45 protein-coding genes and 8 pseudogenes are annotated in these 48,747 nt (G+C 67.1%); 15 read left to right on the top strand and 38 right to left on the bottom strand.

Features of this window, described 5'->3' with window-relative positions; all coding sequences use genetic code 11:
* Window positions 1–42: 42 nt before the first annotated feature.
* The 3 genes from ACWD3O_RS32750 to ACWD3O_RS32760 form a co-directional block, all read right to left on the bottom strand.
* Entirely contained in the window at window positions 43–342 is a 300-nt protein-coding gene (locus tag ACWD3O_RS32750; protein WP_451418384.1) for a hypothetical protein, read from the bottom strand.
* The gene (locus ACWD3O_RS32755; RefSeq protein ID WP_451418385.1) at window positions 342–575 is read right to left on the bottom strand and encodes a hypothetical protein; all 234 of its coding nucleotides are present in this window, start codon (window positions 573–575) and stop codon (window positions 342–344) included. The genes ACWD3O_RS32750 and ACWD3O_RS32755 overlap by 1 nt, the downstream gene beginning before the upstream one ends.
* An 89-nt stretch (window positions 576–664) precedes the next feature.
* Window positions 665–934, bottom strand: a complete 270-nt coding sequence (locus ACWD3O_RS32760) for a hypothetical protein (RefSeq protein ID WP_451418386.1) — start codon at window positions 932–934, stop codon at window positions 665–667.
* A gap of 261 nt (window positions 935–1,195) precedes the next feature.
* Here ACWD3O_RS32760 and ACWD3O_RS32765 point away from each other — a divergent pair, with 261 nt between their 5' ends.
* On the top strand, window positions 1,196–1,594 hold the full coding sequence (locus ACWD3O_RS32765) for a hypothetical protein (RefSeq protein WP_451418387.1): 399 nt from the start codon (window positions 1,196–1,198) through the stop codon (window positions 1,592–1,594).
* Between the two features lie 335 nt (window positions 1,595–1,929).
* On the opposite strand, the gene ACWD3O_RS32770 is transcribed toward ACWD3O_RS32765, so the two are convergent.
* From ACWD3O_RS32770 to tap, 6 genes and pseudogenes are all read right to left on the bottom strand, one after another.
* Entirely contained in the window at window positions 1,930–2,709 is a 780-nt protein-coding gene (locus ACWD3O_RS32770; RefSeq protein WP_451418388.1) for a hypothetical protein, read from the bottom strand.
* 105 nt (window positions 2,710–2,814) lie between these two features.
* Entirely contained in the window at window positions 2,815–3,246 is a 432-nt protein-coding gene (gene tpg, locus ACWD3O_RS32775; protein ID WP_451418426.1) for a telomere-protecting terminal protein Tpg, read from the bottom strand.
* A gap of 9 nt (window positions 3,247–3,255) precedes the next feature.
* The gene (locus tag ACWD3O_RS32780; protein WP_451418389.1) at window positions 3,256–3,408 is read right to left on the bottom strand and encodes a hypothetical protein; all 153 of its coding nucleotides are present in this window, start codon (window positions 3,406–3,408) and stop codon (window positions 3,256–3,258) included.
* Window positions 3,409–3,821: 413 nt separating this feature from the next.
* Window positions 3,822–4,550, bottom strand: a complete 729-nt coding sequence (locus tag ACWD3O_RS32785; protein ID WP_451418390.1) for a hypothetical protein — start codon at window positions 4,548–4,550, stop codon at window positions 3,822–3,824.
* 286 nt (window positions 4,551–4,836) lie between these two features.
* A pseudogene (tpg, locus tag ACWD3O_RS32790) lies at window positions 4,837–5,388 on the bottom strand (telomere-protecting terminal protein Tpg).
* A gap of 78 nt (window positions 5,389–5,466) precedes the next feature.
* A complete protein-coding gene (tap, locus tag ACWD3O_RS32795) occupies window positions 5,467–7,638 on the bottom strand; it encodes a telomere-associated protein Tap (RefSeq protein WP_451418391.1) in 2,172 nt (723 codons plus the stop codon).
* Between the two features lie 243 nt (window positions 7,639–7,881).
* Between tap and ACWD3O_RS32800 the strand changes: the two genes are divergently transcribed.
* The gene (locus ACWD3O_RS32800; RefSeq protein WP_451418392.1) at window positions 7,882–8,823 is read left to right on the top strand and encodes a hypothetical protein; all 942 of its coding nucleotides are present in this window, start codon (window positions 7,882–7,884) and stop codon (window positions 8,821–8,823) included.
* A gap of 553 nt (window positions 8,824–9,376) precedes the next feature.
* Here the strand turns inward: ACWD3O_RS32800 and ACWD3O_RS32805 are convergent.
* Window positions 9,377–9,880, bottom strand: a complete 504-nt coding sequence (locus tag ACWD3O_RS32805) for a hypothetical protein (RefSeq protein ID WP_451418393.1) — start codon at window positions 9,878–9,880, stop codon at window positions 9,377–9,379.
* A 226-nt stretch (window positions 9,881–10,106) separates the two neighbouring features.
* Window positions 10,107–10,708, bottom strand: a pseudogene (locus ACWD3O_RS32810) (telomere-associated protein Tap); the annotation flags it as partial.
* Here ACWD3O_RS32810 and ACWD3O_RS32815 point away from each other — a divergent pair.
* Together ACWD3O_RS32815 and ACWD3O_RS32820 are read left to right on the top strand one after the other, a co-directional pair.
* The gene (locus tag ACWD3O_RS32815) at window positions 10,691–10,924 is read left to right on the top strand and encodes a hypothetical protein (RefSeq protein WP_451418427.1); all 234 of its coding nucleotides are present in this window, start codon (window positions 10,691–10,693) and stop codon (window positions 10,922–10,924) included. The pseudogene ACWD3O_RS32810 and the gene ACWD3O_RS32815 sit on opposite strands and share 18 nt — an antisense overlap.
* 179 nt (window positions 10,925–11,103) lie before the next feature.
* On the top strand, window positions 11,104–11,616 hold the full coding sequence (locus ACWD3O_RS32820; protein ID WP_451418394.1) for a hypothetical protein: 513 nt from the start codon (window positions 11,104–11,106) through the stop codon (window positions 11,614–11,616).
* A 214-nt stretch (window positions 11,617–11,830) separates the two neighbouring features.
* Here ACWD3O_RS32820 and ACWD3O_RS32825 read toward each other — a convergent pair whose 3' ends face one another.
* Complete coding sequence (locus ACWD3O_RS32825; protein ID WP_451418395.1) at window positions 11,831–12,220, bottom strand: hypothetical protein; 390 nt, start codon at window positions 12,218–12,220, stop codon at window positions 11,831–11,833.
* A gap of 14 nt (window positions 12,221–12,234) precedes the next feature.
* A complete protein-coding gene (locus ACWD3O_RS32830) occupies window positions 12,235–12,972 on the bottom strand; it encodes a helix-turn-helix domain-containing protein (protein ID WP_451418396.1) in 738 nt (245 codons plus the stop codon).
* Window positions 12,973–13,527: 555 nt separating this feature from the next.
* On the opposite strand from ACWD3O_RS32830, the gene ACWD3O_RS32835 reads away from it, so the two are divergent.
* Window positions 13,528–13,782: a hypothetical protein gene (locus ACWD3O_RS32835; RefSeq protein WP_451418397.1), complete on the top strand. Its 255-nt coding sequence runs from the start codon at window positions 13,528–13,530 to the stop codon at window positions 13,780–13,782.
* Between the two features lie 83 nt (window positions 13,783–13,865).
* On the opposite strand, the gene ACWD3O_RS32840 is transcribed toward ACWD3O_RS32835, so the two are convergent.
* Both ACWD3O_RS32840 and ACWD3O_RS32845 read right to left on the bottom strand, forming a co-directional pair.
* Window positions 13,866–14,060, bottom strand: coding sequence for a hypothetical protein (locus tag ACWD3O_RS32840; protein ID WP_451418398.1), 195 nt, complete (start codon window positions 14,058–14,060; stop codon window positions 13,866–13,868).
* 208 nt (window positions 14,061–14,268) lie between these two features.
* Window positions 14,269–15,486, bottom strand: coding sequence for a hypothetical protein (locus tag ACWD3O_RS32845; protein WP_451418399.1), 1,218 nt, complete (start codon window positions 15,484–15,486; stop codon window positions 14,269–14,271).
* Window positions 15,487–16,210: 724 nt separating this feature from the next.
* Between ACWD3O_RS32845 and ACWD3O_RS32850 the strand changes: the two genes are divergently transcribed.
* Complete coding sequence (locus ACWD3O_RS32850; protein ID WP_451418400.1) at window positions 16,211–16,927, top strand: hypothetical protein; 717 nt, start codon at window positions 16,211–16,213, stop codon at window positions 16,925–16,927.
* 743 nt (window positions 16,928–17,670) lie between these two features.
* Here ACWD3O_RS32850 and ACWD3O_RS32855 read toward each other — a convergent pair.
* Both ACWD3O_RS32855 and ACWD3O_RS32860 read right to left on the bottom strand, forming a co-directional pair.
* Entirely contained in the window at window positions 17,671–17,868 is a 198-nt protein-coding gene (locus ACWD3O_RS32855; protein ID WP_010639982.1) for a hypothetical protein, read from the bottom strand.
* Window positions 17,865–19,265: a hypothetical protein gene (locus ACWD3O_RS32860; protein ID WP_451418401.1), complete on the bottom strand. Its 1,401-nt coding sequence runs from the start codon at window positions 19,263–19,265 to the stop codon at window positions 17,865–17,867. Before ACWD3O_RS32860 ends, ACWD3O_RS32855 begins: the two co-directional genes overlap by 4 nt.
* Before the next feature lie 371 nt (window positions 19,266–19,636).
* On the opposite strand from ACWD3O_RS32860, the gene ACWD3O_RS32865 reads away from it, so the two are divergent.
* The 4 genes and pseudogenes from ACWD3O_RS32865 to ACWD3O_RS32880 all read left to right on the top strand — a co-directional run bounded on the left by ACWD3O_RS32865 (window position 19,637) and on the right by ACWD3O_RS32880 (window position 22,231).
* A complete protein-coding gene (locus tag ACWD3O_RS32865) occupies window positions 19,637–19,963 on the top strand; it encodes a hypothetical protein (protein WP_451418402.1) in 327 nt (108 codons plus the stop codon).
* A complete protein-coding gene (locus ACWD3O_RS32870; protein ID WP_451418403.1) occupies window positions 19,927–20,526 on the top strand; it encodes an SMI1/KNR4 family protein in 600 nt (199 codons plus the stop codon). Before ACWD3O_RS32865 ends, ACWD3O_RS32870 begins: the two co-directional genes overlap by 37 nt.
* Window positions 20,527–20,582: 56 nt before the next feature.
* Window positions 20,583–21,433, top strand: a pseudogene (locus ACWD3O_RS32875) (IS5 family transposase).
* A gap of 393 nt (window positions 21,434–21,826) precedes the next feature.
* A complete protein-coding gene (locus tag ACWD3O_RS32880; RefSeq protein WP_451418404.1) occupies window positions 21,827–22,231 on the top strand; it encodes a hypothetical protein in 405 nt (134 codons plus the stop codon).
* Here ACWD3O_RS32880 and ACWD3O_RS32885 read toward each other — a convergent pair.
* A pseudogene (locus ACWD3O_RS32885) lies at window positions 22,228–22,578 on the bottom strand (integrase core domain-containing protein); the annotation flags it as partial. The gene ACWD3O_RS32880 and the pseudogene ACWD3O_RS32885 overlap by 4 nt on opposite strands.
* Window positions 22,579–22,589: 11 nt before the next feature.
* On the opposite strand from ACWD3O_RS32885, the pseudogene ACWD3O_RS32890 reads away from it, so the two are divergent.
* A pseudogene (locus ACWD3O_RS32890) lies at window positions 22,590–23,164 on the top strand (IS5 family transposase); the annotation flags it as partial.
* Window positions 23,165–23,174: 10 nt separating this feature from the next.
* Here the strand turns inward: ACWD3O_RS32890 and ACWD3O_RS32895 are convergent.
* From ACWD3O_RS32895 to lxmK, 7 genes are all read right to left on the bottom strand, one after another.
* Window positions 23,175–25,340, bottom strand: a complete 2,166-nt coding sequence (locus tag ACWD3O_RS32895; protein WP_451418405.1) for a prolyl oligopeptidase family serine peptidase — start codon at window positions 25,338–25,340, stop codon at window positions 23,175–23,177.
* Window positions 25,337–25,756: a hypothetical protein gene (locus tag ACWD3O_RS32900; protein WP_451418406.1), complete on the bottom strand. Its 420-nt coding sequence runs from the start codon at window positions 25,754–25,756 to the stop codon at window positions 25,337–25,339. Before ACWD3O_RS32900 ends, ACWD3O_RS32895 begins: the two co-directional genes overlap by 4 nt.
* A 548-nt stretch (window positions 25,757–26,304) precedes the next feature.
* A complete protein-coding gene (locus ACWD3O_RS32905; protein ID WP_451418407.1) occupies window positions 26,305–26,925 on the bottom strand; it encodes a flavoprotein in 621 nt (206 codons plus the stop codon).
* A complete protein-coding gene (locus ACWD3O_RS32910) occupies window positions 26,922–27,860 on the bottom strand; it encodes an LLM class flavin-dependent oxidoreductase (RefSeq protein ID WP_451418408.1) in 939 nt (312 codons plus the stop codon). Before ACWD3O_RS32910 ends, ACWD3O_RS32905 begins: the two co-directional genes overlap by 4 nt.
* 128 nt (window positions 27,861–27,988) lie before the next feature.
* Window positions 27,989–28,132: a hypothetical protein gene (locus ACWD3O_RS32915; RefSeq protein WP_451418409.1), complete on the bottom strand. Its 144-nt coding sequence runs from the start codon at window positions 28,130–28,132 to the stop codon at window positions 27,989–27,991.
* 165 nt (window positions 28,133–28,297) lie between these two features.
* The gene (locus ACWD3O_RS32920) at window positions 28,298–29,341 is read right to left on the bottom strand and encodes a T3SS effector HopA1 family protein (protein WP_451418410.1); all 1,044 of its coding nucleotides are present in this window, start codon (window positions 29,339–29,341) and stop codon (window positions 28,298–28,300) included.
* Window positions 29,338–30,414: a class V lanthionine synthetase subunit LxmK gene (gene lxmK / locus ACWD3O_RS32925; protein ID WP_451418411.1), complete on the bottom strand. Its 1,077-nt coding sequence runs from the start codon at window positions 30,412–30,414 to the stop codon at window positions 29,338–29,340. The genes ACWD3O_RS32920 and lxmK overlap by 4 nt, the downstream gene beginning before the upstream one ends.
* A 417-nt stretch (window positions 30,415–30,831) precedes the next feature.
* Between lxmK and ACWD3O_RS32930 the strand changes: the two genes are divergently transcribed.
* Window positions 30,832–31,254, top strand: a complete 423-nt coding sequence (locus tag ACWD3O_RS32930) for a hypothetical protein (protein WP_451418412.1) — start codon at window positions 30,832–30,834, stop codon at window positions 31,252–31,254.
* 437 nt (window positions 31,255–31,691) lie between these two features.
* Here the strand turns inward: ACWD3O_RS32930 and ACWD3O_RS32935 are convergent.
* From ACWD3O_RS32935 to ACWD3O_RS32955, 5 genes and pseudogenes are all read right to left on the bottom strand, one after another.
* Window positions 31,692–32,313: pseudogene (locus tag ACWD3O_RS32935) on the bottom strand (response regulator).
* Window positions 32,314–32,977: 664 nt separating this feature from the next.
* On the bottom strand, window positions 32,978–34,120 hold the full coding sequence (locus ACWD3O_RS32940; RefSeq protein WP_451418413.1) for a DUF6545 domain-containing protein: 1,143 nt from the start codon (window positions 34,118–34,120) through the stop codon (window positions 32,978–32,980).
* A 58-nt stretch (window positions 34,121–34,178) separates the two neighbouring features.
* Window positions 34,179–35,369, bottom strand: coding sequence for an MAB_1171c family putative transporter (locus ACWD3O_RS32945; protein WP_451418414.1), 1,191 nt, complete (start codon window positions 35,367–35,369; stop codon window positions 34,179–34,181).
* 2 nt (window positions 35,370–35,371) lie between these two features.
* A complete protein-coding gene (locus ACWD3O_RS32950) occupies window positions 35,372–36,025 on the bottom strand; it encodes a toxin-antitoxin system, toxin component (RefSeq protein ID WP_451418415.1) in 654 nt (217 codons plus the stop codon).
* Window positions 36,022–36,612: an XRE family transcriptional regulator gene (locus ACWD3O_RS32955; RefSeq protein WP_451418416.1), complete on the bottom strand. Its 591-nt coding sequence runs from the start codon at window positions 36,610–36,612 to the stop codon at window positions 36,022–36,024. The genes ACWD3O_RS32950 and ACWD3O_RS32955 overlap by 4 nt, the downstream gene beginning before the upstream one ends.
* Before the next feature lie 1,100 nt (window positions 36,613–37,712).
* On the opposite strand from ACWD3O_RS32955, the gene ACWD3O_RS32960 reads away from it, so the two are divergent.
* Window positions 37,713–38,972 (top strand): helix-turn-helix domain-containing protein, encoded by a 1,260-nt coding sequence (locus tag ACWD3O_RS32960; RefSeq protein ID WP_451418417.1) that lies wholly within the window; start codon window positions 37,713–37,715, stop codon window positions 38,970–38,972.
* Window positions 38,973–39,449: 477 nt separating this feature from the next.
* Window positions 39,450–40,541: an IS630 family transposase gene (locus tag ACWD3O_RS32965; protein WP_451418418.1), complete on the top strand. Its 1,092-nt coding sequence runs from the start codon at window positions 39,450–39,452 to the stop codon at window positions 40,539–40,541.
* Here the strand turns inward: ACWD3O_RS32965 and ACWD3O_RS32970 are convergent.
* Window positions 40,530–41,401 (bottom strand): annotated as a pseudogene (locus ACWD3O_RS32970) (IS5 family transposase). The gene ACWD3O_RS32965 and the pseudogene ACWD3O_RS32970 sit on opposite strands and share 12 nt — an antisense overlap.
* A gap of 456 nt (window positions 41,402–41,857) precedes the next feature.
* Between ACWD3O_RS32970 and ACWD3O_RS32975 the strand changes: the two are divergent.
* Window positions 41,858–42,391 (top strand): annotated as a pseudogene (locus ACWD3O_RS32975) (IS5 family transposase); the annotation flags it as partial.
* 85 nt (window positions 42,392–42,476) lie between these two features.
* Here the strand turns inward: ACWD3O_RS32975 and ACWD3O_RS32980 are convergent.
* From ACWD3O_RS32980 to ACWD3O_RS33010, 7 genes are all read right to left on the bottom strand, one after another.
* On the bottom strand, window positions 42,477–42,797 hold the full coding sequence (locus tag ACWD3O_RS32980) for a hypothetical protein (protein WP_451418419.1): 321 nt from the start codon (window positions 42,795–42,797) through the stop codon (window positions 42,477–42,479).
* Between the two features lie 117 nt (window positions 42,798–42,914).
* A complete protein-coding gene (locus tag ACWD3O_RS32985; protein WP_451418420.1) occupies window positions 42,915–44,069 on the bottom strand; it encodes a hypothetical protein in 1,155 nt (384 codons plus the stop codon).
* A 299-nt stretch (window positions 44,070–44,368) separates the two neighbouring features.
* Window positions 44,369–44,752 (bottom strand): hypothetical protein, encoded by a 384-nt coding sequence (locus tag ACWD3O_RS32990; RefSeq protein ID WP_451418421.1) that lies wholly within the window; start codon window positions 44,750–44,752, stop codon window positions 44,369–44,371.
* A gap of 154 nt (window positions 44,753–44,906) precedes the next feature.
* Window positions 44,907–45,665, bottom strand: coding sequence for a DnaB-like helicase C-terminal domain-containing protein (locus ACWD3O_RS32995; RefSeq protein ID WP_451418422.1), 759 nt, complete (start codon window positions 45,663–45,665; stop codon window positions 44,907–44,909).
* Between the two features lie 311 nt (window positions 45,666–45,976).
* Complete coding sequence (locus ACWD3O_RS33000; protein ID WP_451418423.1) at window positions 45,977–46,912, bottom strand: replicative DNA helicase; 936 nt, start codon at window positions 46,910–46,912, stop codon at window positions 45,977–45,979.
* 104 nt (window positions 46,913–47,016) lie between these two features.
* A complete protein-coding gene (locus ACWD3O_RS33005) occupies window positions 47,017–47,634 on the bottom strand; it encodes a GIY-YIG nuclease family protein (protein WP_451418424.1) in 618 nt (205 codons plus the stop codon).
* A gap of 74 nt (window positions 47,635–47,708) precedes the next feature.
* Window positions 47,709–47,990, bottom strand: a complete 282-nt coding sequence (locus tag ACWD3O_RS33010) for a hypothetical protein (protein ID WP_451418425.1) — start codon at window positions 47,988–47,990, stop codon at window positions 47,709–47,711.
* Between the last annotated feature and the right edge of the window lie 757 nt (window positions 47,991–48,747).

Consider the following 48,747-nt stretch of genomic DNA (forward strand, 5'->3'; position numbering starts at 1 on the left):
ACTCCGTCACCCTATTTGAAGCGGGACCGTGGCTAACGTCCCTCACACAGCAGCGACGCCCTGAGCTGCAACGACGCCAAACAAACCCGAGATAATCCCGGTGCGCAGCGCCGTGACCCAGTACAGGAGGCGTACGCGCTCGATGTCGTCGGTGTACTGGCGCAGCTGTGGGCCGGTGGAGTCGCCGGGCAGCGGGTCGCCGATGTCGGGGTCGACGGAGACGACGACCAGGGCGCGGTCCAGGGCGTGGATCTCCGCCTCGCTGGTGATGTTCTCCAGCTGCTTGGCGGCCGCGTCGGAGAAGGCGATCCGGGCGCGGCGTCGGCCGTGTGGGGCGGGCATCAGGCGACGGCCGGGCGCTGGCGTGCGAGCCGGGCGAGGTGAGTCTCGCGCAGTTCTTCCCACGGGGTGCAGTCCTCTACCGAGGGGAGGCCGTTGGTGGCGATGTCCTCAAGGACGGCGGCGAGCTGGTCGGCGCTCTCACGGGTCTTGGCCGCGTACGCGCGGACCGCGTCGGCGGCCGCAGGTTCCAGTTGCTGCCGGGCGGGGGCGGCGGGGGCCGGCTGTTCGCTCATCAAGGGCTCCAGGGCGCAATAACTGGCGGGACTCACCACGGTATCGCTGGGTCGGGCCGCTGGACCCCGATACGGGCTGTCCTGTGCCGTTAGCGCCCGTGTTCCCCGTTGCCCGTGCCCAGCTCGGGGTCGTCGGCCATGGCACGCAGCATCGCGGCGGTCTGGGCATCGGTGGGCACGGCACCGGCGGCTCGGCGGCGCGCGTCATCGGCAAGACCGAGCTCGGCTTCGAGCGCGAGCATCGCAGCTGGCAGGTCGGTGGAGGGCGTGCCGTCGGGGTTGTGGCCGAGGCAGAGGAGCGGCTCCGGCAGGACACCGCAGCGGGAACAGCGCAGATCGTCGGGAACGGGCTCGGACAACGCGCCTCCATGACCTGCAGAAATCGACCTCGCTGACACTAACTCGCGGGCTTCGGACTCCGGGGACAAACGGTCAAGTCCCCACGTGGTCTGCGGGGCAGGGAAGCCGGCCCCGGATTGGACCTTCCCATGTCCTGTGTCATCGATCCTTGACCGATTGCCACTGAAGTTGGACCACTGCACGGTTCGTGCCATCGAACCTTGACCGCCCTGGTCAGGGCCTCACGAGGCGGTGTCAGCCTCCTGTTGGATGATCCGATCATGCTGATTGCGACCAACGAGCGCGGCCACGTGGTGAAGCGCGCCACCAAGCCCGCCATCGGAACGATGCTGGCCAACCTGCGGCAGGGCAACGCCCACATGGTCGTAGAGCGGGTGGACGCGGAACGGCCTGGCAGCTGGTACATCCAGGTCTTGCTGCGCGAGAACAACACCTACCAGCTCGAATACCGGGACGGCGTGGCCGAGCAGCACTTCCAGACCATGACCGTTTCCCAGGAGAAGGTCCTCGCGGCGCTGCTCGGCTGGGCTGCCGCGAAGCCGGGCTGGCAGGAAAGCCTCATGTGGAACAACATCGGCGAGCAGTTCAGCTCCAGCGGCCATGCAGCGCCGGAGCCGTCCGACGGTACGAAGCAGCCGGCCGACCCCGGAGCAGTTTGACCAGGGCGGTCAGGGTCCGATGGCACGAACCGTGCAGTGGTCCAACTTCAGTGGCAATCGGTCAAGGATCGATGACACAGGACAGCCCGGATGGGAGCGGAGAGTGATCGCCGGGGAAGGGTGCCGGGCGGGGTGTCACGTTGTCACGTTGTCACGCCAATCGGCCCGCGGACGAGGGCTCAGAGCACTTCCGACAGCCGAAACGCTCCCAATCCGGACATTCGGCGGGTGCTGTCGCGTGCTGATCCGGCGGGCGTGACAGTGGACGTGACACCAAGCGTGACACCCCGGTAGTTACGTGCGGTGAGCGTGACAGGTGGCGAAGCCCAGGTGCCTCACTCGCCCGCTTCCGCCAGGCGGGCGGGCGCGAGGCTGCGCTCCAGCCAGGCGGCGAGCGCGCCGGTGGCCTCCGGGTCGGCCTGGGCGAGACGCCCGGCGAACTCCAAGTCTCCGTCGACGGCCGGGGCGCCGGTGCGGGCGAGCACGGTGAGCAGGGCCGCGTGGGCCCGCACTGTCTCGGGCAGCGAGCCGGCGGCGGCCGTGCGCGCTGCCGGGTCGGCGTAGTGGCCGCAGCGGTCGGCGAAGGCCTGCGCCAGCCAGCCGTCGACCACCGGGTGGTAGTCGCCCCGGTGGACCAGGACGTCGCGGACGGCCTCGTCTCCCGGCCTCGTCTCTACGGTCCGGTCGAGTCGGCCGGCTCGCACGTGCGCGGCGAGTTCGTCGGCGCGGGCGGCGAGCTGCTGCTGCTCCTGGAGGCGTTGCTGCTCGGCTTCCGCTGCTTGCTGGTCGGCGGCGAGCTCGTCCTGGACGACCGTGTCGGCGTGCGGGTCGTAGACGCCGCCGGCGGCGGCGAGCAGCTGCGTGATGCGCTGCCACTCGGCGACTTCGGCTGGGCCGCGTTCGTCGTCGGCCAGGTCCTCGCGGTCGCGGTCCATGTGCTGCTGCAGCCGGGCGTCATCGAGCGCGGCCGCGGCCTCGGTGACGGTCATCCCGGCGGCGCGGCGGCGCACCGCCCGGCGGCCGACCTTCGCCTGGCCGACCGGCTGGCGGGGCGCGGCCGCGCCGGGCGTCGGGGGGAAGCGCCGGCGGCGGGACGGGGGAACAGGGGTGCTCATGGAGTCTCCCAAAATGTCGTGGGAAAAGGGGAAGACGTATCCGGCTGCCGGGCGGATGCACGGCAGCCGGATACAGGTTTTACAGCACCCGTGCATTCCATGTTGCTAAAAGCTGATGTCGAGCCATTCCACGTCTGTGAAAGTCACCTCCAGGTGTGCATGGGAAGGGCTGCAAATCCGGAAATAGGCGTCCGCGATGGCCTCAGCGACCAGCTTGTGCAGAGTGCTGTCTGTCGCTCCGGACTCCTGCGCGGCGAGGATCGCGGCCGCGTGGGAGGGCGAGACAACGACGGTGACGTCCCGTACCTGCTCCGCATCGGAGGTGCCTTCAGGGCCGAACCCGAAGCACGCGCGGCACGATATGACCCTCCCCTGGGATGTGGCCGCACGCTGCCTCGCCTGTGCTCTGACCTGCGGCTGCCACTCCGACTCGGTCTCCTGCACCAGCGCTTCTCGCAGGCGCTTGGTCGGCTTGCTGGACGCGCCGGAGAGGTAACGCTGCACCGTCTTGCGGGAGACGCCCAAGCGCTCCGCCAGGCTTTTGGTCTATCCCTTCTCCCGCTTGCGAAGGAATTTCATCTGGGCCCGCGGTGACTTCGGCGCGGGCCGGGTGAACAGGGCCCGCTCCGCACGGGCGAGTCCCTCCATGAACTTGGAGCGCGTGTTGGCCGCCTGCGCCGCCATCTCTTCGTCAGTCATGGAAGCAGTCCACCGCCGCGGGCCTGTGGACAGAGGCGACCGGCGACGGGGCGCTCCTTCGGCTGGTCTCCACTCCTGCGGTGACGTGCCCTGGTGGGTGCCGATGCCGGGCCAGCCGACGAGTGCTGGCGGAGCGCCCAGACACGTGCCTAGCGCGGTCCCTGGCGCAATCCGTCAAACGAAGCGATCAGTCACACGGGTGTGACTGATCGCTTCAGCTGGTGGGTGAGCGCATAGGCTGGCGGGATGAGCGCTGCGGATGGCGGGGTCGGATCGGCATGCCTGTTCATCAGCGGGTATTGAATCGACGGCGGCAGCAGTGGAGAGCTGGCGCGGGATACCGTCCACCGCAGGCGCCCGGCGTGGCGTGCACGCAGGCGTAGGGAGCGTCTGGCGGCCGGAATGCCGGGCATTCACCCTTCGGTCATCTGAGTGCCGCGGAGTGCGGCGACGACAAAGCCCACCGCGGAGCCCAGCAGGAGCAGTGTCAGCACGCCCCAGCTCACGGGAATCGACCACATCGGCCAGTCGGCGGCTGCCTGCACCCACAGGGCGACAATGCCTGCGGCGCCTATCCCGAGGCCGTGCCACCGCACGGCGGCTGCGGCAACCACGTGCCGCCGGCTGCGGCGGCCGAGCAGCCCCCACAGGCCGCCGATGAAGGCCACTGCACCGAACGATATGCAGCTGATCGCCCCGCCGAGCCGGTCCGCCGGCCATCCCACGGGCCCGTGGGATGTTTGCTGCCGCCGCCCGTCGGCGTCCCGGACCTCGATGACATCCCCGTACCAGATCAGGCCGACGACCTTGTCATCCGGCTCCATCTCCGACACCACCGGATCGGTGTTGCGAAACGTCACGTGCCACGGCCTGCCACTGGGCAACACCAGCTCCGCCTCCGGCGACTTGCCCTTCTTACCGCGGTGCAGCGCGGCCTTGCGGACGGTGAAGTCCTGCTTCCGCAGACAGGCCGACACATCGACCGGCGCGGAGGCGCAGTCCGACGCAGCCCGGAACGCCCGCTCCCTCTCCAGCGCCCCTCGAACATCGCTGGCCATTGCCATCCCGAGGCCGGCCACCAGCAGGGCGACCAGCATCCAGACCACCGCACGCAGCGCCGACTTCCAAGCGGCCTCAGCCATCCTTGTCCCCCCGCAATGCACCCAGATTCATCACACAGCACCCGTGACGTGCGCGTTTCACCCTCGACTCCGAGAGGGACACAGTATCCACCAGGCGAAGCAGGCAGGTAACGCGGACAGTCGGCAGAGCAGCCAGGCCTCACGGTGCCGATTCCCGGCAACCGCTGCGGGGCAGGTCGGCCAGCCATCAGCGTCCTGACAGCCATCCCGCAAGCGACACCGCGCAGACCCGCCAACTGAAGTGCTCAGTCACACCGTGGCCCAGGCGTTTTTCAGCGCGGGACGTCTACAGCTCGATCTGGATGTGCTCCACGTCGGTGAACTGCACGCCGAGGCCGTGGGCCCGGGTGTTGTTGTTGTGGAAGTACATCTGGGCGAGGCCCTCGGCGGCGATCTGCTGGAGCTGGGGCTCGGTGGCGCCCTGCTCCGGGCGGTGAACAGGCGGTCCGCGAACACCGGGGGCAGGGCCTGGGTGATGTCGCGGACGCGGGCGTCGTCGGTGGTGCCCGGCGCCGCGGTGAACCCGAACCGGGCGCGGGTGGAGACGACCGGGCCGCCGGTGGAGGCCGCCCTCTTCATCGCCATGGCCCGCACCTGGGGCTGCCAGCGCTTCTTGACCTCGCGCTCCAGGCGGCCGCGCAGGTCCTGGCGGGGCCGCTTGAGCTTGCCCGCGGTACCGCTCCACGGTGCGCTGGGAGACGCCGAGGGCCTGGGCTGCGGCCTTGGTGCCCTTGAGCTGCTTGACGAGGTACTTCATCTGCGCCTGGGCGCTCTTGGGAGCGGGGCGGGTGAACGCCGACTCCAGTGCGCGGTCCAGGCTGTCCCCGATCGATTCCATCATCGTGGACTACTCCCCTTCCCCGGCGCTCTTGTCGGTCTTGATGAGGTTGGCGATGTTGAAGACGCCGCCGTGCTCCTAGAACTGCTGCTCCGCCCACAGGACGGTCTGGGTGCCCTGGTGCTTGACCATGCCGGGCGAGACGCCGAGCCGGAACGAGCCGGGGGCGGGCTTGCCCTCCGGGGTGTGCGGGAGGAAGTCGAGCGGGGACGGGCCGGGCGAGGGGTAGACGAGGGCGTCGGTGCCGATCGCGACCGGGTAGACGCCGGCGGTGGCGGCGGTCTTCAGCATCTTGCGGTGCATGCTGATCCGGACCGAGGACAGGACGGCGGCCCGGATGTCGGGGCGCCACGTCGGGCGCTCTAGGGCCGGCCACGGCTCGTAGTACGGCACCTGGCCCCGGTTACGCTGGCGCAGCTTGCCGATCCCGCCCTTCGCCGTGGCCTTGATCGCCTTCAGCACCAGGGCCAGGGCCGGGTCGACGTCCTTGGCGCGGGCCATCGCGTCCAGGAACTCCTGGCCGCCCATCGCGGTGGTGACGCCGAGGTCGGCCATCGTGGTCACGTACGCCTCGCGCAGCCGCTTGTACCAGGGGTCCAGGTAGCGGCCGGTCCGGGTGCGCACGTACGCCTCGAGGGGCGCGACGTCGAAACCGAGCTCCACCGCGTAGGCGACGGTCGGGGTGGCGTACCAGGCCGGGCCGGTCGGGCGCTCGCCGGTCGGCGTGAACGGCGACGGGAGCCGGTCGGCGTCGACGGTGCTGCCGAAGACGCTGGCGAGGTCGACGTGGGAGAGATCGACCAGCCACGAGCCGGGCAGCGCCGGGTCGAACGCCGGGTTCGTCAGGTGGGTGGGGCCGTTCAGTCCGACGATGAGGCCGTTCGCGGCCGCGGCGAACGCCATGTTGACGTCGATCGCGACCAGGTAGGGCTGCATGCACTCGTCGTCGGTCAGCGGCCGGCACCAGTTGTAGGGCTCCTCCATCAACATCTCGGCCGGGGTGCGCTGGTGGTGCCGCTCGAACTTCCCCTTCAGGATCGGGTGCTCGTCCGGGACCTCGCACTCCACCACCTCGTACACCGCGGTGAGGGCGTCGTCGTTGAACGCCTGCCGGAACTCGCCGGTGGCCTCGTCCTTCTGCGCCCGGGTCGGCGGGCGCAGCGCCGTCATCAGCTCCAGGCCGGTGACTGCGGTGGTGCCGCGGGGCGTCATCACCCGGTCCGCGTAGGTGCCGAGGAAGCGGGCGAGGTCGGCCGCGTCCATGGCAGGCAACTGCGGGTTGTTCTTGTTGTCCCACTCGTCGACAGGCAGGGCGCCCCAGGCCGGGATGCACAGCTGCACGCACCGGCGCCTCGAGCCCTCCGGGTCGCGGTAGACGCGGGCCCACGCGCCGAAGCCGCGCTGGATGAGCTGCTGCCCGGCCTTGGCAATCTGCTTGAGCACCTTGTGGCCGGCCGCGATCCGTCCGGCCCGACGCTCCTCCGGCGACAGCTCGGCAGGCAGGCCGTAGCGTTCCAGCGCGGCCGCGGTCAGGACGAGGACGGGGTCGGCGTCCTTGCCGTAGCGGTGCAGGCGGGCCTGCCCGAGGTGTGCCTCCTCGATCGCCCAGTCGACCAGCGCGGGCAGGGTCTTGGCGGGCACGTTCAGGATCAGGCCGCCGACGCAGTACGCCGACACCTGCCCGTCCTCGCAGTCGATGACCGCGAGCGGCCCGTTCTCGAAACGCGGGTCGGTGTCGCCCGCCGAGGTGCCGGCGGGGGCCGCCGCCTTCGCGCCCGGGCGGCGCGACGTCGACGACGTCCTGGTGGTGGGCGCCGGACGCGGCGCGGCCGCCGGTGCGGCAGGGGCTGCAGCAGGGTCTGGTGTCTGGGTGTTCTCGGTGGCAGGCGTGCCCGCGGCCTTGGTCGCCCGGCCCTCGGACGGAGTCTGCGTTTCCGCCAAGGCGGGCGCTGTGGTGAACGTGGCCGGTACCGCGGCGTCAGGGGCGGGCGTGGTCGTGTCGGCCGGGGTGGCGGGGTAGAGCTCCGCGAGCTTGTTCAGCAGCCGGGCGTAGGCGTCTCGTTCGGGCGGGCGGGGCTCGGTCTTGCCGTTCTCCCAGCCGGACACCGTGGCCCTGCGCACCTTCAGCGCGGTGGCCACCTCGTCGATCGTCAGGCCGTGCGCGGCGCGCAGCCGCTTGCGCTCCGTCGGCGGCGGCAGTGCGGCGCGGGAGGCAACCAGCGCGTCGACCGCGTCGAACAACTCGGACATGGAACACCTCCTGGCGGCACCCTACCCCGTATTGCGTACGTTCTGCGTACGTATTGCGCTCAAAAGCCGTACGGTTGGCGGTTGTGCGGCGCGTGCGTCGTTCCAGCCGGTGAAGGCTGAAAGTCGCCGCTTTGGGTGTGTTCTTCGCGGGGGAGGTATGGGCGGGTCACGCACTCGGAGTAACTAGGGGGTCACAGCGTGAGATGGGGCGGGTCGGATTGGAGAGAGTCGTTCGAAAACGTGATGGAAGAGCTGGGGGAGGTGAAGGGGCAACTCGCGCGGCTGGATGATCCGACGGTAGGCCTGACCGCGCTGCACGGTGAGCTCACGCAGAGCCGGCTGAAGATTCTGGAGCAGGTCCAGGGGGGCGTCACCGGGCTGCGGGAGGAGAACCGCGAGGTGCGCCGGCGGCAGGACCGGATGATCAATGACCTGCACGAAACGCGGGGAGAACTGCGGCAACTCCTGGACCACCTCCAGGCCCTGCGCACCGCGGCCTCGACCAGCGCGACGGTCGGCGGGCCAGGCGAGGGTGAGCAGGAGGGCCCGCGCGAGACCGTACCGCCGGCCGAGGCCGGGACCGCGACCGGCGTGACCGCCGACCCTGCCGACATTCAGCCGCCCGTCGCATCCGACACCTACGCCCAGGGGGAAACCATGGAGAACGGCGAACACCGGCCGCAGCACGAGACCGCCGAGACCGGGAAGCGGGACCTCAACCTGAAGAACGCCATCGAGGCCGCCTACCGTGGCACCGACGCTGTTGCCGGCCAGCCTCCCGTGGCCGCGCCGCAGGCACCCGCCGGCGCAGAGGACCCGCGGATCGCTCACGGCGTCCTGCTGCTGAAGGCCGCCGGGGTCGCCTCCGCCGAACTGATCGCGCACCGCGACACCTGGGAATGGCTCACCGCCCGGGCCGTCGGCCACGGCCACTTCCGCACCCCGCCCGCCGTCGAAGACTTCAAGGAAGGCCGCGTCCGGACCGTCCTGTCCGGGTGCTCCCTCATCGCCCTGCTGATCGAACTGTGGAACACCCGCGACAACGCCAGCCCGCTCCAGGGCGACTGGGCCCTGGCCATCACCACCTACAACCGCATCGCGGACGAACTCACCGAGGTCACCGGCCAGGGCCAGACCATCCGCATCGTCCTGGACGACGGACTCCCCCACGACGCTGCGGACTGACCAGCCCCACCGTCGAAGGTAGCGTGGTAGCCGTGGCCGTCGGCGGACCGATCTGCCGACGGCCTCCTGGCAGTCGTGGCCTCCTTCCCGGCCTTGCGCGCCGCGCGGGCCCGGGCGCCGGATGGCAGCCTCGTCGCCGCGGCCTGACAGCCGCCGCGCGCCAGCCGCTCACCCGCGCCACCGCCCCGCTCCTGCACTGCTCCGGCCAGGAGTCGTCACCACACTGAGCAGCTGCTGACCGCTCTGTCCGACGTGGAGGAGCACCGCGCTTCTGGAGGAGAAGCTCAAGGCGCTCAGCCGGGCCGTCAGCGCGGCCACCGCCCGGACGTCCGGGCGGCCTTTCTTGTGTCTGCACCCTGGTCGTACGGAAGGCGGACCGTCATGACGCGTTCCCGGGCCGGGAGGAAACCGGAGTGCACCGACCTTCACAAAGAATGCACCACCTTGCTTGCAACATGATGCACTGCAGACGACCGAATGAAGTAAACTCGGTTACACGGCAATCCATTATTTAATTCGCGACGACGTTTGACTGCAACTTCGCATAATGCCATCATGTTGAAGTTGAAGTTGGAGTTGAAGTTGAAGCCGCGAAATCTTCGCCTCCGTATAGGGATTCGTAGCGAACCTCAATATGCAGTCGACGTAGGACCAAGTCTCCGAAGTCGCCGTTTCCGTATCGGTCAAATGGGGCGAGTTTCAACAGGTAGACACTCTGACCAGGCAGCAGCACCACCCCTGCGCGTAATGCATATTTCTGCACCCCGTTGGGAGATGGCCCGATGACCTGCTCCCACGTCGATCTCCTCCACTGACCAAGAGAAGCGCCGTCCAAGTAGGCCATCGACTCAATGACGACCGCCGGACCGAGGCCGGCATTGGTCAATTCTATTCCGGCGACGCCTTCGACCCCGTCCCGGATTCTCCGCAACTGTAATAGTGGACGAATTGAATGTTTATAATGGCGAAGGTTGAGCCTCGTCTGCATGACGGACACGTACAGAGATCCCAGAGCGATGAACGTGGCGGCCGTGGCTATCACTGTTTCGGCCTTCACTGAACCCCCGGTTCTTCCTTCTGAGCGACGCATACTAGAGGGGCATGCCCTTGAGGACTGGTCATCTAACCAAGGGTCAAAACTGTCGTTCGTCTTCAGCCCGGCCCGGACACCGAAATGCGGCCCGAACCGCGGCAACAAGTTCGTCGCCCGTCGATGCTGTAGGCCAGGCCGGCCGCAGGCACCGTGCGCCTCCGGTGTCGGATCACCGGTCAGCGGATCCATGCCCCGCTGAGGACATGACGAGTGCCGAGGCGTCGCGGAGCCGCTGGTGCCAGCTGTCCAGGTAGCGGCCGTTGTCGTACCGGACCCACGCCTCGAGCGACGTACCTCGTAGCCGAGCTCCACCGCGTACGCCACCGTCGGGGTGGCGTACCAGGCCGGCCCTTCGGGGCGCTCAACCTTGAGCGTGAACGGGGAGGGCAGCAGATTGCCGTCGACCAGCCAGGAGCTGGGCAGCTTCGGATCGAACGCGGGGTTCGTGACGTGCGTCGCCTCGCCGAGGCCGATGGTCAGGCCGTTGGCGCCGGCGGCGAAGGCCATGTTGACGTCGATGCCGACGAGGTGGCGCAGCGTGCACTCGGCTTCGGTCATCGGCCGTGCCCAGTCGTACGCCTCCTCGAACAGCTACTCCGCCGGGCCGTGCACGTGGAACCACGGCAGATCCTTGAGCACCGGGTGCCCGTCGGGGACCTCGCACGGCGGCCAGTTCATCGGGTAGATCGGGTCCTTGCCCAGCGAGCCGAGTGTCTTGGTCTCGCCCTGCCGCAGGACGCCGGTCTCCTCGTCGCGCACGGCGTGGGTCGGTGGGTGCAGCGCCCGCTGGAGGCCGACTGGGCGCTGGCCATCACCGCCTACAACCGCATCGCGGACGAACTCGCCGAGGTCACCGGGCAGGGCCAGACCATCCGCATCGTCCTGGACGACGGCTCCCCCACGAAGGCAGCGACTGACCAGTCCTGCAGCATGCAGGAGCGGCTGCCGGCGCATCGATCCGTCGGCAGCCGCTCCTGCTCGCGGAAAGCGCGAGGGCCGCCCGGGTGACCGGGCGGCCCTCGCTTCACGTCTGAACCCTGGCGGTATGGCCTGCCCGCTTTCGAGGGCTACCAGGGATATTTCCAGGATCTTGGCCGCCCAGCCTACCTCTCGGCGTCCGGTGAGGGAGTGGAGCCCGCAGCAACGGCGGAGTCGTCGACGACAGCCAGGGGAGCTTCCGCCGGCGGGTGTCCGATCTGCACGCGGTCGACGACCGGAGCGAGCGCGTTGTACATCCGCCGCGCCAGCGGTGCGTCGTCACGCTCGGCGTCAAGGCCACCGTGGGCGTCGTAATCGAGCTTGCGGAGGTACTCCACGAGCTGCGGCCCGGTCAGAGTGACCTCGATCAGGCCGCGCTTGCCCTGTGCCCCCTCCAGCTTGCGAGGCTTGACACCGTCGAACGTATCGTCGTCACGCCGGTCCCGGCCGCTCTCTCGGGTCCGGTCCCACATGTCTTCCGTGCAGGTGATCTTGATCTCGGCGAGACCGGCAGCCTTGTCGAGCCGTTTGGTGTGCTCGGGGGCGAGGAGGTCTCCAGTGCGTCACAGGCCGTCGAAGCCAGCACCAGGATGCTCAGGAGGACAGCGACGCCGGTTGCACGGCAAGCACGGCGGGGAATGAGTTGTTGGGGCACCGACCGATTTTCCTGGCGCGTCACGCCGGTCCAGGCCGGGAAATGGCATGATCACCCGATCAGGTGATCTCCAGGCAATAGGGCAACGGCCGCTGGCCCGGTGATCCGGAAGCCTCTGCAGAAGACCCTCCGGGTGGTCCCGGCAGCGAAGATCATGGCGGAGCCCACCTTCGGCTGCTGGGTGAACCTGCTGGACAAGGGCGGCACCCGCGGCGAGGGGCGAGGGCGTGCGCCTGCCGCAGCCCCGGTAGCGGTGCACACGCCCGACCTGCTCTTCGCCTTCAGCACCCGACGCGGCGTGCCCTGCGAGCGGCAGCCAGCAGCGCGGTGACGGCCGCGGTGTCGGCACCGGTGACCGTGGCGATCTTGTCGATGCTCAGCTGCAGGTCGTCATGGAGGAGAGCGGCGTCCTCGGCCGGGGTTAGGACGCCGCGTCCGCTGCGCCGGGCCACGGTCCGGGTGAGGTGGCCCCACGCCCAGGCGGAAGGGCGCGGGGCGGTGACGATGGTGGCCCAGTCCCGGGCGACGAGGCTGAACAGGTGGCAGACGCTGATCCGGGCCTCCTCCGGAGGGAGACGGGCTGCCGCGTAGGCGTGGTAGACCGGGTGGTGGAGGTCGTAGAAGGCGTAGAAGGAGATGGTGAGCAGGGCAGCAGGCGCGCGGTGCTTCACGGGATGCCCCTCCTTCAGGTGTCGGTGGCGGACTGGGCGCGGCGCCACAGCGGCCGGGCGGTTTCCGGCAGCGCCTGGAGGGCCGCGGTGAGCTGGGCGACGACGGGCCAGCCCGGGACGCCGGGGCCGTCGAACGCCTGGCGGAGGTCCTCGAGGGTGATGCTGTCCTGCGCGGAGGCGAGGATCGTCTGCTCGGACGGCCAGCCGTTCGCGTAGCGGAGCGCCTTGAGGTAGGTGCGGAGGTAGCCGACGCGGTCGTCGGAGTCGGCGGGAGGCACGCCGGCGGCGACTTGCCACAGAGGCTTCATCAGCTGTTCGTCCCCGTCGCAGACTTCGCAGATGACCCGCACGTGCCGCCAGGAGGCGAAGCGCTCCCCGGACAGCATGCGGGAGACGTAGGAGTCGTCGACTTCCAGCGCCTGGGCGATCTCGCGCTGGCGGCGGCCGGAGCCGTTCTTCATACGGGTGAGAGCGCTGGCCATCCGCTGGGCGGGCAGACGCTGGAAGGCCGGGGCGTTGGCGTCGGCGCTCTTGCCGGGCGACGGCCCGCTGCGGGTGCGCCGCGGGCGGGACCGCTTGACCAGTTGCTCGTCGACGGCCTGGGGGACGTACTTCTTGCGCAGCCGGTCCTCGCTGAGGTCCAAGATCGGCGCCAGCGCCTTGAGCGGCTCGCCGCGGGAGCGCTGGCGGACCACGAGAGCCGCCTTCGCCTCCTCGATGAGGTCTTCGAGCTCGACGAGCCGGTGCGCCAATTCGGTCGGCGAGCGCTACAAGTCGATCAGAGGTTGGCAATGAGCGAACAAGCAGCGAAGCTCTCGGGTCCGTGTCAGGGGTGCGGTGACCCCTGCACGGGGTGGGCGGTGCAACTGACCAGGGACAACCGGCTTCGTTGGGAGGTGGAGTGGGCTTGCGATTCCTGCGGGATTTCACATGATGGAGACTGGGGACCAGCACCTGCAGAGGTCCGCAGTCAGATTCTGGCCCAGCATGGCCCTTACTGTGTGCGGTTGATGGACGGCAACTACCGAGGGGGGGCGGTCTTGAAGGCATTTCGCGGCGCACTGAATCTCTCCATTCGAGAGTCTCAAGTTGCCGCGCAGCAAATGAAGCGGAGCGGGTATCAGGGAACGTATGTGGAAGTGCAACTTCTAGCTGATCTAATGCGGAAGGCGGGTATCCTCAGTGAGGTACGCCCTGGCGCATGCGAGTGAACCGTTTCATTGCGGCCATCAGGAGCGGTACAGCTCGGCCGGGTGGTGAGATGAGGCAAGAGAAGCCTTGGCTTGCCCCCGCATAGCGCCACGCTTATGTCGGGTCGGCTCCTGTCCGGAAACCGCAACGCGTCCTGCGCCGCCCACAACGGCAGCACCCGGCACTTCAGGCCGACGTCCTGGCCGCAGTCGCCCTCCGCCGTCTCCACCGACACCACACCCGAGCGGCGCAGCCCCGGCACCACCACGGACGCCGAATATGACGCCTGCGCCGCCACCAAGGCCTGCGCCGGGCCCTGCCCCGGCACCGCCAGGAGCTGGACGAAATCGCCGCAATCGCCCGGCCTCTGATGCCCGCGCGGGTGCAGCCGGCTCGCCCTCACCCGGCCGCACCCGCACCTGCGCCCCCTGCCCGTTCCGGGCAGGGGGCGCGGCTACGACTCCTTGAGCTCCTTCAGCCGAGCGGCGTAAACCACGGCGATCCGGTCCGTCTCCTCGGTATCCGCAGTCGCCAGCTCTGCCTTGTCGGCGAGGGCGGCTTCCCGGCCGGCCTTCAGCTCCTCGATGCGTTCCTCGTCGGGCACCGGTGCGCGGTACTCCTCGAGGAGCTGGGTGCTGTACCAGTTCACCACCTCGTCGACCGCGTCCTGGGCCGCCTGCTCCTCGCCGCCTTCCAGGCCGGTGAAGTCAGGGTTCGGGTTGTCGGACCTGCCGCCCCACCTTTGCGTTGATCTTGCTGTGGAGCGGTCATTGTCGCCTCGCCGGCACCTGGTGGCCCAGCCCCGGCGGGCGCCCAAGGCGGGAAGAGAGCTGCTGGTCGCGTGGCCGCGTGCGGGGTCAGTCGACGGTGTAGACCTTCTCGCCGATCATGAAGGGCGCGTCGGCCGGGCCCTTGAGGTAGGGGCCGCGCCAGATCACGCGGTGTTCCTGGGTGCTGGGGTACCACTGGCGGACCTTGTGCATCCGCACGGTCCACCGGTGGTGGTAGACCCGGCTGGTGCCGTTGTTCTCCGCTCGCTGTGCGGGCACCTGGTGGGTGAGGCGGATGACGCGGACGTCCCGGTCGACGGGGGGGCGGGAGCCGGGCTGAGGGGCGCGGCGATCCGGGTCCTGCGGGGAGCTGGTGGTGGTGACGCCCTGGGCGGCCAGGCGCCAGAACGCGAAGGCGTAGCGGGCGGCGAAGTCGTCGTAGGTGTCCTCGATGCGCCCGCCGTCCCACTGGCCCTCCTCCGGCGGCCCGGCGGTGCGGGCGACGCTGTTCAGGGCGGTGTTGAGCTGGCGGTGTTCTTCGGTGAGCGCGGCGTGCTGCTCGCTGCTCTCGGCTGTCAGCGCGCTGTCGGCCCGCAGGCCGTAGATGCCGTCCGGGACGAGCGGGGGCAGCGGTGTGCCCTGGGCTCGGGCCTGGGCGGTGACCAGGCGCCAGGACTCTGGCTGGACGGGTCCGTCGCGGTCCATGAAGGTGGTCAGCTGGATGCCGGGGTAGCGGGCGTCGGGCAGCACCTGGCTTTGGGTGATCATCTGCCAGCCGAAGGCGCGGGTGTCGGAGAGTGAACCGCCCCGGTTCACCACGACGACGGGCTCGGGGAGCACGAGCAGGCCCGTCGGTATGGCGATGTCCCGCTCGCGGTCGAGGGTGGCGACGTCGGAGGGCTCCAAGGTGGCGGCCGCGGCCATCACCGCGGCGTGGGCGGCGGGGGAAATGACCAGGACTTCCGCGCGCTCCAGGACGGTGATCACCTGCTGGATCTGCCAGCGGGCGGTCTCCACCGGCCCGGGAGGCCACGGCGGCCGCATGCCCTGCTTGCCGAGCGTCATCGCGAACGCCAGCTCGGTGCGGTGTTCGGCGGGCACGGTGCTGTGCTGGAGCACGGTGCGCAGTTCCGCCAGCCGCGTGTCGACGTTCGACGCCATCATCGACCGCACCCACGGGTTGTCCCGCAGGAGATCCAGCGTGTCCGTCCGCAGCCGGCGTGCCGCCCGGGCCGCTCCTGTCGCGCTCCATGCCGTGCTGGTGTCCCGGCTGCGCTGTTTCTTGCCGCGGCTGGCCTTTCCCACGCCCGTCCCCCTTCGCCGCTTCCATCCGTGCCGGAGCGCTACCCGCGCCCATCCGCCGGGACACGTGAGGAACCGGCCACCACGCGGGGCGGTGGCCGGCACCGAGCTGGTCGCAGGCAGGAGCGGGCCGGGCCGTACTGCTCCACGGGGCGAGCCGCGCGGCTAGGTTGGCCCCAGTGGGAGTGGTCTTTCTTCACGGGGGTGGGGCATGGCGGGCCGGGATCTGCGAGCGCTGTTTCAGCACGAACGACCGGGGCCTGACGGCCGTGGAGGCATTCACGGACCGGCAACTGCAGTGGGAGCTCGTGGCGGCCGCGCTGGCCGAGCATTTGCGGGAGATCTCCGCCGGCGGGTTCGACGTTGAGGACCTGGAGCGCCCGCGCCGCAACGTGCTGGTGTTCCACGGCATCGGCGGCATCGGCAAGACACCCTGTCCCGCACGCTGGAGGCCGCCCTCACCAGCGCTGAGCGGCGGCCTGCCCAGTGGGGCGAGCCCGCCTGGCCGGCCGAGAGGATCCTGCCCGTGCGGATCGACCTCGCCCGCTCCGCCGGCACCTCCTTCGCGACGTCGTCCTCACCCTCCGCGCAGCCCTCAGCGCCCTGGGATGGCCGCTGCCCGCCTTCGACATCGCCCTGCGCCGCTACTGGGAGAGGCAGCACCCCAGCGGAGAGCCTCGAAGAACACCTGCAGCGCGGCGCCCTCCAGGGCCGGTACGGCAAGGCCATGGGCCAGCAGATCCAGTCCGTCCTCGCCGACGTCGCCCAGGCGCTGCTCCTGCCGGACAGCGTCGGCACGGCCGTCGGCGCGGCGGCCGGTGCCCTCACCACGGCGCTGCGGGAGCGGCGCCAGAGCGTGCGGGCGCTCGCCGGGTGCGCGCGGCTGGCGGACCTGCTGGAGGCCAACTGCCACCTGGAGGCGCTGTCCTTCTACCCGCACCTGCTGGCCTGGGAGCTCGCCCAGCTGCCGGCCGACCAGCGCGTCATGCCGGTTATCCTGCTGGACACCCTCGAGGATGTCGGCGACCGCACGCACCGCGACCTGGAGCGCCTCGTCCAGCGGGTGGTGTGGCTTCGTCATCACCGGCCGCTCCCGCCTGCAGTGGGCCGACACCGCCCTCCAGTGCCAGCTCGACTACACCGGCCCCACCGCCTGGCCCTGCCCGCCGCCGGCGGGGTGCCGGCGGCGCGGGCGCCGCTTGGCCACGCCCGGCAGGTCCTGGTCGGCGACTTCTCCCCCGAGGACTGCGACGACCATCTCGCCCGCCGCATCACCCGCGACGGCGAGCCCCTCATCAGCGCGGACATTCGCCAGACCATCACCGGGTGCTCCCACGGCCTGCCCCTGTACCTGGACTTGTCGGTGATGCGGTTCCTGGAGATTCCGCCGCACCGGCCCGCACCCCGCAGCCGGCGGACTTTGACCACGACTTCCCGGCGCTGATCGCCCGCACCCTATCCGAGCTCACCCCCGAGGAGCGGCACGTTCTGAGCTCCGTCAGCCTGCTGGACGCCTTCGACTGAACCTGGCCACCGCGGCTGCCGGACTGAGCCACGAAGCCCCGGCCCTGCGCCTGATCGAGCGGCCTTTCGTCCGCGAGTACCCGTTCGCTCTGTGGCCGTACCACCTGCACGGACTGATCCGCTCCACCCTCCGCGGCGCCGACGACGCCACCGACGACCGCTGGAGCGACGCCGACTGGCACCGGGCCGCCGAACGCGCCCTGGCGGCCCTCGGCGCTCAGTGGCCCCAGGCCACCGGCCCCAGCCGGCTGCTGCTGACCGGCTGCCTGCGCCAAGGCCTCACCCTGGCCCGCGACTTCGGCCTCCCCCTGGGCTGGCTCAGCGAAGCCGCCTGGGCCTACGTCAGCGACTTCGTATGGGAGCCGGTCGCCTCACCCGCCCGGCCCGGCAGCACCGGCCTGCAGACGCCCTCGCCGAACTCCTCGCTGCCCTCGCCCGCCGGCAGCACGAGCACCGCTCGATCACCGCCAACCGGCTCAACGCCCTCACCCACAGCGCACTGCTCCCCACCGACCTGCATGAGATGGCCCTGTACTACCTTGCCAAGGCCCACCGCGACCTCGGTCACTCCGCCGCCTCCCGCAACGGCATGCACCAGGCGACGCCCTGCGTACTTCGCCGTGACGGGGCTGGCCCTGGGCGTCCTGTTCGCCCAGGGCCGGCTCAGCCGATTACGGACCGCGCGAAGGCAACCGTGCCGGCGAAGGCGCCCCCGGCAGCCAGTACGGCGACAGCCCACGCGTTCCCAGCCAGCACGGTCAGTACACCAGCAGCCACGGCGATTTGCGTGCCCAGCATCAGGATGACCGCGGCCCGCACCGTCATCAGCGGCTCTTGCGACCGGTCGGACGGCGCACTCACGACAGTTCCTGAAGGTGCTCGCGCCTGCGCCACTCTTTGCCGAGCCGGTGCAGCTTGCGTCGCGCCCGCTCTCCTTGTGCCTCATCCTGCTGCACGAGGTCCGATGCTTTGGGCCACGTCATGCGGTGGTTCTCCGACCAGACACGGACCAGGGCCTGTTCCTGCTCGTTGAGCCGGCCTGCCACGTAGCGCACCGGAGCGGTCTCGAACCGCTGGGCCCAGGGAACGAGGCGGGGGATCACCAGATCCTCCGGCCCGGGCACGGTGTCCGGCTGCTCCCAGCCCTCCGGGATGTAACCGACCGAGGCGCCGCGGATCTGGTGATCGCGTTCAAAGTCGCAGCCCTGTCGGGCGTACCGGAGCAGGACCCTGCGCACCGACTGGTCGTCGGTGAGGTCGGATTCCTGCTCCCACGCGCGTTCGAGCATCGCCACAGCCAGGGCCTGGCAGTGGTCCTCCAGCACCGGCCACAGACGCAGGCAGCGGCGCAGGAAGTCCTTCATCGACTCCGTGTCGCCCTTCATGTACGCGTCGAAGGCGTAGCGGGCTTCGGCAAGGACCGATGGCCTCAGCCGCTTCGCCCAGTCGGCGACGGACCGGACCCCGGCGAAGAGGTCGGTCATATGGCCACCGATGAGGTCCAACATCGAAGGCAGCGAGCGCAAGGCCTCCTGCATCATCCGCGGTCCTTCCACCTGGACGGCGAAGTATGGTACGAGCGTTTCTGCCATCGTCGCTAGGCCGGGCAGCGGGGGAAGCAGAGCCGGGAGACCTTCCAGCACCGGGGACAGGTCGAAGTGCGGCTGACGCACGAATTCACCGAGACCGAACAGCGGCTGAAAGGCCTCAGCCATCGACGACAGAGCGGCCGGTCCCACCACGCCCGTAAGGCTCCTGACCTGCGGCTCGATCGCAGACAAGACCGCCTTGGCCGGGTTGAGTCCGTCCAACAGCCCCAGGGTGTTCGCGACGGAGGGCAGTACGGAGTTCACGGACTCGGACAGCGAGAGGATCTGGGGCCGCACGTCCGCCAGCGCCGACAGGGAGGCATTGTGCGCCCCCAGCCCGTCGAGCAGCGACTGGCCGACCACCTCTCCGATGTTGGGTAGCCGGGGAACGGCCAGCTCGATGCCGGCGAGAGCCGGGGCGAGGCCGAAGTTCGCCCGCGAGGTGAACTCGCTGAGCATCGTGCTGAGACCGATCAGCGGTTGGAAGGAGTCGCTGACGCCAGACCAGAAGGCGGCCATGTCCACGACGTCAGCCAGGCCCCCCGACTGCAGGACGGCGTCGTCAAGCAGCGAGAAGGCACCATGATCCAGATCGGACCTGTCCATGGCCAGGCCGGTCCCATCCACCGGTGCTGCAAGCCCGGCGTCGCTCAGCTCGTCGAGCGCCACGTTCTCGGACGAGCCGCATCCTTCCACTGAGGGAACGAGCAGCGCTCCAGTTACCTCGGACGGTGCTGCAGCACTCCGCTGAGCGGTATCCGCGGGTGCCGGATCCGGCGTTGAAGCCGCAGGCATCTCGGGCCTCCTCTGTTGCTTGGGTAAGTCTGTTCACCTACCTGCGGCGGGAGAGAGCTGATCCGGCACTCATTTTTCCGACACCTGCTGTGATTCACGCCACATGCCCCTGTCTGGTGGCGCTTCCCTTTCATCAGCCCAGCATCCACCGCTCGAAAGAGCTGGCGGATCATCGTCCTGACACCGCATCGCTCCACGTGGCAGGGTCGCTTGTGATCACGAACAGTCGGGATACGGGGGGCTCCGTGGACACGCGGATGTGGAACGGACTGGTTGGCGTCGCGAAGGAGACGTACACCGCCTCGCTGGCCGAGAGGGTCGTGCCGCGCCCGCTGATGATGCCGCTGGTGCGCGGCGAGTTGGTCGGGCTGGTCTGGGTACGCACGCTCAAGGCCGGCCAGGACGCGCTCACCGGGATCGCCGAGCTCGCGAACATCGCCGCGGCACTGCCTTCCTGCTGGTCGATGCGTCGCAGAGGCTGGCACACCTGCAGGACACGGCGAGCACGCTGGCCTACGCCGCTAGGGTCTTTCGTTTGGATCATGGGTTGCTGTTGCGCGGGCAGTTGCTGATCCTGAGTGGTCAGCCGTCGCTGTTCAGGGTGGAGGAACTCGTGGAGATGTGGATGCTCATCGGCGAACTGATGCGCGCCAGGACGCGTGAGTACCTCGCCTCCTCGCCCTTGAGCCCGGACGAAATGCCCGGGCTCAGGCCCCCGGCGACCCTCGCACAGATCAGGGAACTGGAAACCCAGGCTGGCCAGCCGCTGGACCCGGAGTACCGGAGCTTTCTGTCCCTGACGGACGGGCTGGATGGATTCCAGTACACGATGCCACTTTTTGGATGTCGTGACTGGGAGGGTTCAGAGCGAAGCGGACTGGGCTCCATGTTCCGCGACATCGTCCTGGAGACCGGGCCGCTGACCGAGGTCGGGCTGCCGGAAGAGACGCATGTCTTCCCGATCCACGTCAATGCCGAGGGGTCCGCAGGGATCCTGATGCTTCACCACAGCCACGATGCCCTGGAACGCTTCTGGTGGACCGGCCGGGGAGACAACATGTTCTTCCACACCTTCCGCGATCTTGTCGCCTACATCACGGATGGTTCCTACAGTCCGAGACACCTCTCCGACTGACCTGCTCATCCTTCGCGTTGCCGACCAGTACCGTTCGGACTCAACCAGTCGTTGGTCTGGTTGTGTCGTTGACTGACGCGCAGTGGGCGCGGATCGAGCCGTTGCTCCCCAACCGGACTCCGAAGCGGGGTGGCCGGTGGCGGCACCATCGTGAGGTGATCGACGCGATCACCTACAAGTTCCGGACCGGGACGCAGTGGATGTACCTACCGTAGAGGTACGGCAACTGGCGGGGTGTCTACAACCGGCTGGGGATGTGGGCCGCGGACGGCACCTGGGAGCGCGTGTTCACCGCGCTGATGGCCCAGGCAGACGAGGAGGACGACCTCGACTGGGTGGTGTCGGTGGACTCCACGATCGTCCGTGCTCACCAGCACGCTGCTGGGGCCCGCAAAAAGGGGCCCCGGCAGGCGAGCCGGCCGACCACGCCATCGGCCGGTCCCGCGGAGGACTGACCACCAGCATCCACCTCGCGGCCGACGGCCGCTGCCGCCCACTGGCCTTCTTCCTGTCCGGCGGACAGGCCAACGACGCACCAGTCTTCACCGAGGTGATGGGTCGCCTGCGTGTCCCGCGGCGCCGGGGCAGGCCCCGCACCCGGCCGGACGTGGTCCTGGCGGACAAGGCCTATTCCTCCCGCGCGATCCGCGAACACCTGCGCAGCCGTCGTATCCGGGCCGTCATCCCTATCCGGGCCGACCAGAACACCCACCGGCTGAGGCGCGGCAGCCGAGGCGGGCGCCCTCCTGCCTTCGACCGCGAGGCGTACAGGCAGCGCAACAGCGTCGAGCGGTGCATCAACCGCCTCAAGCAGTGGCGGGGGATCGCTACCCGCTACGAGAAGACCGCGGCCATCTACCTGGCCGGCCTCCACGTCGCAGGCATCTTCCTCTGGTCAGCTCGCTGATCCAAACGAAACGGCCTAGTGGGGGCTCAAGCCGCTGTGGTTTATACACGTGGACAGCAGGCGCGGCAGCGTACGAATGCCCAACTCTTCGGCGAGCACCCTCACGGCGGCCTGTTCATAGGATTAGCCGACATTTACGGCACCACCGACCTCAACCTCTTACTGGGTGTCCGCAGCAATGTGCGACGACACTGCCCTGCAAGCGAGGGGTGTTCGCCTGCTACGCCCAGCTCTGCTGGCCGCTACTGTCGCTAGTCCGCGGGTCCCGCCACTTGAGGGACCGCCGCTGACGGAGCACGAAAGGTTTGTGGTTTGAAACCTGGACCAGACCGCACGCCGTGGAGAAGAATGATCACCTTGACGCACTGGGAGCCTGTCCCGAGAGGAGCCGACATGTTAAGCACGGATGACTGCGACCAGACGGTACACCTGAGCGTGATGGCTCATGTACCGGCGGGCGAAAACCACGAGCAGGTGGCGCAGCGTCTCGCGGACGCTCTCAGCGAATCACGTCCTGCCCGGGCGGAAGTGGCCGTGCTGCCGGAGTTGCAGGGCTACAGGGTGCCGGCCGGCGAGGCGCTGATGAGCGTACTTGTTACCTGTTCACAGCGGACGGCTGGCTCCTGGGAGAGTGCGGCGCGGGAGACCGTCTCACTGCTTGAGGCTTGGCTGGGCCAGGAGTACCCCGGTGTCTCCCTGGTGCCGGCCATCCGCCCACTCACTCCCTCGGTGGCGCACGTGGTCGCTTCGCTGAGCCGCTTCGTGACGCAGAAATCTTCACTGCCCACGGGGCGCTAGATGTATTGCCTTGCGACGTTGCTGACGCGGGTGATGGGCGGTTGGCCTCCGAGTGCGGTGTGGCAGCGATGGTAGTTGTAGCTGTGGAGGAAGTTGTCCAGGGCCGCGGTGCGTTCGTCGTTGCTGGTGTAGGGGCGGACGTAGGCCCAATCCTCGACGAGGGTGCGGTTGAAGCGTTCGACCTTGCCGTTGGTCTGGGGCCGGTAGGCCCGGGTGAGTTTGCCGGTGGCGCCGAGCTGGGCCAGGGCCTGTTTCCAGGCGAGGCCCTTGCGGTAGGCCCAGGCGTTGTCGGTGAGGACGCGTTCGATGTGGGGGATGCCGTGGGCGTGGAAGAACGCCGCGGCGCGCAGGTTGGCCTCGCTGGGAGGCGGACGGGACCTGGGGCCCGCCTGCTTGAGGAGGTCCAGGTCCGCGACGACTCCGTCGGGGCCGTGGAATGGACGGTTTCGGTCGACTCCATAATCAACCGGGCCCACCAGCACGCCGCCGGCGCCCGCAAAAAGGGGCGTCGGCGGGGGCGAACTGGAAGATCCGGCACGCACGCAGGCTGGTCACGAGCTCGGTCGGTCCCGCGGTGGATTGACCACCAAGATTTATGTCGCGTGCGACGGCCGGGGCCTGCCCGTGGTCGTCCTCGTCACGCCGGGCGATGTCAACGACTCCACCGCCTTAGACGCCGTCCCGAACGCGGTGTGCGTGCCCCGGAGCGGCGCCAGGCGACCCCGCATCAGGCCCGACGCCGTGGTCGCCGACAAGGCGAATTTATGACGCGATCCGCCAGGCGCTGCGGCGGTGGGGTATCCGGGCGATGATTTCCGGAGCGGGTCGACCAAGGCCTACCGGGTGCGGCAAGGCGGCAGGCCGCCAGCCTTCGACCGTGAGCTCTACAAGGCCCGCAACGTCATCGAACGCTGCTTCAACCGATCGAGGAGAGCCAGCCGTCTCAAGGTCCCGGCGTCGTTGGCCCATTCGGTGGGACCCTCAGCCCTGACTGCCAGGCCGCGAAGGACAGCTGGTCCACTGACAGCTCGATAGTGCGAGTCATGGCGCGTGCACCATGGCCAGCTCCGGCCTCGACGCGCAGAAGTGTCAGCCCCCTTCCGTCCATGGCTGGTGAGGGTCCAGCGGCCTGCTGAAGTGCCGCGCACATTTTGCGTGCATGCAGAGGATCCACTACCGCGTCCCCGTCGGAAACCGTGAGTAGGACCGCCGGGTAGTCGTTCCCTTCGCTGACGTGGTGGTAGGGGGAGTAGCGAAGGAGCCAGCTCAGCTCCTCGCCCACCGCCGGGGAGCCGTATTCCATGACCCAGGACGCACCGAGACCGGAGCGATCGTAGCGTGTCATGTCCAGAACTGGAGCGCCGCAAATGGCAGCTCGATAGGAATCGGGGCGCTGTGTGAGTGCGGCGCCGACCAGCAGACCGCCATTCGACTCCCCGCTAATCACGAGCTGTGATGGAGTGGTCCAGCCTTGTTGGCAGAGAGCCTCTGCGGCAGCGTGGAAGTCGTCGATCGATTTCTGCTTGTGGGCTCGGATGCCCGAACGATGCCAGTCGGATCCCTCCTCGCCTCCACCTCGTACGTGGGCGATGGCGTAGATACCGCCGGCTTCAACCCAGGCGACGACCTCGGGGTTGTAGACGGGCTCGCAGGACAGGCCGAATCCACCGTAGCCGTAGAGGATGGTCGGCCGGGGTTGTCGAATTGTGTCTTGTGTGTCCGCAATATCCGGCGCGAGGACGGTGATCCGTACCCGTGTGCCATCCGCTGATGTGCACGTGATCTGTCGCATTGTGCCGGCGGTCCGACGAGGCGGTTCGGTCCCATGACCAGGCGGGCTCGCCCATACGCTCGTCGTTCTGTCTGTGGCGTCCCATCGGAAGACGGTAACTGGAGTGAACGGGTCGGTGTATGTGAACCATGCCTCGTGGCCCGCGCCGCGAATCTCTCCCACCGTTCCCAGCCCCGGCGTCGGGATGCTCTCCAACTCCGCTCCGGTCTCAAGGTCATGCACCGTGATTTCGCTGATGGCGTGGCGGTTCCGGACAGCCAGAAGCAGTGAACCGCCCGACTTCGGGTCATCCAGGAGAGTGAAGCGGGTCAGCGTGGCTTGGAGGTCTTCGGGAAGAACTTCCCTCCATGTGTCGGGCGGCGGCGCACCCAATACCTCGAGCTCTTCCAAGTCGACGGCCGCCAGCCTCCCCCGGGGCGCGCCACAGTCGGTGTGCAGATACAAGGTGCCCTGGCCGACTATGGCGTTTGTGTGCGCATCGATGTTCGTCTGCACCGGTACGAAGATTGGCGTCTCAGGACCGTGCTTTTTGATGTCGGCAATCCAAATGTCGTTACGGCGTGTCGCACCTTCAGCGCGCGTCACGGTGAGCCAGCGACAGTCAGCACTGACAGCAACCGTGTAAAGCGCCGTCTTGCGCCCGTCGTGTCCGAAGACCAGCCGATCATCCGTGTCGGGGTCCGCACCCACTCTGTGCAGGTAGACACGCCGGTGGTAGCGCTCTTCACCAGGTGCCACCGCGTGGGTTGCCAAGCGCCGTACGTAGTAGAAGTATTCGCCGCCAGGTAGCCAGGCGATCGAGGAGTGTCGACAGCGTGAGATGGGGCCGTCGAGTAGGACACCCGAGTCAACGTCCAGGACGTAGAGCTGGCTTCCGTCGTCACCACCGCTCGTCACCTGGTAGGCGATCCGACGGCCGTCCCGGTCGGGGTGCCAGGTGTCCAGTGTGGTTCGTCCGGTCGGGTCGAGAGCCATCGGATCGAGAAGACATCGTTCAATGCCGTCCGGGTCCACTACATGGAGGACGGCGTGCTCCTGGCCCGGGTAGCGACGCATGAAAAACCGTCGCGCTCCCCGCCACACGGGGGGGCCGGTCACACCGAGCGCAAGCATTTCCTCCAACCTACCGCGGAGCCAGCCACGTCCCGGCAGGTTGCCAAGGGCGGCGTGCAACAGGTCGTCCTGTGCCGCTAGCCATGCGAGTGTCTCAATGCTGTCCGCTTTCTCCAACCACCGATAAGGGTCAGCGATTTGGTGTTCGAAAAGATACTCGACCACGTCTTGACGGTGCGCTGCCGGATGTCGTAGGCGGGTCATTGGACGCCTTCCTGGTCTTCCAATATGTCTGCTGCGTCCACGGCATCCATGATCAACGCCGCATACGTATGGATCTCTGCTTCGTCCCAGGCGACGAAGACGGAGAAGTCGTGGAGATGCAACAAAGAACGCAACGCGATGGAGCGCTGAACCCAGAGATCAAAGGGGCGCCCGTAGCCGCTGAGGAACGAGTGCTCGAGACCCTGCCAATCGGTCCCGAAATGACGCACCCGAGTCGAGAGGAAGCGGAGTTCCCGGAGCTCAGCGAGTACCCAGCCGACATCCCACTGCCAGGGAGCGATACCGACATCTTCCCCAGTGATCAGCCCATGGGAGGTGTCGCGGAATTCGGCTGGCACGAGCAGTCCGAGACCAGGAGCACCGTGGACCAGCGTGCTTGGCTGCTCCTCCGGCAATCGGCGCAGCCACTCCTGGACACGGCACCATCGAGACGTCCCGAGCACTTGCCGCAAACATCGACGTAGGCGTGCGGCACGGCCGGCCTCCGGAGCTGTGGCCCACCCACGCAATCTGCGCCATGCAACTGGTAGGTCGTCCGCGCCCGTCTCGCTGTCTGTCGGCAGCACTGACGCATGCAGTGCTCGCAACAGGCGGCCGAAACCGTAAAACAGGTCTTGTATTCGCGCCGCATCGTCCGGATTGCCCGAGAGGGCTCCCGACAGCAGTACCGCAGCCATGGATCTGCGCCCCGGCAGTAGATAGTGCAGGTCCCTCTCACCGCTGTGGCAGTGCGGTAGGACACACCGAACGCCGGTGCTGCGGTCGGGGGCTTGCGTGTTTTCCCACGCCGCCATGACGCTGACGAGCGCGTGAGGCGGTTGCCCCAGCGGCCTAGCCTCAGCTGTCCCCGTGCGGACCCAGGTGAAGCGACCGCGTTGTGCACCGGCTAGCACCTTGGTGTGTACAAGCATGCTTCCGTACTCCGCCACAACGGTCTCGGCAGTCATCCGTCCCTGCTTCCGCCGTGCGTGTCCCCGAGTTCCCTGTGGCGCTTGTCGATGAGGTTGAGGAGGGTCGGTAATGGGGCAGCAGTAGACCGCTCGATACGTCCAGTGGTCACGCTGTGTCCCATCTCGAGGTCTGCCACGACCACGTGGGGGCGTGCGCGCAATGCGGTCAGATGGGACCGGAAGGCGTGACTCCGGTACCCCCCTGGTGGAAGGGATGGAGCTATACCGATTGTCGCGGTGGTGCACTGAAGCGCCAGCAGTGCAGGAGTGTCGGCGAGCCCTAGAGCCAGTCGGCTGACGAAATGGAGGGTGGCCGGGAAGACGGCCACTGCGTCAGGCCACTCGGCAAGTTCCACGTGGGGTGCGGTGACCTGCGCTTCAGTGGGCCACATGTCATAGGACAGAGGGCTGCCCCCGATCGCGGTGAGCGCGGCGGGCGCGACGAATGTGGTGGCCTGGCGGGTCAGCACCACCCTGGTCTCGGTGTGGGGATAGCTTTCGCGGAGCCAGCCAAGCCAGCCCGGTAGAGAGGAGACGCCGAGCGCACCTGTTCCTACCAGAAGCAGACGACGGAAAGACAGATGTGGCTGAGCCGAGTCATCGCCGTGGTTCATCGCGCGCTCCTCTGCGCCGTGGTGATGGCGCGCAGTGCGTCCAACGACGCGCGTGTCCCATCGACGGCTTGGATGCCGGTCGCGCTGAGGATCACCTCGTCGGCCCCGGCCTCCCGGTAGGCTGCGACTGCATGGAGGATGTCGTCGGTGCTGCCGACTGCCACAGTGCCACTGTCGAGGAGTTCGGCCGTCGTCTTCGCCAAGTTTTGAGGGTCAACCTCGATTCCGGCGCGGCGGAGCATATCCGCGTAGTGCGGGGCCTGAAGGTGGGCTTGCGATGCCGCGAGCACAATCTGCTCGTGATCGCGATTAGGGGCATCGATTGAGACGTGGACGACGGCGGCCAGTCGCGGGCGGTGACGATTCACGCGGGCCGCTCCTGTGTCCAGAGCGGGCACGATCACTTCCGCGAGGTAGCTCGGTGGCGCGAGCCAGGTGATCGCAACGTCCGCTAGTTCGCCGGCCAGTTCGGCCATACGGGGCCTGAGCACCCCTAGGCCCAGTTCGACGCGAGGGGTGTCCATGGGGACGAGGCCGCCTGCCATCGCGTGATATTCGCCGACGAGGGCAACGGTGTCTCCCTCCAGGAGCCCTCTGACGACCGTGGCGTACTCACGCACCGCGGTGAGTGGACTCTCGTAGCGCTTCCCGCGCAGCGACTGGACGAACGGCTCCGGCCCGGTACCGAGCCCTGCGATGAACGGCTGTCCGGTCAAGGCCGCGAGGGAGCGTGCCTGGAGAGCGGCCTGAAAGGGGTGGCGCAGGGGCATGAGGGTCACGCTGGTGCCCATGGGTATTCGTACACCGGCGCCGGCTGCGTGAGCGAGTGCGGAATGCGGCTCGAGAAACAGCGATTGACCGGTCCACAACCGTTCAGCGTCTCCCTTTTGAACGATGTGCGCAAATGGCAGAATTTGTTCGCCGGTTACCGGCATGAAGGGAAGGAGAATCGACGTTCTCATTTCTCGGTGCCACCCCCGGGTCCTGGATTTCCGGTCTGGACAGCCGTGCGGCCGACGGCAAAGCCGTCGGCCGCACGGAGACTAGGCTGCTGCGATGTGCGTCAGCAGCCCCACTTGATGCTGGCGGCGACGCTCAGCGAGATGATGGTCTGCGGCGAGGGGGCCTCGTCGGGGGCGACCTCGTTCGCCATCTCGTCGACGTCCGCGTAGGTGTCGAAGCCGGCGGCCAGCTGAACGTCGTTCATCTTCTGCCTCTTTCGTCGAAGGTGCGTTGAAGGTGCATAACAAGCCCCAGCGGAAAGACCTCGAACTTTCTCGCGCCTTCCCGGTGACCTCCAGAAATCTAGTTCGAATCGAGAGGTTTGAACAATCTTCTATTGATGAAAGATTGTTCGGTGACTCACCGCACATCAACCTTCGGGGCGCACATCGAAACCTGGCGGAGGAAAGGGAGGCGAGGACAAGTTACGTGCTGGATCCAGGGGGTCGATTCCGGCTGCCAGCAGGGCCCGGCGTATCACCGTCGACCGGTCCGGACGTGGTTCGCCTGCTTCGGCAGTGGCATCCGTGGCGTACTGGATCAGGCCCTCGGCGATTACTCGCGACCTGTGCTCTCCGAAGCTGGTGTTGCGCATGCCCGACCTGGAGTCGTCCGGTTCCCAGGCTACGGCGATGCCCGGAGCGAGAGGCCGAGTGAAAGCCGAGGTGTCGGCGCCCAGGGCGACTCCACTCAACGCTTTGACCAGGTGCGGCAGCACGTGTTGCTCCCGGCTCCCGAGGTAGACGACGATCCCGTCGCGCCGGGGCAGGGCATCGGTGGACGAAGCAGCCTTGGCGCGGTATGGAACCCCGCGATCCTCTAGGCATCGCAGAGTCCTGCCCCAGGCATCAAGAGCGGCGTCGGATGTTTCGACATGCAGGTATACCCGGAGGACTGCGTCCTGACGGGTCAGCGGCAGCGAGCCGTCGACCAGGAAGAATCCAGGAGAGAGCAACGGACGCGTTGCGGCGACGAGTATCTCGATGACCTCGTCGTGCGCCCCTTGCTCCATTGCCAGTGAGGACCTGCCGGCCTCTTCCTGAAGGGCGGCGACGCGCTCAAGGGGCACGCGGACACGCAGTCCCGAGAGGCTGACGACCAGATCCCGATCCTTTGGGCCGCTCAGGACGGACCCCCGATAGCGGCTGTGCTCATGAGGGACGCCTCGGGCAAGCACTGTTTCCAAGTCGCGGACATCGGTCAGCGGCCGTGGCGTTGGCGACTCCCTTGCCGGTCGTCCGACGTGGGCCACTGTGTAAAGGGCGCTGGCGACCTGACCGGTCAGAGCTCTCGAAGTGTCGGCGGTCACGGTTCTTCCGAGCACGGTCGCGCTCAGGCAGTCGGATCGAACGTGCACATCGGACAGGACCGCTTCGAGCTGAGGAGAGAGGAGTCGAGAGGATGGCTTCATCATGCTCGGTCCTCCGCCAGCCCAAGGGTGGGGAGAAAAGCCGCCGGAGTCAGCAGAGCCTTCCTTCCGATACCTGCCATCGCACGAGGAAGGGCGGCAAGCCGAGGCGCGGTGTGTGCTCCAGCCAGCAGCCGGTCCAAGAGGTGCCAGCCGGCGAAGGCGGCGACCCGCTCGGGCAAACGGTTGTCGTGGATAGCCCTCGTGTCGCGGTAGCCATTCCAGAAAGCGGTGATCCGTGGACGCGCGCGCCCGACTCCCTCCGTCAGCTGTGCAAGCATGCGGGAATGAGACGCAGGCTCCAGCGCCGCATTACTCACGGCTGCGTCCAGCAGGCAACGATGCAGTAGATCTCCGACGACGCCCCCCAGGTCACGCGCTGCGTCGCCTGCCTGAAACTCCTCGAAGTCGGTCAGGTATACCGCTCCGTCGGCGATGAGGAATTGGTCGAGTCGCAGATCACAGTGAGCGGCAACCCGGTTCGCGTCGCGTTCCTCGAGGAGCAGTTGGCGCAGGGCTTTCCCCAGAGCGACATCGTTCTGCAGAAGGCTCCATGCCTGCAGTTCAGCCGCGGAAGAGACCTCGAAGAGGGTGAGCGGTAGGGCATCGAGGAGTTCTTCGGAGGGAAGGAGAGGGCTGGCCTCTAGGTGGGGCAGCACGATCTCGCTAACCGGGAGGTTGTGAAGCAGCCCGACTGTGTGCCCTAGGGAGTACGCCACGTCCGGCGTGAGCAACTCCTCACGCGCGGCCTGCGCGGCGGTCGTGGCTGCCTCCACACAGTCGAAAACCAACACGTTTGCTTCGGTGTCGGAGGCGAGGAGCCGAGGGGAGAGCAACTCGGTCGATTTGCCGCTGCTCAGCATCCGATCGAAAGCGACGCACTGACGGATCCTCGCGGCTGACATCCCGGCCGGGCCCTCGAGTTTCTTGACGAAAACACGTCGTCCGGTGTCTGTGGTGCAGATCCAGTTGTGGTTGCGTCCGGGCAGCTTCTTGATGTCTTCCTGCCCGGACAGAGACCCGAGTCCCGTGCGGGCCAGTAAGCGGTGTACTTCCGTGTACTCGTCGAGGGTGCCCATGGCCCCGTCCGTCACAGTTGAGTCCCCCTGGTTAATGATTGATTGATCAATCGGGCTGCTGCTCGTGGTTGATCGGCGCTTGCATAGACTCGTGTCACCTGCACTGGCCCTCCTTTCCGTAGCCGCACCATCAGTGGCCGTTCCAGGTCAAAGGCCAGGTTGGTCGCATGGCCGACGCTGCAGGCAATCGCGCCGTCTTCGTCGGGGACTTCGCGCAGGCCGTACCCACGCGTGGACCCATGTGCAACACGTACGGATCGGAGCGAGTGAATCGGAATTGTCACCCCGCGGAACGGCCCAGTGCGCAAGCGCACGCTGCGGCTGTCGAGCAGGTGAGGTGATCGCACGGTCATCGCACAGAATCCAAGCGAGAGAACGAGGGTGCACGCCATCCATAGGAGGTGGAATGCCCGGCCGATGGGTGGCAGCATCGCATCGATAGCGAACCCTGTGGCCAAGTCTGTTCCGGCGAAAGCCCAGACGATCATCCGAGTGTCCGAAGAGTGGGAGATCGGAAACAATCCCTCGGGCAACATGATCGGTCTGCGCGTCAACCAATCCCGCAAGTCCCGCAGCATTGCGCCGGTCCACCGTCTCCAGGATCGCTGGGGCGTTGATCCGCCTTCGACGCATTCAGGAGCGGTATGGTCACGCATCGCTCAGAACCTTTCCGAGCCAGAACCCGGACGCGACGCAGGTGCCGGCCACTATGGTGAGTGCTGCTGCTTTCGACCGGATTCCGATAAGTCCGACCGCCCCGGCCGCTCCCGTAGCTCCGGCGAGTCCGGCTATGGCGGGAAGGATCACTTTCATCGCATCCAGGTCGCGCGTTCCGTGTGAGGTTTTTTTCGACGACTCGACATGGTGGGGCATCTGGATCTTTCTGGCGGATACTTCCGGAAGAAATCCGGACGCGCTGAGGTCTGAATCGGAGGCACGTAAATAACTCTCGGTCTGCTTCCAGTGTGTTGTCCAGAATTCGACGTCTCCCTCACATGCGCTCACGTAGGCCAGCGTTACCTCCAGGCTAGGGAAAGTGAGACCACGGGCTGCCTCCGATAGAGTTGTTCCAGAATAGTTGGCGCGGCTCGCCAGCTCGCGGTATGACGGATTTCCTGCCGATCTTCGGAGCTCTCTGAGATCGTACGCAAATCTCTGCAGCGGTCCCGCAGTAGGATCTATGCGCGTCTCTGGGCGTCCCAACTCGGTCAACTCCCCGTTTCTTTCTTTGTTTCCATCCGGTTCCACGAGCTCGCCTCAGACGGCCATGCTTGTTGTCAAATCCAGCCCTGCTGCCGCGCGATGTGGGCCGCAACGTGACGACTTCCCGCCCAAAATTTGCTCACGACTTATCACATAGTGGTTGCGAATGGTTCCCGTCGACAGTCCGGCACGTTCAGCAAGCTCCGCTATCGAGGAGCCGTCTGCCGCGTGGGCCAGCAAGTCGCCTTTACCCGAGGTGAGTAGGCTGTCTCCACCGCTGATGGCTTCTGCCGCCAGCTCTGATGAGATATAGAGCCTGCCGGCGTGGACTGTCCGGATGATGTCCGCCACATCGCGCGCTGATACGGTCTCGGATAGGAATACACTTACTCCTATCCCAAGGGCTCGTTTCAGGTATCCCGGCCGACCATGGCTGGTGACGATCATTGTTCGGGAGTTCGGCAGTTCGTCATGGAGTGCCTCTGTGACGGCGAGACCATCAAGCCCCGGCATCTGGAGGTCCAGGACTGCGACATCGGGTTGCAAGGCTCTCGCCCTGGCGAAGGCTTCTGTGCCTGTCGACGCTTGGGATACGACGGTCAGATCCTCAGTGGGTCCGAGCAGCGCCGCCAGAGCGGCTGTGATGAGCTGCTCGTCGTCGGCGAGGAGTATTCGAATCCGTGCCTCATCTGTCACGAGCCGCCTCCAACTCCTGCGCAAATTGCACAGGAAGGCGGGCGCGGAAGGTGAAGCGTCCGTCGCCGCTGGGGTCTGCCTCACGGAGCCGCCTAGTGCGGCCAGTCGTTCGGTAACGCTGACAAGCCCACCACCTCCCTGAGGGGCGCTCTCTCGGCCGGCTCCAGCGTTCTCGAGTACGAGCAGATACAGCAGATACAGCGAGAGGTACGTGTACAGGTCGATTCGTTCCGCACGCCCCGCGTGCCCAGTCCCACGCAGAACTGGTGGCACGTAGCTCCCCTCCCCCGTCAAGGATGTAACTGCTCGCCATCCTAAGCATCTGTCGGAGAAGTGTGTTGATCCAGACGGCGATGGCCGTCCACAACAAGCCACTTCCGAGGTGAGGAACTGTCGCGTTCCATTCACCGTCATCTGCGCCGATCCAACCAAACCGTACGACCTCCATGACCGAGGTGAGCGGTAGCAGGCGGCAGACATCGGCAAGTTGCTCGGCATCGTGGCGAGAGAGATGAACAGTCCAGAACCTGCGAGAGAGGCCAACAGCAAGGGCAGCGTGGTCTGCTGCGCCGTTTCCACCGTGGGAGTCAGGGCGGATGAAACGGCGGCCGGGACTGCCACCAGCGCCGTGCCCAGGAGGGACTACGGCGTGAGACACGACGAGTCAGTGTCGGTTTCGACAAGCGGTGCCTGCGCGCAGGGCTTTTGCGATGTCTACCAGGTCATTGGTGATAGTAGGAGTCTCAAATAGCGCGTGCTCCACCGTTTCTGGCACCTGCGCTTGGCGACATCTGGCAACAGCGGCCATGATCATTGCCGCGTCGGCCCACGCCGCTGCTTCCGACTCGCTCGCCTGGCGGGCCAAGGCGGTGGCACGAGCCTCCTCGCGGATGTGCGGCTCGAAGTAGCGACGGCAGGCTACCAAGCGGTCATATATAAAGGTCTGGCGCGCGGTGAGGCGCAGGCGTATGGCCGGACGCCACGGCGACATCGACAGCGGGGCCGGGCTGGCGGCAGTCGGCACGGTGCTGACAGCTCGCGCCAGGGGCGCGAGCTTGAAGTAGCGCGCGGCTTCCTTTCCGCTGCGGACGATGAGTGGGAAGAGAACTCCCGTCCACCCGAGCATGGCACTGGGCACGATCACGGCGCGAGCTACGTCTACAAGGGTGTCCCATGAGTGACCTGCCCATCGTCCGGCGACTGCCAGAGCCATCATCAGGTCATACCCGAGCAGGTGCGTCAGGTAGCCGGCCGAGAGAATTCTGAGTCCTGGCCGAAGTGCATCGTGCACCTGTGCGGACCACTGCCAGCACATTTGGCTGACTACAGCAGACGCCAGGGCGTGCGCTGCTAGGTACAGGACGAGCATCTCCCTGATGTACGGCGTCCCGGCATAGTGCAGATCAAAGTCGGTGGTCTTTTCCACCGGAGCTTTGCCTGCGGCGAATAGCAGGATGATGAGGGCACAGACGATGCCGTACGTGGTGGCCGTTGTCCGTGTCAGCCGACGAACCCGTTCCTCCGGTCCTCCACGCCAGTGCAGTACCAGCATGATCGAGAGGCCGGAGAACATGGTCAGCAACGTGTAGACGACGGGAGCTCCGAAGTTGGCGACGCCGGTCTGATCGTTCAGCCATCTGATGGTCGGTTGGGCGGTGGTGCACAGCACGCCACCTGCGGTGATGAGCAGCGCCCATGTGAGGAGGAGCAGCCTGTCACGACCTCTTGTTCTGGCGACGGCCGGCATTTTCAAGGCGCCTGCCGTGAGCAGCAGAACCCCGGACAGGTACATGGCGGCGGTAGTCATCGTCACCTGTGACTCACGTGGCAGGTCCTCGGCCGGGCTGTGATCATTTACTAGGCCGTCAGGTTACTCGACGGGTACGTCGCGGACGCGCGGCGTCGCCGCGACGACCGACGAGGTTGGCCGCGGGGGTGGGGAAACCTCGGATGATCAGCGAGGCACGCACCGCCTCGGAGAGTTGTACCAGTGCAGGCTCCTCGAGCGGTACGCTCCCCCGGTGTTCGGCGGGGACGACTTCGCGATCGGGGTGAGCTGCGTAGGTCACCATGACAGCTGTGGCGAACGTCTCGGCCCGGCGTAGGTCGACACCAGCGTCGCGCAGCTCCTGGTAAATCTCGCTCCAAACACGGTCGTCCAAGTACTTATCCATCCGGTGCAGGGAATCCCGGATAACGCTCACGCGCCGTGTGAGGTGGAGGTGGACGTCCAGTGCCGACAGTACTCCCAGGCGGATGGTGAAGCGGCTGCCGTCTGGCACGACGAGGTGGTGCAGCGGGGCCAGAGCGCGGACCTGTCGTACGCTGTCGAGCCGACGGCCCGATGCAGGAAGCACATAGCCGGCCATGACGAAGCATGTGCCCACTGCGGCGAGCAAGGGCGCTATCTGTGTGCTCAGTGCGTCCCAGGCCTGGCCGGTCCAGCGGCCGCTCACCGCTACGAGTTTGCAGACGCTGTAACCCGCCATACTGGTCCACCCGGCAGCGAAGAGTAGGAGGGAGGCGCGTACCCAGCCTCTGGTCGCACGTGACCACACGGTGCAGAGAATGCAGGTCGCCAGGGCGGCGACGAGGTGGGCCAGGAGGTACAGCACGATTAACTCCCTGATGTAGGGAGTCGTGGAGTAGTAGGTGTCGAAGTCTGTGGGGCGCGCTGTAGCAGCCTCGCCGGCAGCGAACAAGACGAACACTGCGATGCCCACTGCGGCGTACGCGGTTTCGCAGACGTGGATCGCCCGCCGCGCGCGAGATGTCGATCCGCCATGCCAACGGATCATCAACGACAGTGAAGCGGCACTGAAGGCCATCATCGCGGCGTAGGTGATGGGCACTGCAGCGTTCGGCGTGGATGTGATCTTATTGATGATCGCTACGGTCGGTGGCGCACCAAGTGTGAAACAGCAGCTGCCGAGGAGAGCAACGACAGCCACTGCACGTTTGAGAGGGTCACGCCGAAGGGTGTGGAAGCTGGACCACTGTGCCGCCACGCCCGTCAGGAGTGCGGCCGCCGCGGTGTAGTAGATCCATGCTTCCACTGTCAGGTCCAGGAGCCAGGACCGACCGAATCCTCGATGCGCCAGGCGACATCGTTGCCAGGACGTTGCTGCTGCATCCGAAACAGCCGCAGATCAGTGGCGAAGCGGAGCCCAAACGCTTCTGCTTCGGCTTCCTCCCGTAGATGGAACTGGGTGCGGGCCGCGACGGAAGAAGCCTCTCGTCCTGGACTTGGTAGCTGCAGAGCGACTACGGCCGCACAGACCGCCTGTTGTGCCCCGGAACGGGCAGAAGCCTGCTGTCCCGGCTGGGTTTGGACGCCCTGATGTCCCTGCAGCATGTGCCATATCTCGTGTCCCAGGATCACGTCCTCATGCTCGCATCCCGCAGCATCGCGCCGCACAGCCACGACATCCATGTCGGCAAGATTGAGCCACAGGCCGCTGACCGTTTCCGGAGGGAAGTCGGCCCTTCGCAGCATGACGGGACGTTCCCGGATCTGGCTCAGGACCACCGCCAAGGTATCGAAGATGTCGTCGCTCACCGGCCCCGCCCGCCGCATGCTGCGGATCAGCGCAGCGCTCAGTCGCCCCATCTCCTGCGTGCGGCTCTTCGCGCTCTTCGGTTCGACAAGGCGTCCCCACAGCCACCCGCTCCTGCGACGCATGCCCAACCGCGACCGATAGTCAGCGGTCATGAACCGCGGAGCTCTTCGCGGACTTGCGCCTCCAAGGTCGCTACGATGCCTTCGACAAGCCGCCATTTGTCGTCAGGCAGAGCAGCTGCTGATCGCAGCGTCACTGCGCGTTGATCGACGAGCGTCTCCGTACGGGTCTCCTGCTGCAATGCGGTCAGCACTGGCTGCAGCGCTCGGTTGAGGGCAATCTCGGGCGCCGCCGACAACCATCCGTTCTCAGTGCCGAAGAAGAAACGCTCAACGCCGGCCTGGGTGGTGGCCAGTGGGCCGCCGGCGCGGCGGTGCTCCGTGTTCCGTCTGCGTACGAGGTTGGAAAGGGATGCCTTGGTCGCTCCGAAGCTCCCGGCGATCTCTTCATAGGAGTAGCGTCGTCCGTCTGGTCTCCGCTGCGTCTCCCGCAGATGCTCGATACGCCGGATTATCCGGTCTGTGATGGATTCCTCGGGCGCCGTCTGCCCCTCGAGGAGCATCTCGACGACCTCCGCAGGAACCCCACTGGCCACCGACAGCTGGGCGGGGTCCAAGAGGTCCTCTCGGCTTCTGTCTCCGAGCAGGTCTTCAATGCCTTGCAGAGTGTCGGTAAGCATCTGACGAGGATTCTGCACCGGCGGGACTCCCGGGGGACGCAAGGTGGACCAGGTACCGCGACGATAGCCCTCGGTGCTGCTGACTGGCCATGGACTTGGGAACCTGCCGTAGGCACAAAAGAATACAGCAGTTGACTTTGCCTGGCGGCGGTTGCAGGATCGTCACGCCACGCAGCGCACCAACTTCACCCTGTGTCGCGTGCGTTCGGTGGCACTCGGCACACGACCGGCGCCAGACGTCGGCCTCACGAAGACACTGCTTGACCTGCCGTCCGGCTTGCCGTCGGCAATCGCAGGGACGAAAGGGGGCAGAGCCGTGCTCCAGGATCGCTGCCCGGACCCGGCAGAGCAATCGCCATACCACGTCCCTCTGAGCCGCCCATTCGATGCCGCCCGCACCGACTGCGAGACTCACCGCACGGCCGCTGCCAGTCTGCCCCCGCTCCCTCCGCCGAAGGGCATCGTATGACGTAGACCTCTGTGGCCCGGTGCCGCAAGAAGCCGCACACGGGCCGAGCCCACCTTGCGCGTCGATGTGGTGTGCCACCACCTCATCGACCGCCGGGCTCACCGTCATCGCCCGACATGCCCGTCGAGCGAGTCCCGGCCCCCACAGAGGAGCTGGGCGAATCACTCCGCCACTGGAGTTCGGAGCCCTCCCCAGGGCCCCGACGTCCCATTCACCGGAACGGAACGCCCCTATGATGCGGCAGACGGCATCCGTTTGTCACTCGGCCCTGCACAAAAGCGCTTCAGAGGCCCATTGTCTGGACACTCCTGCCATTCCAGAACAGAACCTTAGGCCAGTCAACGCGAACACCTCACCGCACAGCCCAACACCATCCGCACCCGCACAGATGCAGCCCACTGCGGGCACCACCGTGATCAAGCAGTGGGCGCAGGCCCCCGCCGTCCCAGCGCGACCCGTCCCAGCACTGCAGCCCTCGCACCGTCCCCAACCGCTTAGCGCTACACGGCGACCTGGCGAGCTCTCCCCGCGCCAGCCGCGACATGATCCCTCACTCGCGCGCTCTCACGCCAAGGCCCAGCCCCACGAAAGAACAGGCCTCCTCGCCTCACTGCCGCCTCTCAATACACGCATGCACAGACTCCTTGTGCAGGGCGATCTCGATGCCGCCTACGCAACAGGCAACCTCCAAAGAGGCGGGAAGAACACCGCAGCCTCCGACCACGCCTGGGCCATCACCCGGGCTGTGGCCGCCGAAGCCGTACGAGTGGGCTGGACCCGGCCCGCATTCCTGCACGTCATGCTTAACGGCCCCTACAAGGCCGGACAACACGCACGTACCCTCCACCACCGCCGCGGCTATGACAAAGCCTCCGCATGGCTCCAAAGAGCCTGGGACGGTGCAGAACGCTTCGTCAGATCCACCGATCCCATCACCAGCCGCCAGGACTTTCACGCGGCCCTAGCAGCGCTTCGGGCCCGGATCGAATGCGCCTCCTGGCGAGGAACTGCCGGCAAAACCGATCTGCGGAACCTCATCGCCCGCATGGAAATCTGCGCCAAGGCCGGTAGCTGGGACCACACCGCCTCGGAACGCGAGCTGGCGGAACGCATGGGCTGCAGCCGCACCACCACCCGCAAATCGAACGAGCGTCTCCTACGGTGCAGAATGCTGCGCCAACTCGACCACGGATCCCCCACCGAGAGCTCCCGGTGGATGCTGATCTCCGCTGTGCCCTCCAGCGTGTCTCACCACAAGCCCACATCTGAAGGGCCGAAGGCTGGGGGGGCCATGAGTGGATCAGAGATGAGACAGAACGCCACCGACGCCACCATGGATACACGCACGGCCGGCCAACTGATGCACCTGGACGCCTTCGCCCACCGCGGACTCGGCGGCAGCGGGCTCGCAATTGTTGCCGCACTTGCGGAGTGCGACGGCCAGACGATCACCAGCCTCCGTAGCAGCGCCTCCATCTCCAGACCCACCGCCTACCGCCAACTGGCCAAACTCAAGGCACTCGGACTCGTCCTCCAGGAAGGGGAGCTCTACCACCTCTCCCCCACAGCCCTGAACGGCAGAGGACAGCAGACGCCGGACTGCGCCCGGCCCGTCGCAGGATGGGACGACGTGGCCGCGCGCCTTGGCACCGCCGGTACGGCCCAGCGTCGACGGCAGCAGCACGACATACAGCGCTTCCACTGGCGCCAGCTGTATGAGCGGCTTGGTGAACGACGCCGGGCAGCGAAGTCGGCCGGCGCCCTGCACCCGGCAGTCGCAGAACCTCAATACGTCCGACACGACGGCCGTGTCTTCTCACCAGTTACCGGCGCGGTCATCCCAGACCTCTACATCGCATCGGACGGAAGATGGATTTGGGCCCAAGCATGACAACACCTACCTGGGAAGGCGTCAGACGCCCGCAGCTGACGAGGGCGGCAAAAGCGTGAGAGCTGAGCACCCGCACCACAGTGGTCTCCCGCCACCATCACCGCGGCCGACGAGGCCTACCCAAGGAGTGGAGTGCGTAGATCGGCAGTGCGGTACACAAGGTACGTAGGCATGCGCAATGAAGCCGACGGGCGGGAAGAGATGGTGCCCAAGGCTGCATCCCGGGACCCCGGCAGTCGCTCCCATCGGTTCACTCCGCAGGCCGAGGACAGCCGCGTCGGCGCTCGCCCTGATGGTGCCTGACGGGCTGCGGGAGATCTTCCAGGACGTGGCGCCGGAGCCGCCGGTACGTGCGCAGGGCGGGGGAGGCGGCGATGTGATGACCGTGCGATGGTCGCAGCGACCCTCTTCGTGCCACCTCTGGCTGCACTTGGCGGCAGCTAGTGACCTGAGTCGGAGATTTGTCGTTGGTTGGGCATGAGTCGTCCGGGTCCGAAGATTCCACCGTTGTCCGTGACTGATGCCCAACGAGCCGCGCTGGAGGGATGGGTCCGCCGTCGCACGACGGCCCAGGCCCTGGCCCTGCGGTCGCGGATCGTGCTGGAGTGCGCCGAGGGGCACTCGATCATGGAAGTGTCCCGCCGGTTGCGGATCACCCCGGACACCGTCCGCACGTGGCGACGCCGTTTCCTCGAACGGGGCCTGGACGGCCTGTGCGACGACCCGCGTCCGGGCGTCCCGCGCAAGATTACCGACGCGGACGTCGAGCGGGTCATCGTCAAGACGCTCGAGGAGACACCGAAGAACACCACCCACTGGTCGACCAGGTCGATGGCGGCCGCCACAGGGATGTCGCAGTCGACGGTCTCGCGGATCTGGCGGGCGTTCGCCCTGGCCCCGCACCGGTCGCAGACGTTCAAGCTGTCCACGGATCCGCTGTTCATCGACAAGGTCCGTGACGTCGTCGGCCTCTATCTCGACCCGCCGGAGAAGGCGCTTGTGCTCTGCGTGGACGAGAAATCGCAGATCCAGGCCCTGGACCGGTCCCAGCGCGTCCTGCCGATGATGCCTGGAGTCCCCGAGCGCCGCAGCCACGACTACGTCCGCGCCGGCACCACCACCTTGTTCGCCGCCCTGGAAGTGGCGACCGGCAAGGTCATCGGCTCGCTCCACCGCCGCCACCGGGCCGCCGAGTTCAAGAAGTTCCTCGCCAAACTCGACAAGGAAGTACCGGCCGACCTCCAGGTCCACCTGATCCTCGACAACTACGCGACCCACAAGACACCCGACATCAAGAAGTGGCTCCTGGCCCATCCCCGCTTCCAATTGCACTTCACGCCCACCAGCGCGTCCTGGCTGAACCTGGTCGAGCGGTGGTTCGCCGAGCTGACCCAGAAGAAACTCAAGCGAGGCGTCCACCGTTCCGTCCAAGCCCTCGAGCGCGACATCCGGGGCTGGCTCGCCGACTGGAACGAGCACCCCAGGCCCTTCGTCTGGACGAAGACCGCAGACGAGATCCTCGACAAAGTCGCCGCGTACTGCCGACGAATCTCTGACTCAGATCACTAGGCACTGTTCGGCGGATCGCTGACGGAGCCAGAGCCGGATCGCTGCGGCGGTGAAGGTGCCGTGGAAGACGTAGGCCCGCTTGTCGTAACGGGTGGCGACCGCGCGGGATTTCTTCAGTCGGTTGATGGTCCGCTCGACCTCGTTGCGGCGCCGGTAACGGTCGGGGTTGAAACCGGTGGGCCTCCCGCCTTCTCTGCCCCGGCGTCGGCGGTTGGCCCGCTGGTCCTTCGGCTCCGGGATCGTGTGCCCGATGTGACGTCTTCGCAGGTAGCGGCGGTTTCGGCGGGAGCTGTATGCCTTGTCGCCGCTGACGTGATCGGGCCGGGTTCAAGGTCTTCCGCCCAGTAGCCGGGGGACCCGGATCCGGTCCAGGACCTCGACCAGTTGCGGGGCATCGCCCCACTGACCAGGTGTAAGCAGAAGGGCCATGGGGCGGCAGCCGCCCTCACCGGCGAGATGGATCTTGCAGGTCAGTCCGCCCCGGGACCGTCCGAGTCCCTCGTCGGGGCGGTGGTGCCGGGGCGTCGTCCTTTTTTCGGGACCCGCGGCCGGGCCTTGCGGGCGCCGGCCGCGTGCTGATGGGCCCGACAGGACGTCGAGTCGACGCCGACCATCGACCAGTCGATCCGCCCCGCAAGGTCGGCGTCGGCCTGGACCGACTGCAGGATCCGGTCCCAGGTGCCGCCCGCCGACCAGCGGCGATGCCGTTCATAGACAGTCTTCCACGAGCCGTAACGTTCCGGCAGATCACGCCACGGGACGCCGGTCCGGACCCGGAACAGAATCCCGTTCACCACGGTGCGGTGGTCGTTTCACCGCCCGCCCCGGCCACCCGAAGGCGGCAGATGCGGCTCCAACAACGACCACTCGCGATTCGTCAGATCCCCCGACCCATGTCTCAACAACGAGCGACCAGTCGGAAAGTCACAAGATCCGCCGGACAGTGCCTAAACGCCACCCTGGCGGAATGCTGGACAACTGCCGTTGCAGATCCCAGTCAGCCAGCCTGGCCTTGGGCTCGAACCACGGAGCCCCGTCGCCGATCCACGATTCACGATGCCGACGGACCGCAGTCGCGGTGCAGTCTTCGACCGCGGACTCGTGGCCACAGCACCCGCTCACCACGAACATCGACATGCCGTCCCCGTTGAACCGCACCTCGCCCGCATCCAGCCCACAAATCCGGCACACCGTCTCAGCCCTGCTTTCCATGGGCACAACCAACGGATACCGCCAATCAAGACATCGTCTTTAGATCGTGTCCTACGTGGTGAGGCAGTCGTTGTCCTGGTAGGGGGCGGGGAACGTGGAGCTGGATCGTGCCGGACGGCTTGTGGGAGATCGCCAAGCCGCTGATTCCGGAGCAACGGACGCGGCCGCAGGGCGGCGGGACGCAGAACACGCCTGATGAGACGGTGTTCGCGGCCATCGTCTACGTGCTGGTCAGCGGTTGCGCCTGGCGGTCGCTGCCGCCTTGCTTCGGAGTGTCGAGGTCGACTGTCCACCGCAGGTTCCTGATCTGGTCCAGGGCGGGTGTCTGGGGCCGGCTGCACGAAGCCGTGCTGCATCTCCTTGACGATGCCGAGCTCCTGGACGCCTCCCGCGTCGTCCTCGACACCGCCCACGTCAGGGCTAAAAAAGGGGGCGAACACACAGGCTCGAGCCCCGTGGACCGGGGCAAGCCGGGTTCCAAGATGCACGTACTATCGGACGCGAACGGCCTGCCCGTCCTTGTCGGTGTCTCTGCCGGCAACGTCCACGACAGCGAAAGACTGAAGCCGATGGTGGAGGGTCACCAAACGAGACACGACCCCCACCGCGGCCGCCACTTCAAACCCCAGCGCCTCCACGGGACGCCGTCGCCGGCGTCCTCAGCCAGTGCCCGGACACGGTGGTCGAGGTGACGCTCGCCTGCTGAGCCGACGTAGGTCGCTCCTACTCCCAGTCGTGTGCAACCTCATGCCCGGTAGGCAGCTTGCAGAGCTTCTCCTCGTCGTTCTCCGGCGACTTCCAGCACGGCAAGGGGTTCCACTGCCACTCGTGGCCGCCGACGTGGCTGGCGGGGAGCACGCAGCACTCGCCGTCCGCGCCTTCCACGAGGCAGGTGGGTGTGTGGTCCCACTCCCGTGTGTCGCCAAGCCAGGCGATCCACCAGTTCGTCTTGCTGGGTACTTCGTTCTCGGAGGACTGGGCCAGGGCGAAGTGCCGCCCGCCGTGACCGGCCTCGAGTTCGCAGTGGAAGGCTGGCTTCACCATGTGCGCAGCGCCGGGGAGAGTATCCAGGTGCTGGATCTCGTCGGCGGTCAGCTCTGGTGCTTGCAGATGGCAGGCGGACATCGCAGGTCTCCCGGGATGGCTCTGGTGGCAGGGGCGTTAGGACAGCAGGCTCTGGGCGGCTGCCTCGTGGCACACCTTGTGTGACGGGCGGCCGTAGTCGTCGATCAGGTGCGCGGGCTTGCGGCAGTGCCGGCATGGCTGCGGCTCCGGAAGCCAGTGCGAGCTGCTCTGCCAGTCCACCAGGTGTGCATGCGACGTCAGCGTCACCTGCTGCCGCCGCATCCGCTCAGGCCGACATGTCGGGTCGTCGTCGTTACCGCGGATGGACACCTGCCGCTGCTCCGGGATCTCCGCCGCGGGCAGGTCGTTCGGGATGCCGAAGGTATCGTTGTAGCGGTTGCGGTCATCGGAGGGCACCCAGAACCGCATCGTCTTGGCGCCGACCTTGTGCTCAAAGGGCACGATGAGTCCGCTGGCGGTCTTGCGGACGAGGTCGTCGAAGAGGACGTCCTTCGGCTTAGGCGTGACATGGTCCTCGCCGCACCGCCGCACTCCGTTGGGGCAGGGATAGACGGCGGTCAGGTCGCAGTGCCAGAAGTCGAGGAGGCGGAAGCCGGAGACGACACGCAGGTCCCCCCGCCGTGCGATTACTTCGGCGGGCAGATAGTCGCTGCGGGTCCAGTGGGCGTCCGTGCGGGTTCCGTACTCGCGTCGGTCGGTGTGCCACGCAGGGGTAATGCCACCCTTGATGGCCTTGTTGACGCGGTTTCGTACCGTCCTGTGCCCGTGGGTGGGCGTGCTGGACAGCTGGATCTCCCAGCCGATGCGGAGGCCGTCACCGTTGTCGACGAGGGCGTCGCTCTGGATCCAGGTCCGGCCGGCGGGGGTGCGGACCTCCGTGTTGGCGTGGAAGCCGGATTCCTCGGCGGTCCGGACGATGCGTTCCTGGTAGGCCTTGTGCTCGTCACTCATAGCCGCGGTGTGGCGGGCTTCGTCCTCGGCCTTTTCGTGGACCGCGACGCGGCGCCCGTTGGCCTGGAGCCGCAGGTGCATCCAGGCGACGACACCGGCGTCACGGCAGATCCCGGCGCACCGGAGGCCCCGCTGGGAGACAGGGACCCGGTGGGTGGCTTGCAGCCGGTCGTAGTCGTAGAGAAGATCCCACAAGCCGGGCTTGTCGGGGTGACCCAGGTCGTCGCGGGTGAGGTCCAGCTCGAGGTCGAGGGTCGTGTGCCAGACGCTGTTTGCCATGGTGTCCCATCCGAGGGCGTGAATGAGAGAACTTCTGGCGGCACGGTAGGGGACACCGCCGACAACCCGACATGCACTATTCGCTCACACTGTCTCCCGTCGAACAGGGTTGCGCTGCTCCTGCGAGGCCGCTGCTGGCGGCATGCCAGGCACGAACCCGCTTGAGGTCGTGCCGGCGGCGGGCGTAGCGGCCTTGCCGGTCGAAGGAAGGTACTCGACCTCCCTGTCCCCGCCACGCCAGCGGGCCCCGAAAAGCACTACGCCCCGACCGCATAGGCCGAGGCGAGAGGAAACCGGGGCTACTGGTTGGCGCGGGGGTCGTCCGCCAGCTCCAGACCCTCCACGAGCGCGGCCATGAACGCCCGGTTTCCGCTGGAAGGGTGTGCCTCGTCGGCGAGTCCGAGGCACACCTCCGGAGTCCGCGGGTCGTCCTGCCAGCCCCCGGGGTCGAACGACCAGCCCTCCCACGAGGGGGCGACTTCCGCGATCTCAGCGGTGCACCGGTTGGCGACGTCTTCCTGGTCCAGGCTCGGCTCCGCGCTGGGCTCGCGGGCGGGCGCCTCGGTCGTGGTGGCGGCCGGAGTGTCCTGCGCCGTCGGCTTGTCGTCGCTGGAGCTGGAGCAGCCGGCCAGCGCGAGACCCGCGGTGAGCAGGACGGTGGCGGTGGCGGTGCGGGTGCGCATGATCCCCCCGGGGTCGTGAGCTGAGGGGCCATCATGCGACACCAAGGCACGGAGAGAAACCAGCGTGCCAGGTTGTGACAGAGGCGAGGACAGCGGAGGCCCAGCCACCAGGGGGAGGGTGGCCGGGGCGAGGCGGGTGGCGCCCGGGCGGCTCTCAGATGTCGATCCCGAATGTCGCAAAGCGGCAGAGGCGAGCGTTGAAGCGCAGGGAGGCGGTGTCGGCCGGATCGGACACCGGCTTCACACGCCTGACGATCGCGGCATCGGACGCTGGACCGTTCGTCCAGTAGACGCCCTCCCTGTGCAGCAAGATCACCTGGTCGGAGGCATCGACGACGTCCGGGTGCACGTGCTCTGCGGTGAGAGGCTCGTTAGACTCCTCGTTCAGCGCCTTGGCCGTGACGACGACAGGGATCTGGTGCTCACGGGCGATATGTCGCACTTGGTCCATAGCGGTGGCGTAGTCCGGCCCGGCGTGAGTCAGCTCGCTGAAGTGGACGATGGCGTCGAGAAGCCACAGGCTCACCTTCATGCCGCGCCGCTGGCTCTCAACGCTCCCCTCGCGGAATGCCTTCTCCGGCGTGGTCTCAATGGCAGTGCGGAAGAGCAGCGGCAGTTTCTCTACCTCGACCCTTCCTCTGTCACTGAAGACTTCCCAGCCACCCAGCGGTACCTCTCGATGGCGCAGGTCGACGCCGTACATCGCGGTGATGGTCTTCTCCATCAAGGAGTCCCAGGTCAGCTCACTGGACGTGTAGACCGTGTTGACGCCCCTCAAGGCATTGTGGAGAGCCAGGTTCAGGGTGAGGGTGGACCGGCCCGCGGTGGGCAGCGACGCGACCGTGGTGACGGTGCCAGGCCGCAACTGGATCATCTCGTTGACGGCAGGCCACGGTGTGTCAGGCAGCGTCATGGGTCCTCCAGGCGGGCACGGTGATGGGTGCACCGTACCGGTGGAGCAACCCTGAGGCGGCGGAAATGGGATCTTAGGCGGATTCTTCGCTGGGCAGGATCCGGACGTGCACTTCTCCTTCGTCTGCGGGTGGTGCGGCGCGGACTGCGCCGTGTGGGGAAACCGCGTGGCTTCTGGTCCGAGCTGTACGAGCTGCCGGACGAGTGGGACTGCTGGTGGTGCGACGGGACGAACGTGACCCCGCCGCCACCGTGGGAGCCGGCTGACTGAACGCGTGCGCCCCGACCACGGAGGTCGGGGCGCAGGAGATGTCAGGGCTGAGCCATGTCCACGAACCGGCCGTAGTGCCCCTGGAACGCCACCGCGATCGTGGCCGTCGGTCCGTGCCGGTGCTTTGCCACAATGAAGTCTGCCTCGCCGGCCCGCGGGGACTCCTTCTCGTAGTAGTCGTCCCGGTGCAGCAGGATGATCGTGTCTGCGGCGAACGTGATGGCGCCGGACTCGCGCAGGTCGTCCAACTGCGGTTTCTTGTCCCACCGCTGCTCTGCACCGCGGTTCAGGTGGCTGGTAGCGACCACGGCTACGTTGAGCTCCCGTGCCATGGCTTTCAGGTCGCGGACGATGTCGCCGACCTCTCGCTCCCGCAGGTCGCTGCGCTGCCACGGGCGGATGTCCTGAATGCCGTCGACGGCGATCAGTTTGACGCTGTGCTGTTCGACCAGCTCTGTTGCCTTGATACGCAGCGTCACCATGTCTATGCGGGGTGGTGCCTGGACGTAGAGGGGTGCTGCGACGACGGTCGGCATGATGCGAGCGAGGCGGGTCCAGGCGTCTTCGTCCATGGTGCCGGATCGCATGTGATGGCGGGCGATGCGGCCTTGTGCGGCCAGAATTCGGTTGGTGAAGTCGATCTGGGTCTCTTCGAGGGTGAAGACCAGGGTCGGGACATCCATCTTGACGGCGTTGTGGCGGCTGATGTCGCTCAGCAGGGTGGTACGTCCCATGGAAGGGCGGGACGCGACGACGGTGAGGGTGCCGGGTTCCAGGCCGCTGGTAAGCGCATCCAGGTCGGTGAACCCGGTCTCCAGTCCGAGGAGACCGAACTTGCGGCGGCGTTTCTTGCTGGCACTGCCTACAGCTTCGAGCTGGTTCAGGGCGTTCTCGAGGACGTTACCGACCCGGGAGGGATCGTCCACGGCTTCCGAAGCGGTGCCAGGCGAAGAAGGCTCGTTGTTGGTGCTGGTCACGTCTGCTGCTCCAGATGAAGGGTTGGATGGCGGCCCCAGATGGTCGGGGCCGCCGCTACACGGAACGTCAGGCGGCCGATTCCGTTAGGGCTGCTGGCTAGACGTCAGGCTTCTTCGCCCTGCTCCTGGAACTGTGCGAGGAAGGAACTAGCCGCTGCTGCGATCTCCTCGACCGGCTCCTTGACCCGCCCGAAGTTGAACCACTCGCTGCTCACCTGCCTCTCGCGGAAGACCTCGTGCAGGTGGCGCTCCAAGGTGTAGCCACCACGCGAACTCCAGCGGAGAACAAGAGGCGTAGGAGTCCCTATTTGCAGACCTTTCATACGCTTCTCGATGCTGGTCGCTACTCCGATCTTCAGAACCTCGGGCTTGTCCTCGGCAGAGATGGCATACACCCACCGAGAGTCCAGTTGCTTGGGTCGTTCGGCAGGGCGGGGAGTCACCCACGACTCATTCATGAGCTCCTCCAGGTGAGCGTACTCGCGGGCCTTGTGCTCGTTGATTTTGATGGCAAGGTCACTCAGGCTGTCGCGGGCCTCGGTTGCGGTCACGGCTCCGGAGACCACCAGATCGAGGAGCTCGATGACGGCCGGCACGTCGATGACCGTGCCGAAGGTGGGGGCATTCCGACGGGCGTCACCTCCGATAATTCCGTGGGAGATCGAAACGGATTCGAGCCGGTGTCCGGCGACCTTGAGTGGCACCGTGAAGGTCTGTCCCATGGGGGGTTTCCTCTCGTTGACCGATGGCTGTCAGGCTGTTGAGGTGGCACCGCACGATGCCACCCCACGTCGACTCAGAACGGTGCGGGGCCGCTGGATGCGAACGCCTCCTGTTGCTGCTGGTACAGCTCTGCCCGCTGGTTGGCCCGGGACCGGCACTTGCCGCACAGCTCGTCGTCCCAGCCCTCCTCAAGCCTCAGCGCGCAGACGTCGTTCGCGCACTCGCGGATCAGCTTGGGGACGTTCACGACGACGTGCTTGCGCGGCTTCGGCACGCCCCCGGCCTGGGAGCCTCCCCTGCCGTCCTGTGTGGGCTCCTGCTGCTCCTGGCGCCGCTCACGCTGCCTGTCGGCCATCGCGTCGTCCTTCCGCATCGCGCACTGCTGACAGGCGTCACCGAGGACGAAGCCGTGCCGGTCCTCGAACGCCGGACCAGGTCCTGCGCCTCGGCGGCGGTGAACTCACGCAGCCTCTCCTCCAGGACGCGCCGCCGCTCGCCCTCAGGCAGGCCGGGCAGTTCCCGGTCGACGTCCGCACCGATCCGGGCCCGGCGTGCCCGACGGATGTGGATCACGTTGGCGCAGTTCTCGCATCCGCTGCCGGTGTCCAGCCGGATCCCGTCGTCGCAGCGCCGGTCCGAGCAGGACGGCCGCTGGACCAGGCCCCGCCGGATCAGCCAGCCATACGGGCCGGTGACCATCGCCTCGCCGCCAGTCTCCCGCAGACGGTCGGTGAGCCGGTCCGCCAGCAGCCGCGGCGCACCATCCGGCAGCGGCAGCAAACCCTCCAGCCGGGCAACCTCCGTCTTCGCGGCCGCTTCCACCTGGTCCTGCTGCCAACCGGACAGCCGCTCCCACAGCCCCGCCACGGGCCACAAAGCTGTCCGCAGAGGAAGATCAGCCGGAAGGCCCACCCTCCGCCGCTGCCGCGCCTTTCCACCACCCACAGCCTTCAGCCGACCACCGGAAACAGCCCCGGCAGGTCGCTGCTTCACCTGCCCATCGATTGGGGACTCCTTAGACGTCGTTTCACTTGGTAAGTCGGCGGTAGCCGATGAGGGCCGCGGCGATACCGACGAAGGCCAGGAAGTGCTCGGCCTTGCGCTCGTAGCGG

It is taken from the genome of Streptomyces sp. NPDC002640 (assembly GCF_053592575.1).

Excerpts from the sequence above, each read along its gene's own strand:
- ACWD3O_RS32915 (WP_451418409.1), bottom strand. The coding sequence starts at position 28,132 with ATGAACGACGTTCAGCTGGCCGCCGGCTTCGACACCTACGCGGACGTC.
- ACWD3O_RS32770 (WP_451418388.1), bottom strand. The coding sequence starts at position 2,709 with ATGAGCACCCCTGTTCCCCCGTCCCGCCGCCGGCGCTTCCCCCCGACG.
- ACWD3O_RS32755 (WP_451418385.1), bottom strand. The coding sequence starts at position 575 with ATGAGCGAACAGCCGGCCCCCGCCGCCCCCGCCCGGCAGCAACTGGAA.
- ACWD3O_RS32910 (WP_451418408.1), bottom strand. The coding sequence starts at position 27,860 with ATGCCGGTAACCGGCGAACAAATTCTGCCATTTGCGCACATCGTTCAA.
- ACWD3O_RS32980 (WP_451418419.1), bottom strand. The coding sequence starts at position 42,797 with ATGGTGAAGCCAGCCTTCCACTGCGAACTCGAGGCCGGTCACGGCGGG.
- ACWD3O_RS33005 (WP_451418424.1), bottom strand. The coding sequence starts at position 47,634 with ATGGGACAGACCTTCACGGTGCCACTCAAGGTCGCCGGACACCGGCTC.
- ACWD3O_RS32990 (WP_451418421.1), bottom strand. The coding sequence starts at position 44,752 with ATGCGCACCCGCACCGCCACCGCCACCGTCCTGCTCACCGCGGGTCTC.
- ACWD3O_RS32950 (WP_451418415.1), bottom strand. The coding sequence starts at position 36,025 with ATGACCGCTGACTATCGGTCGCGGTTGGGCATGCGTCGCAGGAGCGGG.
- ACWD3O_RS32940 (WP_451418413.1), bottom strand. The coding sequence starts at position 34,120 with ATGACTACCGCCGCCATGTACCTGTCCGGGGTTCTGCTGCTCACGGCA.
- ACWD3O_RS32920 (WP_451418410.1), bottom strand. The coding sequence starts at position 29,341 with ATGATGAAGCCATCCTCTCGACTCCTCTCTCCTCAGCTCGAAGCGGTC.
- ACWD3O_RS32955 (WP_451418416.1), bottom strand. The coding sequence starts at position 36,612 with ATGCTTACCGACACTCTGCAAGGCATTGAAGACCTGCTCGGAGACAGA.
- ACWD3O_RS32930 (WP_451418412.1), top strand. The coding sequence starts at position 30,832 with ATGGGTGGCAGCATCGCATCGATAGCGAACCCTGTGGCCAAGTCTGTT.
- ACWD3O_RS32995 (WP_451418422.1), bottom strand. The coding sequence starts at position 45,665 with ATGACGCTGCCTGACACACCGTGGCCTGCCGTCAACGAGATGATCCAG.
- ACWD3O_RS32960 (WP_451418417.1), top strand. The coding sequence starts at position 37,713 with ATGCACAGACTCCTTGTGCAGGGCGATCTCGATGCCGCCTACGCAACA.
- ACWD3O_RS32965 (WP_451418418.1), top strand. The coding sequence starts at position 39,450 with ATGAGTCGTCCGGGTCCGAAGATTCCACCGTTGTCCGTGACTGATGCC.
- ACWD3O_RS32850 (WP_451418400.1), top strand. The coding sequence starts at position 16,211 with ATGGGCCAGCAGATCCAGTCCGTCCTCGCCGACGTCGCCCAGGCGCTG.
- ACWD3O_RS32780 (WP_451418389.1), bottom strand. The coding sequence starts at position 3,408 with ATGACTGACGAAGAGATGGCGGCGCAGGCGGCCAACACGCGCTCCAAG.
- tap (WP_451418391.1), bottom strand. The coding sequence starts at position 7,638 with ATGTCCGAGTTGTTCGACGCGGTCGACGCGCTGGTTGCCTCCCGCGCC.
- ACWD3O_RS32985 (WP_451418420.1), bottom strand. The coding sequence starts at position 44,069 with ATGGCAAACAGCGTCTGGCACACGACCCTCGACCTCGAGCTGGACCTC.
- ACWD3O_RS32765 (WP_451418387.1), top strand. The coding sequence starts at position 1,196 with ATGCTGATTGCGACCAACGAGCGCGGCCACGTGGTGAAGCGCGCCACC.
- lxmK (WP_451418411.1), bottom strand. The coding sequence starts at position 30,414 with ATGGGCACCCTCGACGAGTACACGGAAGTACACCGCTTACTGGCCCGC.
- ACWD3O_RS32835 (WP_451418397.1), top strand. The coding sequence starts at position 13,528 with ATGTCGGGTCGGCTCCTGTCCGGAAACCGCAACGCGTCCTGCGCCGCC.
- ACWD3O_RS32785 (WP_451418390.1), bottom strand. The coding sequence starts at position 4,550 with ATGGCTGAGGCCGCTTGGAAGTCGGCGCTGCGTGCGGTGGTCTGGATG.
- ACWD3O_RS33010 (WP_451418425.1), bottom strand. The coding sequence starts at position 47,990 with ATGGCCGACAGGCAGCGTGAGCGGCGCCAGGAGCAGCAGGAGCCCACA.
- ACWD3O_RS32880 (WP_451418404.1), top strand. The coding sequence starts at position 21,827 with ATGTTAAGCACGGATGACTGCGACCAGACGGTACACCTGAGCGTGATG.
- ACWD3O_RS32750 (WP_451418384.1), bottom strand. The coding sequence starts at position 342 with ATGCCCGCCCCACACGGCCGACGCCGCGCCCGGATCGCCTTCTCCGAC.
- ACWD3O_RS32895 (WP_451418405.1), bottom strand. The coding sequence starts at position 25,340 with ATGACCCGCCTACGACATCCGGCAGCGCACCGTCAAGACGTGGTCGAG.
- ACWD3O_RS32905 (WP_451418407.1), bottom strand. The coding sequence starts at position 26,925 with ATGAACCACGGCGATGACTCGGCTCAGCCACATCTGTCTTTCCGTCGT.
- ACWD3O_RS32800 (WP_451418392.1), top strand. The coding sequence starts at position 7,882 with ATGGAAGAGCTGGGGGAGGTGAAGGGGCAACTCGCGCGGCTGGATGAT.